This window comes from Streptomyces sp. NPDC054813, from assembly GCF_053611365.1.
This window is the reverse complement of the sequence record NZ_JBSHAF010000006.1, coordinates 231,901-281,314: the sequence shown is the minus strand read 5'-3', so window position 1 is coordinate 281,314 and position 49,414 is coordinate 231,901. Positions and strand designations below refer to the sequence as shown.

The following is a 49,414-nucleotide window of genomic DNA, read 5'->3' as shown; positions in this document are numbered from 1 at the left end:
GGGCCGACGGTGTCTGTGGGGTGTTTGCGGCGGGTGGCGCCCCGGGGGTCGCGGGGCGGGGGGTCTCGGTGGCGCACCCCCCCCCCCCCGGGGGGGGCCCCCCCCCCGGGGCCGCCCCCCCCACACCCGTGTTCTCGATGGGATCCGAGGTGAGGAGAACCAGCGGCGAAGATCACACCGAAGCCTCCGGAATGAGTCTCCCGCCGGGGCCACGTAGGATGGAGTAAGGCCGTGGCGTGTCCAGCCCGGCAAGGTCCGCGTATCACCGACGTACGCGCCGGGCCTTCCTCACATTCCAGGAGATACGCCTTCATGGCCACGCGCCACGACATCCGCAACGTCGCCATCGTCGCCCACGTCGACCACGGCAAGACGACCCTCGTCGACGCCATGCTGAAGCAGGCCGGCGCCTTCGCCGCGCACGCAGCCGAGTCGCTCGACGACCGCATGATGGACTCGAACGATCTGGAGCGTGAGAAGGGCATCACGATCCTGGCCAAGAACACGGCCGTGAAGTACCACCCGAAGGACGGTGGCGAGGTCGTCACCATCAACATCATCGACACCCCGGGCCACGCCGACTTCGGCGGCGAGGTCGAGCGCGGTTTGTCGATGGTGGACGCGGTGGTGCTGCTCGTCGACGCCTCCGAGGGCCCGCTGCCCCAGACCCGCTTCGTGCTGCGCAAGGCGCTGCAGGCCCGCCTGCCCGTCATCCTGTGCATCAACAAGACGGACCGCCCCGACTCGCGCATCGACGAGGTCGTCAACGAGGCCTACGACCTCTTCCTCGACCTCGACGCCGACGAGGACCAGATCGAGTTCCCCATCGTCTACGCGTGTGCGCGTGACGGTGTGGCCTCGCTGACCAAGCCGGAGGACGGCACCGTCCCGGCCGACAGCGACAGCCTGGAGCCGTTCTTCTCCACGATCCTGTCCCACGTCCCGGCTCCCGAGTTCGACGAGGCCGCCCCGCTCCAGGCGCACGTTACCAACCTGGACGCCGACAACTTCCTCGGCCGTATCGCGCTGCTCCGGGTCGAGCAGGGCGAGCTGCGCAAGGGCCAGACCGTCACCTGGATCAAGCGCGACGGCACGATGGCCAACGTCCGTATCACCGAGCTGCTGATGACCGAGGCGCTCACCCGCAAGCCCGCGGAGATGGCGGGACCGGGTGACATCTGCGCGGTCGCCGGTATCCCGGACATCATGATCGGCGAGACCCTCGCCGACCCCGAGAACCCGATCCCGCTGCCGCTGATCACGGTCGACGAGCCCGCGATCTCGATGACCATCGGCACCAACACCTCGCCGCTGGTCGGCCGCGGCGGCACCGGCAAGGGCGCCGACAACAAGGCCGCGGTCAAGGACCGCAAGGTCACCGCCCGCCAGGTCAAGGACCGCCTCGACCGCGAGCTGGTCGGCAACGTCTCGCTGCGCGTCCTCGACACCGAGCGTCCGGACGCCTGGGAGGTCCAGGGCCGTGGTGAGCTGGCGCTCGCCATCCTGGTCGAGCAGATGCGCCGTGAGGGCTTCGAGCTGACCATCGGCAAGCCGCAGGTGGTCACCCAGCAGGTCGAGGGCAAGACGTACGAGCCCGTCGAGCGCATGACGATCGACGTCCCCGAGGAGCACATGGGCGCGGTCACGCAGCTCATGGGCGTCCGCAAGGGCCGGATGGACAACATGTCCAACCACGGCTCGGGCTGGGTCCGGCTGGAGTTCGTCGTCCCGTCCCGCGGTCTCATCGGCTTCCGTACCGAGTTCCTGACCGGTACGCGCGGTACCGGTATCGCCCACTCCATCCACGAGGGCCACGAGCCGTGGTTCGGCGTCCTGACGACCCGTAACAACGGCTCGCTCGTCGCCGACCGCGCCGGTGCCGTCACCGCATTCGCGATGACGAACCTCCAGGAGCGCGGTGTGCTGTTCACCGACCCCGGCACCGAGGTGTACGAGGGCATGATCGTCGGCGAGAACTCGCGCGCCGACGACATGGACGTGAACATCACCAAGGAGAAGAAGCTCACCAACATGCGGTCGGCCTCGGCCGACTCGTTCGAGGCGATCGTCCCGCCGCGCAAGCTCTCCCTGGAGCAGTCGCTGGAGTTCTGCCGTGACGACGAGTGCGTCGAGGTGACTCCGGAGGCCGTTCGCATCCGCAAGGTCGTCCTCGACCAGAAGGAGCGCGGCCGCACCGCCAGCCGCGCCAAGCACGGCTGATCGCAGGACACCGAAGCCCGGGTGCCCCCATGATGGGGGCACCCGGGCTTTTTGCAACCGGTTTTCGGGTGGCCACGAGTGAGTCACCTTCGGCCAGTGTCCGAAATGCGGAGATCCTCGCCCGATACCCATGTAACAAGTCCGTTTCGTGGCCTTCTCCCGCCGAACAGTTTGTCCATTTTTCGGAAGAACTTGGTGTCGGCTGTGACTGAATTGAGATTTAAAGACAGTGGTCGGCACCTGGCTCATGGCAGATAGTTAGCCGCGTAGCGCTCGGGTCAATGGGTCTCGCGCTGTGGGGACAGCGCCGACTCACGAGCACCAGGGGGCGTCTGACCCTCCGTCAGGGGTGTCGGAGGGAAGACGGAAGCCCTCTCCGGTTGGTGAACACGTGAAGTCATGAGGAGGGGTCCCATGTGCAGTGTCACAGGCACCAGGTGGGTTCCATCGTCGTCCGTTCCCGAATGCCCTTGTTCGTCCGGCGGCTGGTTCTGAGGAACCGGCCGGCCGCGTAGCGCCGTCGCTCGCCTACGCGCGTCCGGCTGTGGGTTTCCCGCATGCCCCGGGATGCCCTGACACGCCTTCAGATCCTGCCCCCGCGGCCGCGCTCCCCCATGCCGGTCGCCGGTTCGGCACACCCAGACCTGTGAATTGGACGAACTGTGACCAGTCCTACGGACATAGAGGGTGGCGGAAGGTCGGCCGTCATCGACGGCGGACCGCAACCCGACACGAAGACCGAGGCGAAGCAGCTCGAGGGCCGGTCCCCCGGCCAGCTGATGTGGATGCGCTTCAAGCGCGACCGCACCGGCGTCCTCTCGGCCTACGTCGTGGGCTTCTTCTTCCTGATCGCCCTGCTCGCCCCGCTGATCTCGATGCTGTACGGCAAGAATCCGTACACCGTCTACGCGGACGAGCGTCCCGAACTCTTCGACAGCGCGGGCGTGCCGGTGCAGCCCAACGGCGGCATCAGCAGTGACTTCTGGTTCGGTCTCGAACCGGGCAACGGCTACGACGTGTTCACCAAGCTGATCTACGGCATCCGGACCTCGCTGATGATCTCCGTGGCGGTGACGCTCGCGACGGTGCTGACCGGCATCCTGCTGGGCATCGCGGCCGGCTATCTCGGGGGGAAGACGGACTACTGGATCGGGCGGGTCATCGACTTCCTCCTCGCCTTCCCGGCCCAGCTGTTCTTCATCGCCAGCATGCCGGTGGTGGTCTCGCTCTTCGTGAACCCGCGCGACGAGACGCCCACCTATGTGCGGGTGGTCGCGCTGATCCTGGTGCAGTGGTTCCTCGGCTGGATGGGCCTCGGCCGCATCCTGCGCGGCACCTCGCTCGCGCTGCGGGAACGGGAGTTCATCGAGGCGGCCAAGGTCAGCGGGGCCTCGCCCTGGCGGATCATCCGCAGGGAGATGCTGCCGAACGTCGTCACCCCGATCCTCGTCCAGTCGACGTACATGCTGCCGGGGTTCGTGACCGCGGAGGCGGGCCTGTCCTACCTGGGGGTGGGCATCGTCGAACCGACCCCGGACTGGGGCCAGATGTTCGCCAAGGCGTCGACCGAGCTCGTGCTCCAGAACGACATCACCTACATGTTCTTCCCCGGCGTCTCGATGATCATCTTCATCGTGGCATTCAACCTGCTCGGGGACTCGGTCCGCGACGCCTTCGACCCCAAGACGGCGCGCTGACCGATCGTTCGTGGGCGTCCTCGCCCGGATACCGCACGGCAATTCCCTTTGTGTACCGGTGACACGGAGATAGGTGGAAATTCAGTGATGAGTAGGGGCGGACGCCACGCATACACGGCGGTCTCAGTGCTCGCGGCCGGAGCTCTCGTGCTCACCGGTTGCAGCAAGGGGGGCAGCGATGCGAGCGACAACAGCAAGAAGGACCAGGACAACGCAAAGGCGCAGCAGGCCGCGATCAAGTTCGGTGACGCGGCCGACTCCCAGGGTCCCGCGAAGGCGGTGCCCGGTGCCAAGAGCGGCGGCAAGATGGAGGTGCTGCAGCGTGACAGCTACGCCCACCTCGACCCGGCCCAGATCTACGTCTCCGACGAGGGCTCCCTCGCGACGCTGATCCACAGAGGCCTGACCGGCTACAAGGCGACCGACGACAAGGGCGTGGGCCACGAGGTCGTCGGTGACCTCGCCACCGACTCCGGCACCACCACCGACGGCGGCAAGACCTGGAAGTACACCCTCAAGGACGGCATCAAGTTCGCCGACGGCACGCCCATCACGTCGGCGGACTTCCGGCAGACCTACGAGCGGCTCTTCGCGTCCTTCATCAACCAGGGCCCGACCTACCTCCAGCAGTGGCTGGCCGACACCACGGGCGCCGACTACCGCAAGCTGCTGCCGGACGGCCCCTACAAGGGCAAGCACCTGCCGGACAGCATCCTGGAGACGCCCGACGCCAAGACCATCGTCTTCCACTTCAAGACGGCCCACCCGGACCTCCCGTACGCGCTCGCCATGGCGGGTTACGCGGTGGTGTCCAAGAAGGGTGACACCCAGGCGAAGTACGACAAGACCCCGGTCACCAGCGGCCCGTACAAGATCCAGTCGTTCAAGTCCGGCAAGTCGATGGTCCTGGTCAAGAACACCAACTGGGACCCGAAGACCGACCCGATCCGCAGCCAGTACGTGGACGAGTTCGACTTCACCTTCAACCAGCAGTTCGAGACGTCCACCAAGGCCCTCCTCGCGGACAGCGGCGCCGACCAGACCGGCGTCAGTTTCAACAACCAGGTCGACGCGGGCAACCTGTCCAAGGTCCTCAGCGACTCGACCCTCAAGGCCCGTACGGTCGCCGGCTACCAGCCGTACGTGGGCCAGATGAACATCAACATGAACCACATCAAGGACAAGAAGATCCGTCAGGCCATCGCGTACGCGCTGCCCATCACGCCGTTCATCCGCGCCTACGGAGGCAACGACGCCATGGAGGTGGCCGGCGGTCTGATCTCCCCGACCGTCACCGGCTACGACGCCAAGTTCGACCCGTTCGGCAAGAAGGCGAAGCCGGCCGGTGACCCGGACAAGGCCAAGAAGCTCCTCCAGGAGGCCGGCAAGGTCGGCATGAAGCTGACCTTCGGCTACATCAACACCCCTGAGGGCCAGCAGTACTCGACCGCCATGGCGGCGGGCCTGAAGAAGGCCGGCTTCGACGTCCAGCGCCAGGAGATCCCGGCCGAGACGTACTACGACCAGATCGGCAAGGTCACCAACAACTACGACATCTACCACACCGCCTGGGGCGCCGACTGGCCGTCCGCCTCGACCGTGATCCCGCCGCTGTACGACGGCCGGGCGATCGCCGACGGTTCGCCGAACTACTCGCACGTCAACGACCCCAAGGTCAACAGCGACATCGACGCCGCCAACGGGATCACCGACCCGGCCAAGTCCGCCGCGGCCTGGGAGAAGATCGACAAGTACCTGCTCACGGACGTCGTCAACGCCGTTCCGACCGCCTACTACAAGCAGGTCCAGATCGCCGGCTCCAAGGTCGGCGGGCTCGTCTACGACAACGTGATCGGCGGCATCGACCCGCGTCGCCTCTACATCAAGTAACCGCCGCCGTCGGTCCGGTACCCGGTACGTCCGTCCGCCCCGCGCGGGTGACGGCGTACCGGGTACCGTCCGGCCCGCCGACGCGAGAGAGCTGCCCCTGTCATGCTGCGTTTCCTCGTCCGCCGGTCCCTCGGTGCGATCGTCATCCTCTTCCTGCTGAGCATCGTCACGTTCCTGCTGTTCTTCGGGATGCCCCGGGACCCGGCCCTGCTGATGTGCGGCAAGACGTGCAACCCCACGTCGCTCGCGAACATCCACCATGTGCTCGGCCTCGACAAGTCGATCCCCGAGCAGTACGGAATCTTCCTGCACAACCTGGTACTGGGCAGCAACCAGTTCGACCAGGGCCCCTGCCCCGCCCCGTGCTTCGGGTACTCGTACCACACCAACGACCCGGTCTGGCCGACGCTCATGGACCGGCTGCCCACCACGGTCTCGCTCACCCTGGGCGGTGCGGTCTGCTTCCTGGTCATCGGTCTCGGCACCGGCCTCGCGGCCGCCTGGAAGCGCGGCACCCTCGTCGACAAGGCCGCCACCGCCGGGGCGATGGTGCTCAGTTCGATGCAGATCTACTTCCTCGGCCCGCTCGCGCTCGCCGTCCTCGTCTACCAGACCCACTGGTTCGACAAACCGGCCTACAACAACTTCGAGGACAACCCGGTCACCTGGTTCACCGGACTGATCATCCCCTGGGTGGTGCTGTCCACGATCTTCGCCGCGCAGTACACCCGCATGGCGCGCTCGGCGATGATCGAACAGCTGCAGGAGGAGCACGTCCGCACGGCCCGCGCGAAGGGCATGTCCCGGCGGTACGTCTTCTTCCGCTACGCCTGGCGCGGCTCGCTGATCCCGATCGTCACCATCTTCGGCATCGACCTCGGCTCGCTGCTCGGCGGCGCCATCATCACCGAGTACACGTTCAGTCTGCCGGGGCTCGGCCAACTCGCCGTGCTGTCCGTGTACTTCAGCGACCTTCCGCTGCTGCTGGGCGTGATGCTGTTCTCGGCCGCCATGATCCTGCTGTTCAACATCGTCGTCGACGCGGCGTACGCGTTCATCGACCCGCGCATCCGGCTGGCCTGACCGGGTAAGAGGAGAACCGTCGTGACCACTTTGACCAAGGACGCCGGCGCCCCCGCCCCGTCCGACGCGGGCGCCTTCCTCTCGGTGCGGGACCTGTACGTCAGCTTCCGCACCGAGGACGGTGTCGTGCGGGCCGTGGACGGGCTGTCGTTCGACGTGCGGCGCGGCAGGACGCTCGGCATCGTCGGCGAGTCGGGCTCCGGCAAGTCCGTCACCAACCTCACCATCCTCGGCCTGCACAACCCGCAGTTCACCACCGTCGAGGGCGAGATCCTGCTGGACGGCAAGGAGCTGACCACCGCCAGGGAATCCGAGATGGAGAAGCTGCGCGGCAACAAGGTCGCCATGATCTTCCAGGACCCGCTCACCGCGCTGTCGCCGTACTACACGGTCGGCCGGCAGATCGCCGAGCCGTTCATGAAGCACAGGGGCGCCTCGAAGAAGGCGGCCTGGGAGCGGGCCGTGGAGATGCTCGGCAAGGTGGGCATCCCCAACCCCGCGGCGCGGGCGAAGGACTACCCGCACCAGTTCTCCGGCGGTATGCGCCAGCGCGCGATGATCGCGATGGCCCTGGTCTGCGACCCCGACCTGCTGATCGCCGACGAACCGACCACGGCCCTGGACGTCACGGTCCAGGCCCAGATCCTGGACCTCCTCAAGGACCTGCAACAGGAGTTCGGATCGGGCATCATCTTCATCACCCACGACCTGGGGGTGATCGCCGACATGGCCGACGACATCATGGTGATGTACGCGGGCAGCGCGGTGGAGCGCGGCACGGTGGACGAGGTGCTGCGCGCACCCCAGCACCCCTACACCTGGGGCCTGCTGAACTCCATGCCCCGTCTTGACTCCGACCTCGCCACCCCGCTGAGCCCGATCCCCGGCGCTCCGCCCTCGCTGCTGAACCCCCCGAGCGGGTGCCGCTTCCACCCGCGCTGCACCTTCCAGGACCGGGTCGGCGGCACCCGCTGCGTCACCGAACGCCCGCTGCTGGCCCCCGACCGCGCCTCGGCCTGCCACCTCACGGCGGACCAGAAGCGAACCATTTTCATCGAAGAGATCAAGCCCCGACTGGGCTAGGAGACGACACGTCATGACCCAGGACACGATCCTTCCGGCCCAGCGCGAGGCCGCCGTCGGAGAACCTCTGCTGGAGGTCTCCGGGCTGACCAAGTACTTCCCGGTCAAGGGCGGTTTCCCGATCCGGCGGACGGTCGGGCACGTCCAGGCCGTGGACGGCATCGACCTGACCGTGGGGGTGGGGGAGAGCTTCGGCCTGGTGGGCGAGTCGGGCTGCGGCAAGTCGACGACGGGCCGCCTGATCACCCGCCTGCTGGAGCCGACCAGCGGTTCGATCTCGTACCGCGGCAAGGACATCAGCCGTGCGTCGCGCAAACAGCTGGCGCCGATCCGCTCCGAGATCCAGATGATCTTCCAGGACCCGTACTCGTCGCTGAACCCGCGCCAGACGGTCGGCAAGATCATCTCGGGCCCGATGGAGATCAACGAGATAGTGCCGCAGGGCGGCCGGGAGAAGCGCGTACGGGAGCTGCTGGAGATCGTCGGCCTCAACCCCGAGCACTTCAACCGCTTCCCGCACGAGTTCTCCGGCGGCCAGCGCCAGCGCATCGGCGTCGCCCGCGCCCTCGCCCTGGAACCGAAGCTGATCGTCGCCGACGAGCCGGTCTCCGCCCTGGACGTCTCCATCCAGGCCCAGGTGGTGAACCTGCTCCAGAAGGTCCAGCGTGAGCTGGGCATCGCCTTCCTCTTCATCGCCCATGACCTGGCGGTGGTACGGCACTTCTCCCAGCGGGTCGCGGTGATGTACCTCGGCAAGATCATCGAGGTCGGTGACCGGGACGCCATCTACAACCGGCCCCGCCACCCCTACACCCACGCCCTGCTCTCGGCGGTGCCCGAGGTGAACCTCTCGGGCGAGGAGGACGCGGTCGGCCGCGAGCGGATCCGGCTGGCCGGTGACGTCCCCTCCCCGATCTCCCCGCCGTCCGGCTGCCGCTTCCGCACCCGCTGCTGGAAGGCCCAGGACAAGTGCGCGGCGGAGGAACCGCCGCTGGTCCAGATCTCGGGCAACCGGGAGGGCCACCTGACGGCATGCCACTTCCCGGAGGAGCCGACGACGGAGGCGAGGGACGAGGACATCATCCTGGACCCGGCGCTGGCGGCGCTGGAGGACAGGGAGGAGAGGGCGGAGTAGAGGGGGGCTCTGCCGTCAGGGTTGCACCGTGGGGCGACCGGCGTGGGCGACCGGCGTGGGCGTTCGCCCGGTGAGCGCCCGGTTCACGCCTAACCGGTAGCCGCGCTTCCGCACGCTCGTGGATGCCGTCGCGGGGATGGAAAGGCCTATGGGGCGTCGGGTTCCCGGCGTACGGCACACGCCGACCGTCCCATCCCTCCCGGTCGGCGGCGCAGAGAGGAAACGCTCCGTGAGCAACCCGCAGGACGACGACACCATCGGCGCGGTCACCGCGGCACAGTTAGCCGAGATCGCCGACCGAGGCGTCTACACGTCGCCCACCTCGATCGACCCGGCCGCCGCCCACCTCGCCGAGGCCCTGGTGGCCACCCTGAGCGGCACGGCCGAGAGGACGCTGCTGACCGCCGACCTCCAGCAGCTGACCGAACGGGTGCGGCAGGCGGCCACCGTCGGCTTCCCCTGGATCACCGCGGACGACGGCGTACGGCTGTCGGCACACACGATCAAGCTGAGGACCACGGAATCCCGGCCGGTGGTGATCGTCCCCGCCGGTTGGACGCCCTTCGGCTGGGTCCTGTTCGAGTACACGTACCTCCAGCTGGCGCTGCGCGGATACCACGTGCTGGCCTACACCCCGCGCGGTATCGGCCTCACGCTGCGGATCCCGGGCGGCGGCTACATCGACAGCCCGTTCACCTCCGGCGGCACCATCGACGTGGGCGGCCCTGCGGACTGGACCGACGGATCGACCGTCATCGGCTACGCCCAGCGGCACTTCAAGCCGAGCAAGATCGCGTTCCTCGGTGAGTCGTACGGCTCGGGCATCAGCCAGCTGGTCGCCGCGCACGATCCGGAGGAGCGCGTGGACGCGGTCGTGGCGCTGAGCACCTGGGGCGACCTGGCCGACAGCCTCTACCAGTACGACACCCGGCATCTGGCCGCGGTGACCGCCCTGGTCAACTTCACCGGCGGCCCGGTCGAGCGGAAGTTCGACGCGGCCACCCAGCAGCTCCTGGACGACTTCCAGGCCGGCCGGAACATGGACGACGTGGTGGCGTGGGGCAAGGAGCGGGCTCCGTCGTCATACGTCGAGGAGACCAACGCCCGTGGTGTCCCCACGTTCATCTCCAACACCTGGCACGAGACGCTGTTCCCGGTGAACGAGGTCATCGAGCTCTTCGACCGGCTGACGGTACCCAAGCACCTCAACCTCTGGATCGGCGACCACGCCGCCCCCGAGAGCGCCGGTCTGACCGTCCCGTTCAGCGGCCCGAACGTGCCGGTCGAGGAGGCGTTCGCCTGGCTGGACCACCATGTGCTCGGGGCCGACAACGGCGTACCCGGCTGGTCCCCGGTCACCAGTCAGATCATGTTCACCTACCGGACCCGGACCGACCCGGAGACCGGTAAGGACGTCATCACGGAGCCGGCCGTCCGCGAGCCCCGCCCGTCCTGGGGAGATGTCACCACCTCCACCGAACGCTGGTACCTGACCGCCGCAGCGTCGGCAAGCAGGGACGGCGGTCTGGGCATCGAACCGGAGACGGGCTGGCAGCGGGAGTTCACGGCCGGTCAGCTGACCGAGGCCACGGCCGTCGACGCCGTCATCACCACCGGCCAGGCCGAGTGGAACGGCAACCCGAAGAGCTACGCCACGGACAAGTTCGACCGCCAGTACCTGGCCGTCTGGACCAGCGACCCGCTCCCGGTGGGCCGCGAGGGCGCGGCGGCCCGCCGCATCCGGGGCATCCCCGAACTGACGCTGACGGTGCGCAGTACGGCCGACTCCACCACTCTGGTGGCTTACCTGTTCGACGTGAGCCCCGACAACACGGCCCGCATCGTCACACATGAGCCGCTCACCCTCACCGGCCTGACCGCCGACCAGGACCGAACGGTCACCTGGAAGCTCCAGGCAGCGGGCTACGACGTGGCAACGGAGCACCGCCTGATGCTGGTTGTGGGCAGCAAGGACCAGCTCTACTCGGACGCGACGGTCGACGGCAGCACCACGACGATCACGTCGCCGGAGGGCGAGGCGTCACACCTGACGCTGCCACTGGGCTGACCGGGTTCAGTGCGCGGGCCCCGCGACCGTGATGATCTCGGGGCTGTCGGCGGTGAGCGGGCCCCGGGACCAGTCGCCGTACTGCTCGACGACCTGCAGACCGGCTCCGGTGAGGAAGCCGGCGAGGGCGTCGGGGCCGAGGAAGCGCAGGGTGGCGCGGCACACCCGGGGCCGGGGCCAGGGGGAGCCGTCGTACGTCTCCGTGAAGGTCACCCGGTCCCCGGCCGGGGCGCCCTCGACCTCGTGCCAGACCCGGACCTCACGGCCGTCCGGGTCGGTGACGTGGTGCACGCGGTCGGGGGTCCAGCTCTCCCAGGCGCGGGCGCCGGGATTGCGGGTCTCGAAGACGAAGCGCCCGGTGGGGGAGAGGGCCCGCCGTACGGCGGTCAGCGCGGCGCGCAACTCCTCGTCGCCCAGCAGCACCTGGAAGGCGTGACCGGTCATCACGACGAGGTCGAAGCCGGGTCCGTCCCAGAGCCGGGTACGGAGATCGCCGAGGATCCATTCGACGGTCGGGTCGGCCTGGCGCCCCTGCACGAGCATCGCGGCCGCCGGGTCGAGCCCGGCCAGCCGTCCCTCGTGCCCCGCCTCGCGGGCCTGCCGCAGCAGCCGCCCGGTGCCGCAGCCGACGTCGAGCACGGACCCGGCGGCCATGACGAGACCCAGGTAGAAGTCGTCACCCGGACCCCACGGGTTGAGGCTGTCGTACAGCGCGGCGAGCGAAAGGTCCGCGAACGAATGATCGACCACCGCGGCAGTCTGCCACATGATGTTGAACGAAGGGTCAGGAAAGACTTTCTTCTTGACCTTCTATCAACTTCCGTTGGGGGAACGGTGCTTCATCACATAGAGCTGTGGGTGGCGGACCTGGACCAGGCTACGGAGTCCTGGGGCTGGCTGCTCGAACGGCTGGGCTGGACGCCGTACCAGAACTGGCCGGCGGGCCGCAGCTGGCGGCTGGGGACGGCGTACGTCGTGATCGAACGGTCGCCGGCACTGCGGGGCGGCGACGCCGGGCACGACCGGATGCGCCCGGGCCTGAACCACCTGGCGTTCCACGCGGCCGACCGGGCGACGGTGGATGCGCTGGCCGAGCAGGCCACCGGACACGGCTGGGAGCTGCTCTTCACCGACCGCCATCCGTACGCGGGCGGTCCCGGGCACTACGCGGCCTACCTGGAGAACGGGGACGGCTTCGAGGTGGAACTGGTGGCTCAGGAGGGGTGAGGGGAGGTGCCCTTCAGAGCGTCGAGGAACGGGGTGAAGGCGGCGGCGGGGAAGGTGAGGGTGGCTCTGGTGGGGGCCTTGGAGTCGCGGATGGATATGTGGGTGGGGCGGTGGGCGATCTCGACGCAGTTGTTGCCGTCGCCGCTTCCCGAGTAGGACGGCCTCCGCCAGTTGTCAGGGGTCATGGCGTGCCCTCACAGCTCTTTCGTCAGGTTGTGGATGAAGTCGCGCGACCGCTCGGGTTCGAGGGACGCGGACTCCACCTTACGGAAGAGTGTTCGAAACGCGCCTAGTTGGGCCTCTGAGTCGATGAACCCCGCGCCGTGCGGTGCATCGCGTACCGCCGTGTCCAGCCTGGGCACGGCGCCGCCCGCATACATCATGGCGTTCGTGGCTCCAGCGAAGCCGTCAAGGTCGAACGGAATGACCCGTACGGTGATGTGGGGTGCTTCGGAGAGCTCCAGGATGCGGTCGAGCTGGGCGCGCGCGGCTGCGCGGTCGCAGGCCCTGATGCGCAGGGCCGCCTCGTGGACCACGGCCTTGTAGGGGACACAGGCCGGTTCCTCGATGACGACCTTGCGTTGCAGGCGGTGGCGGACGCGCAACTCAATCTCGGCCGTGGGGAGTTCGGGGACTCGGTACGAGAAGATGGCGCGGGCGTAGTCCTCTGTCTGGAACAGGCCGGGGACGTGCAGGAACTCCACATCGAGGCGATACGAGGAGTGGTACTCCAACTCGGCGAGATCCAGGAATGACGTCGGGAGCGAACCCCGGTACTCCTCCCACCAGCCGCGGGTCCGATCGGTCGCCATGGCCACCAACGCCTCGACCAGCTCGGCGTCCGTGCAGGAGTAGTGAGCCGCCAGTCGCCGCACGCGTTCCTCGCTCACGCCGGCCGTACCGAACTCGATCTGGCTGATCTGGGCCGAGTCCGTTCCAAGCAATGAGGCAGCCTCGAGTCCTTTGAACCCTGCGGATTCGCGGAGTTTACGCAGTTCGGAACCCAGACGCTCTTGCCGAGCTGTGGGTTGCTTCCTGCGCGTCATGTCTTCCCCCTCGCCGTGAACTGCAGTGGAGTGGCTCCTCTTTCGAGGGCAGATTACGGCAGCGACTTGCGTCGTCCCAAATTGTGTCTCTACCGTCGGTGACGTAGCGCACACGCTGAGGAAGTGCACCGCACCGTCGTGCGGCGATGCCACCGTGTGTGAAATCCCCTTTCAACCGAACGGAGTTGATGAGCCATGCCTGAAACCTGGGACTACACGCTGTCCATCCCCAACGACCTCAGAGCGGTCACGATCTGCCGCCGCACCCTGCGTCTGATCCTCACGATGCACGGGCTCGTCGGCCTGGCCGACACGGCGGAGTTGCTGGCGGCGGAGCTGGTGTCCAACGCCGTACGGCACACGAAGGGACCAGCCGCACTGAGGGTCCGGTGTTCCCCGGAGGGCGTCGTGTGGATCGGGGTGTGGGATGCGGATCCCGTGCCTCCGGAGCCGCCGGGGTCGTTGGAGGCGGTGACGGGCCTCGATGAGGCGGGGCGGGGGTTGGGGCTGGTGGTGGCATGTGCCGACTGCTGGGGCTGGCAGCCGTCCGGCCGGTTCGGGGACCGGGGCAAGTACGTGTGGTGCGAGTTGGGGGTGGCGTGATGGTGGGGTCGACGCATGAGGCGTTGCATCGGATCTTCCAGAAGGATCCGGGGCTGCTGACGCACGCGTTACAGCGGGTGCTGGGTGTGCCGTTTCCCGAGCCGCGGGAGATCGCGGCGATGAACGTGGATCTGACGGAGATCGAGCCGGTCGAGCGCCGGGTGGACGCGTTGTTGCGGGCGGAGACGGACGAGGGGACGTATCTCCTCGTGGTCGAGTCGCAGGGGAAGGCGGACGAGCGGAAGCGGGGGAGTTGGCCGTACTACTTGTCGTATCTCTACGAGAAGTACCGGTGTGAGCCGGTACTGATCGTGATCACACAGAGCAGCGCGACGGCGCGGTGGGCGGCCCAGCCGATTCAGCTGGGGTTGCGGGGGTGGGAGTCGCTGACGGTGCGTCCGCTGGTGCTGGGACCGGACAACGTGCCGGTGATCGCGGATGTGCGGGAGGCCGAGAGCGATGTACCCCTTGCGGTGCTTTCGGCGATGACACACGGGCGGGGTCGGCAGGCCCCGGCCATACTGGAGTCGCTGGCAGCCGCCCTGAAAACCATTGACCGTGACAGCGCCGCGGTCTTCGTGCAGTTCGTCGATTCGTGCCTGGTTGATCCTCAGGCGAAGCAGATGTGGAGGGACCTGATGACGGCGATCCAGTACTTCTGGCGACACCCGCTGGCGGAGCAGGTGCGCGAGGAAGGGCGTGAGGAGGGCCGGGAAGAAGGCCGGGAGGAGGGCCGGGCCGAGGCCAAGGCCGAGATGATCCTCCGCATCCTGGAGTGGCGCGGCATCCCGGTGAGTGATGCCGTACGCGAGCAGGTGCAGGCCTGCACTGACCCGGACCAGCTTGAGGTCTGGGCCCAGCGGGCGATGCATGTCACGGATGCCGCGGAGCTGTTCGTCGAAGAGTGACCGCAGGGGGGAGAAGGGCCCGAGACGCCGAAGGCGTAGTGTGCCCGTCCATGTCTGTCGCTGACCGCACCCCCTCCTTACTCCGCAACGCCGGCTTCGTCCGGCTGGCACTGGCTCGGATCATCTCCGTCCTCGGCAACGGATTCGCCCGGATCGCGCTGGCTTTCGCGGTGCTCTCGCTGCCTGGCGCGACCCCGGGGGAGCTCTCGCTGGTCGTTGCCTGCCAGGCGGTGCCGCAGCTCGCTCTGGTCCTGGTGGGCGGCGTGATCGCCGACCGGGTCTCCCGGTCCGGGCTGATGGCGGTGTCGGACGTGCTGGGTGCCCTTTCCTACGGCGGACTCGCGGTGATGGTGCTCAGCGGCCACGCCCCTGTCGCCGCCCTGTGCGCACTGGCCGTCACCGCGGGAATCGCATCCGCCCTCTTCGGGCCCGCGATGGACGGGGTCATCCCGCGGCTGGTGCCGTCCGAGGTGCTCCAGCGAGCCAACGGCCTGCTGCGGGTCGGTACCAACACCTCGCTGCTGCTGGGGCTGGCCCTGTCGGGCGTGACCGTGGCATGGGTCGGGGCCGGCTGGGCGCTGGCCCTCAACGGTCTGTCCTTTGTCGTCAGCGCGGCACTCACCGCCCCGCTGCGGCTGAGCCGTCGGCCACGGAAGGCCACCTCGGGCTGGGCCGATCTACGCCAGGGCTGGCAGGAGTTCGCCTCCCGCCAGTGGCTGTGGGTGGTCGTCGTCCAGTTCTCCGTGGTCGTCGCCGCCATGAACGCCAACGCCGGTGTCCTGGGGCCACTGGCGGCGAGTGCCCACTTCGGCGGGGCCCGCGCATGGTCCCTGGTGGTGGCCGCACAGGCCCTGGGGGCCGTGGCCGGCGCCGGGATCGCGGGCCGTACCCGGGTGGGCCGGCCGATCCTGGCAGCGGTCCTGTTCACCTTGCCCGCTGCCCTGCCACCGGCGCTCCTCGGGGCCGGAGCGCCACTGTGGGTCGTTGCCGCGGGCGCCTTCGCCGCCGGTGTCAGCCTGGACTTCTTCGGCGTGCTGTGGTCCACGACCATCCAGCGTGAGGTCCCCGAGGAGGCGCTGTCCCGGGTCAGTTCCTACGACTGGTTCGGCTCGCTCACCCTCGCGCCGCTCGGCCTCGCCCTGGCGGGACCCGCCGCCGACACTTTCGGCACCGACCGGATGCTGGAGGTCTGCGCGGTCCTGATCGTCACCGCCACGCTCGCCGCACTCGTGTCTCCCGCGGTGCGGTCGCTGCGGGCGCCGGACGCGGACCGGCCTGAGCCCCAAGTGGCCGGTACGGCGACCCCGGCCGCCCCGCCGCAGACCGACGCATCGCTGCCCGACACCGGCGCGGGCGACGCCACGCCCTCCTGACGGCGGCGGCCATGAGAAAGGCCCGCACCTGGGGAGGTGCGGGCCTTGCTCCCCTGGAGCGGACGTTCAGGGCTCGGGTCAATGGGCCGGTGAAGGTCCGTTCCGCAGGCGGCGGCTGACGGAAAGGGGTGTGTCAGGCCGCTGCCTCAGGGTCCTTGGAGAGGCGCGGGGCGGGAATCATGTCCCGCACCTCAGGGTAGTGGCACGCGGTCAGGTGGCCGGGCTTGTTGCCGTCGGCCTGGACCAGCGGCGGGGCCTCCGTCGCGCACTTCTCCGTCGCCTTCCAGCAACGGGTGCGGAAGCGGCAGCCGGACGGCGGGTTGATCGGGGACGGGACGTCACCGACCAGGCGGATCCGCTCGCGCGGCTCCACGTCCACCGTCGCCTCGGGCACGGCGGACAGCAGCGCCCGCGTGTAGGGGTGGCGCGGGTTGTCGTACAGGTCCTCGCGGTCGGCGATCTCCACGATCTTACCGAGGTACATGACCGCGACCCGCTGCGAGAAGTGCCGCACGATCGCGAGGTCGTGGGCGATGAAGACGAACGCGATGCCGAGTTCCTTCTGAACCTTCTGGAGGAGGTTCACGACCTGCGCCTGGATGGAGACGTCCAGGGCGGAGACCGGCTCGTCCGCCACGATCAGCTTCGGCTCCAGCGCGAGGGCGCGGGCAACGCCGATGCGCTGGCGCTGGCCGCCGGAGAACTCGTGCGGGAAGCGGTTGAAGTGCTCGGGGTTGAGGCCGACGATCTCCAGGAGTTCACGGACCCGGGCCTCGCGGCCGCCGGGCGGGTTGATGTCGTTGATCTCCATCGGACCCGCGATGATCTTGCCCACCGTCTGGCGCGGGTTGAGGGACGCGTAGGGGTCCTGGAAGATCATCTGGATCTCGGACCGGATCGGCGCCAGCTGCCTGCGGCCCGCGTGCGTGATGTCCTGCCCGCGGTAGGAGATCTTGCCGCCCGTCGGCTCCAGCAGGCGGGTGATCAGCCGGCCGGTGGTCGACTTGCCGCAGCCCGACTCACCGACCAGGCCCAGCGCCTCGCCCTCGGCGACCTGGAAGTCCAGGCCGTCGACGGCCTGCACCGCGCCGACCGTCCGCTTGATCGGGAAGCCGCCCTTGATCGGGAAGTGTTTGGTCAGCCCGGAGACGTCCAGGAGGGGGTTCGTGTTGCTCATGATCGTGAAGTCCCGTCTTGTCCGTCAGTTGTGGCTGGTCGCCGCGTAGTCGGCGAAGAGATCGTCACGCTGGCTCAGCTCCAGGTGGCAGGCGGAGCCGCGGCCCTCGGTCAGCTGGAGCAGCGGGCTCTCGGTGGAGCACCTGTTGCCCGGCACCTTGTCCGCGAACGCGCAGCGCGGGTGGAAGCGGCAGCCGGTGGGCGGGTTGAGCAGCGAGGGCGGCGAGCCGGGGATCGGCGACAGCGGGACGTCCACCGGTCCGTCCAGGCTCGGCATGGAGTTGAGCAGGCCCAGCGTGTACGGGTGCTGCGGCGCGCCCAGCACCTGCTTCTTGGTGCCGCGCTCCACACACCGGCCGCCGTACATCACCAGCACGTCGTCCGCGATGTCCGCGATGACACCGAGGTCGTGGGTGATGAAGATGATCGCCGTGCCGAACTCCTGCTGGAGGTCCTTGAGGAGGTCCATGATCTGGGCCTGGACCGTCACGTCGAGCGCCGTGGTGGGCTCGTCCGCGATCAGCAGCTCGGGGTCGCAGACCAGGGCCATGGCGATCATCGCGCGCTGGCGCATACCGCCGGAGAACTGGTGCGGGTAGTCGTCCACCCGCACGTCCGGCTGGGGGATCCCGACCCGCTTCAGCATCTCGATCGCCCGCGCCCGGGACTCCTTCTTGGAGGCGCCGGTGTGCTTGCGGTACACCTCGGAGATCTGAGCGCCGATCGTGTGGTACGGCGACAGCGAGGCCAGCGCGTCCTGGAAGATCATCGCCATCTTGTTGCCGCGCAGCTTCTCCAGCTCCCGCTCGGAGGCCGTGAGCAGCTCCTTGCCGTCGAGCAGGATCTCGCCGTCGATCTGGGTGCGGGCGGCGTCGTGCAGACCCAGGATCGTCAGGTTGGTGACGGACTTGCCGGAGCCCGACTCGCCCACGATGCCGAGTGTCTGGCCCTTGACGAGGTCGAAGCTGAGCCCGTCGACGGCCTTGACGATGCCGTCCTCGGTGGAGAAGTGGACTTTGAGGTCCTTGACGGAGAGGAACGGCTGCTGATCGGTGCTCGTCACGGTGACGCTCCTGGGGGGTGATGCGAGAGGTCGGGGGTGGGGCGGAGGTCAGGCGAGCCGGATCCGCGGGTCGATGAGGGCGTAGACGGCGTCGACGACGATGTTGAAGATCACGATCGCGCCGGCGGACAGCAGGGTCACGCCGAGCACCATGGGCAGGTCGCTCTGGTCCACGGACTTCAGCGCGAGCTGGCCCACACCCTGGAGGCTGAAGACGGTCTCGGTGATGATCGCGCCGCCGATGAGGGTGGCGAGGTCGATGCCGAAGATCGTGACGATCGGCCCCATGGCGCCACGCCAGGCGAACCGGAAGAAGACGTTGCGCCGGGACAGACCCTTGGCCCGAGCCGTGCGTACGTAGTCCTCGCTGAGCGTCTCGACCAGCTGCGAGCGCGTCATACGGGTGTAGTTCGCAGTCCAGATGAGGGCCAGCACCAGCCACGGCAGCAGCAGGCCGGAGGCCCACTCGATCGGGTTCTGGGTGAGGGGGGTGTACGACGGGTTGTCCAGGATGCCGAGCTTCGCGACGAAGAAGTACATCGCGATGTAGCCGACGAAGTAGATCTGCATCGAAGAGGCGACCAGCGACGCCGAGCTGGCGACCTTGTCCTGCCACTTGCCCTGCTTGACGGCGGCCAGCATGCCGGCGCCGATGCCGAAGATCAGGAAGACGACGGCCGAGCCGAAGGCGAGTGACAGGGTCAGCGGAAGCCGGTCCAGGATCGTGCCGAGGACGGGCTCGCGGTTGGCGAACGAGTACCCGAGGCAGGGCGCGCTGCAGTTGCCGAAGTCGCCGTAGCTGCGTCCGACGAAGATGCCCTTGAGCCAGTACCAGTACTGGACCGGAACCGGGTGGTCGATGCCCAGGTTGTGCCGGACCTGCGCGAGCATGTCGGGCGTGCAGTTCTTGCCGCAGGACAACGTGGCGGGGTCACGCGGGATGGCGTAGAAGAGCCAGAAGGTGACGGCGCTGATGATCAACAGGATGACCATCGCGCCGAAGACTCGGCGGACAAGGAAGCGGAACATGGGGCGTGACTTTCCGGACGGGGCGCCGTCGCCGGGGTGAGGGGTGGGCCGTAGGGGGGCGGCCAGGTCGCGGCCGCCCCCCGAGGGTCTGGTGCGCTTACTTCTTGACGTACAGCTTGCAGAGCGCGACGCAGGTGTTGCCGGCGTCGTAGACGACGTTGCCGATCTTGGATCCGTACATCCAGTTACGGATGGAGTGGTAGTCCGGGACGACCGCCGCGAGCTCCATGATCTGCTTGTCGATGGCACCCCAGGCCTTGTTGGCCTCGGCGACGTCGGCGATCTTGGCGGCCGCGTCGATCGCCTTGTTCACGCTCGGGTCGTTCAGCTGGGCGTAGTTGCTGCGGCCGTCGCCGATGTTCTTGCCGCTCCAGCAGGGGTAGAAGACCGAGTAGCCGTTCGGCCAGTCCGGGCTCCAGCCGGCCGCGAACAGGTCGTAGCCGTTGTCGATCTTGCCGATCTGGGTGTAGAAGGTCGTCTTGTCGACCTGCTGGTTGACGACCTGGAAGCCGGCCGCCTCAAGGGCGTTCTTGATGGCCACGGCCTGCTTCACCGCGTTGTCCGACTGCTGGTAGGCGATGACCAGCTTCTGGCCGACCTTGCCGGCCTCCTTCAGCAGCGCCTTGGCCTTGACCGGGTCGCCGCCGGGCTTCGTGGTCACGCCGTACAGGTCGAACTTCTTGTAGCCGGGGGTCACCGGGCTGAGGATGGTGCTGGCCAGCTCGCTGGTGGAGGCGCCACCGCGGATGGTCTGCAGCTGCTGGTGCGGCCACGCCCAGTTGATCGCCTGGCGGACCTTCACGTCCTTGATCCGGGTCATGTTGATCGGCCAGTAGTAGGTGACCGTGTCGACCTGGGTGAGGACGCGCTTCTTCAGCGAGGCGTTGGTGAGGACCTGCGCGGTGCGCTCGGCGGCGACCTCGTTGAAGATCGACATCGCGTACTGGTCGTTGCCCTTGTCCGCGATGTAGCGGTCCGTGGAGGCGACCGGCTGGAAGCCGAACTGGAAGATGTACTTGTCCGGGTACGCGTTGCGGATCGAGTCCGTGGCGGCGTCCCAGTGCTCGTTGCGCACGTAGGTCATCGACTTGCCGATGCTGCGGCTGTCGATCTTGTAGGGACCGAGGGAGTACGGACGCTTGTCGTACTTCTCCTTGGTGTCCTTCTTCTTGTTGACCAGGCCGTAGCCCGGCATGCCGAGCGTGTAGTTGAAGTCGGTGCGGGCCTCGGTGAGCGTGAACGTGATCGTCTTGCCGGAGATCTCGATCGAGGAGAGCTTCTTGCCGTCGTAGGGGCCCTTGTACTTGTCGCCGCCGACCAGCCACTGCTGGACGTAGCGGGGGCCCTCGGTCACGAAGGAGGCGAAGAGGCGCTCGAAGGTGTGGCGGACGTCGTCCATGGACAGCTCGGTGCCGTCCTCCCACTTGATGCCGTCCTTGATCGTGAACGACCAGGTCTTGCCGCCGTCCTTCATGGTGCCGGCGTCGGTCGCGACGTCGCCGACGAGCGTGGCGCCGCCCTTGTCGTCGACCTTGTAGCCGGTCAGACCACGCAGGATCGGACGGGTGATGGCGCCCTCGGTGGAGACGTAGATCTGCGCCGGGTCCAGGTGGTCCATGTCGAACTGGTCGAGCGAGTAGACCGTGCCGCCCTTGACCGCGCCCGTGACCTCGGGCGCCGGACCCGTGGAGTCCGCCTTGGTGCCGACCGGGATGTTCATGGTCTTCGCGGTGGAGACGGACGGGACCTTCGACGTGCCCTTGCTGTCGTCACCGCTGCTGCAAGCGCTCAGCACGGTCGTGGAGGCCGCAGCCACACCGGTGGCGATCAGGAAGTTTCTGCGAGAAAAAGACATGCTGAGCCTGCCTATAGGGGTCAATTCGGATGGTCGGAACCAGCCGGACGTCATCGAACCGGGCCGGGTGGTACAGGGGTCGCTACCGCTTGGACTTCGGGTCGAGCGCGTCGCGCACCGAGTCACCGAGCAGGTTGAACGCGAGGACGAAGATCACCATGGAGATGCCCGGGAAGAGCATGAAGGTGATGTCCTCGGTGTAGAACTGCGCGCCTCGGCCGATCATCACGCCCCAGTCGGGGGTCGGGTCGATCATGCCTACGCCGAGGAAGGCGAGGCCCGCCTCCGCGGTCACGAAGGCCGGCAGCAGCAGGGTGGACTGGATGATGATCGGAGTCCAGAGGTTGGGCAGCAGCTCCTTGAACACGACGCGCATCGGTGACGCACCCGTGACCTTGGCCGCCTCGACGAACTCCCGCTCGCGCAGGCCCAGTACCTGTCCGCGTAGCAGTCGGGCGATGGACGCCCATCCGAAGGCCGACAGCACGAGGATCAGCGCGGTGGCGCGGAGCGAGGTCGGGATGTTCTCGTCGGGGGCGACGAAGAAGCCGAAGACCACGGGCATGAACGCGATGAAGAAGAGCGTGGACGGGAACGACAGCAGGATGTCGATGATCCGGCTGACGAGGTAGTCCGTCTTGCCGCCCAGGTAGCCGGCCGTGACACCGATCACGACGCCGAGGACCGTGGTGAGCAGGGCGGCGGCCGTCGCGATGCCGAGGGAGTTGCGGATGGCGTACAGCAGGAACGTGAAGACGTCCCGGCCGAGCTGCGGTTCGATGCCGAACCAGTACTCCGAGCTCATGCCGCCGTTCGGCCCTGCGGGGTACGAGAAGGCGTTGAGGAGCTCGGGGTGCTGGGTGGTGTAGGTGGTGTACGGGTCCTTCCCGTACAGCTTCGCGATGAGCGGCGCGGCTATGCCGATCACGAAGAAGAAGATCACGACGTAAGCGGATATAACGCCCGTCCGGTCGCGCCTGAAACGCTTCCAGGCCAGACGGCCCGGCGACCGGCTCTCGCTGCCCTTCGAGCCGTCCGAAGTGGTCGACTTCTTCGCGGTCTCGTCGGTCACCTCGAGCGGGGCAGCCGTGGATGGAGTTGGGAGGGTCATGATGCTCCTGGCCCAAGGGGGTCTGATGACTCCGCAGGGCACTCCCCTACGGGCTACGCCGGACTTTTTCAACGCAATTCATTCAAGGTCAATAAATTCTCGGGCGCCTTGAGTTTCTCTTTACCTTCTTTGCCTGGCCTTGACCGTTCCGTAGCTACGCGGGTAGCACCTCGTAATCACCCCGTGCTTTAGTTCGGACTAATCGGGCCAAACGGGCAAGGAGTTCGATATGCGGACGCTGGTGTGCCGAAATGCGTACATCGACGGATCGCAATCCAACGTTTCGGCATCGTTACGCGTAGATCCATTGCGCCGCGGCCCCAAGATCCTCAAGCGGCTCTCGAGGGGCCGTCTGCAATCGGGTGACGTGTCCCCCTAAAGGTCGTCATGGGGCTCCTGGAGGCCGCCGTTCGGTGCAGTGGGTGAGCGATATCGACCGATTGAGTCGATATTGACCGGTAGCGCACCTTTGACGGATGACCCTTCATGGAGGAGGCACGCCATGCGTTCAGCCACGCACGCCCGATGGGCGGCCTGCGCGGTGGTGACGGCGCTCGCCGCCACGGCCTGCGGGGGCGGCGGCGGCAGCGGCGGGGGCGGCGGCGAGAGCGGCGTGCTCAGCTCCTCCTGGGGCGACCCGCAGAACCCGCTGGAGCCCGCCAACACCAACGAGGTCCAGGGCGGCAAGGTCCTCGACATGATCTTCCGGGGCCTGAAGAAGTACGACCCGAAGACCGGCAAGGCGCAGGACATGCTCGCCCAGAAGATCGACACGAGCGACTCGCAGAACTACACGATCACCGTCAGGAACGGCTGGACCTTCTCCAACGGCGAGAAGGTGACCGCCCACTCCTTCGTCGACGCCTGGAACTACGGGGCGAGCCTCAAGAACAACCAGAAGAACGCCTACTTCTTCGGGTACATCGAGGGATACGACAAGGTCCATCCCGACAGCGGCAGCCAGAGCGCCGAGGCGCTCTCCGGTCTGAAGGTCGTCGACGACCAGACCTTCACGGTGAAGCTGAACCAGAAGTTCTCCAGTTTCCCCGACACCCTCGGCTACGCGGCCTTCGCCCCGCTGCCCCGGTCCTTCTTCACCGACCACGCCGGCTGGCTGAAGCAGCCGGTCGGCGACGGGCCGTACAGCATCGAGTCGTACACCAAGGGCTCGCAGATGTCCCTGAAGAAGTGGGACGGCTACCCCGGTCCCGACAAGGCGCAGAACGGCGGGGTGACCCTCAAGGTCTACACGGACAGCGACACCGCCTACACCGACCTGATCGCCGGCAACCTCGACCTCGTCGACGACGTTCCCGCCTCGCAGCTGAAGAACGTCAAGAACGATCTCGGTGACCGGTACATCAACACCCCGGCCGGCATCATCCAGACGCTCGCCTTTCCCTACTACGACAGCGCCTGGAACCAGAGCGGATCGGACAAGGTCCGCACCGGCCTTTCCATGGCCATCAACCGGAAGCAGATCACCGACACCATCTTCCGGAACACCCGCACCCCGGCCACCGACTGGACATCGCCGGTGCTCGGCCTGGTGGGCGGCTTCAAGGAGGGGCTGTGCGGGAGCGCCTGTGACTACGACCCGGCGCAGGCCAAGAAGCTCGTCCAGGAGGGCGGGGGGCTGCCCGGCGGACAGCTCAAGATCACGTACAACGCCGACACCGGCTCGCACAGGATGTGGGTGGACGCCGTGTGCAACTCCATCAACAACGCGCTCGGCAACGACAAGGCGTGCGTCGGGAATCCGGTGGGCACCTTCGCCGACTTCCGCAACCAGATCGGCCAGCACAAGATGACCGGCCCGTTCCGCGCGGGCTGGCAGATGGACTACCCGCTCATCCAGAACTTCCTCCAGCCGCTCTACTACACCAACGCCTCCTCCAACGACGGCAAGTGGTCCAACAAGGACTTCGACAAACTCGTCGACCAGGCCAACGCCGAGACCGACACCGGCAAGGCCGTCGGCACCTTCCAGAAGGCCGAGGAAGTCGTCCGCGACAACATGGCCGCCATTCCGCTCTGGTACCAGAACGGCAGCGCCGGCTACTCCGAGCGGCTCTCGAACGTGGCCCTCAATCCGTTCAGCGTCCCCGTGTACAACGAGATCAAGGTCAGCTGACACGGCATGGGGCGCTATGTCGTCCGGCGGCTGCTCCAGATGATCCCGGTGTTCATCGGGGCCACGCTGCTGATCTTCCTCATGGTCAACGTCATGGGCGACCCGATCGCCGGGCTGTGCGGAGAACGGGCCTGCGATCCGGCGACCGCCGCCCAGCTGAAGAAGGAGTTCGGACTCGACAAGCCGGTGTGGCAGCAATACCTCACCTACATGGGGAACGTCTTCACCGGGGACTTCGGTACGGCGTTCAACGGACAGCCGGTCACCGAGCTGATGTCCACCGCGTTCCCCGTCACCATCCGGCTGACGATCGTGGCCATCGTCCTCGAGGTCGTCATCGGCATCACCCTCGGCGTCCTGACCGGCCTGCGGCGCGGGCGGCCCGTCGACACGGGGGTGCTGCTGGCGACCCTGGTCGTCATCTCCGTACCGACGTTCGTCACCGGCCTGTTGCTCCAGCTGCTGCTCGGCGTGGAGTGGGGCTGGATCAAGCCCTCGGTCTCCCCGGACGCCACCTTCGGCGAGCTGATCGTGCCGGGACTCGTCCTCGCGTCCGTCTCGCTCGCCTACGTCACCCGGCTGACCCGCACCTCCATCGCCGAGAACAGACGGAGCGACTACGTCCGTACGGCCGTCGCCAAGGGGCTGCCGCGGCACCGGGTCATCACCCGGCACCTGCTGCGCAACTCCCTCATCCCGGTCGTCACCTTCATCGGCACCGACATCGGCGCCCTCATGGGCGGCGCGATCGTCACCGAGCGGATCTTCAACATCCACGGCGTGGGCTACCAGCTCTACCAGGGGATCCTCCGGCAGAACACCCAGACGGTCGTGGGCTTCGTGACGGTCCTGGTCCTGGTGTTCCTGGTGGCCAACCTGCTGGTGGACCTGCTCTACGCCGTACTCGACCCGAGGATCCGCTATGCCTGAGCAGCCGTTCGAGCCGGACCGGGCCATCGCGGGGACCGGGGCGGGCGGGGCGATGGACCTGGCGGCGAGCGAGGCGGAGACGCTGGAGCGGACTCCGGGAGGGCCGCTCGGCACCGGCCCGGCCGAGAAGCCCCGCTCCCTCTGGTCCGACGCCTGGCGGGACCTGCGCCGCAACCCGGTCTTCCTCGTCTCCGCCCTCGTCATCCTCTTCCTCGTCGTCATCTCCCTGTGGCCGTCCCTGATCGCCTCCGGCTCCCCCCTCAAGTGCGACCTCGCCAAGGCCCAGGAGGGCTCCCAGCCGGGCGCGCCCTTCGGGTACGACGGACAGGGCTGCAACGTCTACACACGGACCGTCTACGGGGCCCGTACGTCCGTCACGGTGGGCGTCTGCGCCACGCTCGGGGTCGCGCTGCTCGGGTCGGTCCTCGGCGGGCTCGCCGGGTTCTTCGGCGGGTTCTGGGACTCGGTGCTGTCCCGGATCACCGACGTCTTCTTCGCGATCCCGGTGGTCCTCGGCGGTCTCGTCCTCCTCTCCGTGGTGACCAGCAATACGGTCTGGCCGGTCATCGGGTTCATGGTGCTGCTCGGCTGGCCCCAGATCTCCCGGATCGCCCGCGGTTCGGTGATCACCGCCAAACAGAACGACTACGTCCAGGCCGCCCGCGCGCTCGGCGCCTCCAACTCCCGGATCCTGCTGCGGCACATCGCGCCCAACGCGGTGGCCCCCGTGATCGTCGTGGCCACCATCGCGCTCGGCACCTACATCGCGCTGGAGGCGACCCTGTCGTACCTCGGCGTCGGTCTGAAGCCGCCCAGTGTCTCCTGGGGCATCGACATCTCCGCGGCCTCGCCCTACATCCGCAACGCCCCGCACGCGCTGCTGTGGCCCTCCGGGGCCCTCGCGCTCACCGTCCTGGCCTTCATCATGCTCGGCGACGCGGTGCGCGACGCCCTCGACCCGAAGCTGAGGTGAGCGCCGCCGTGCTGCTCGAAGTGCGCGACCTGCACGTGGAGTTCCGGACCCGGGACGGGATCGCGAAGGCGGTCAACGGGGTCTCCTACGCCGTCGACGCCGGGGAGACGCTGGCCGTGCTGGGGGAGTCCGGGTCCGGGAAGTCGGTCACGGCCCAGGCGGTGATGGGGATCCTGGACATGCCGCCGGGGCGGATCGGCGGGGGCGAGATCCTCTTCCGGGGGCGGGATCTGCTGAAGCTCAAGGAAGAGGAGCGGCGGAAGATCCGGGGCGCCGAGATGGCCATGATCTTCCAGGACGCGCTGTCGGCGCTGAACCCGGTGCTGAGCGTGGGCGACCAGCTCGGCGAGATGTTCGTCGTGCACCGGGGGATGTCCAGGAAGGACGCGCGGGCCAAGGCGGTCGAGCTGATGGACCGGGTGCGGATCCCGGGCGCCGCCCAGCGGGTGCGGGACTATCCGCACCAGTTCTCCGGGGGCATGCGCCAGCGCATCATGATCGCCATGGCGCTGGCCCTGGAGCCGGCGCTCATCATCGCCGACGAGCCGACCACGGCGCTGGACGTCACCGTCCAGGCCCAGGTCATGGACCTGCTCGCGGAGTTGCAGCGCGAGTACCGCATGGGGCTGATCCTGATCACCCACGACCTGGGCGTGGTCGCGGACGTCGCCGACCGGATCGCCGTGATGTACGCGGGGCGGATCGTCGAGTCCGCGCCGGTGCACGACATCTACAAGGCGCCGGCGCATCCGTACACGCGCGGACTCCTCGACTCCATCCCGCGCCTGGACCAGAAGGGCCAGGAGCTCTACGCCATCAAGGGCCTGCCGCCCAACCTCATGCACATCCCTCCCGGCTGCGCCTTCAACCCGCGCTGCCCCATGGCCCAGGACGTGTGCCGCACCGACGAGCCACCGCTGTACGAGGTGGATCAACACCGGGGCAGCGCCTGTCACTTCTGGAGGGAGTGCCTCAATGGTTGACGCGACGGTTGAGCCGATCCTGGAAGTGAGTGGACTGGTCAAGTACTACCCCTTGACGCAGGGCATCTTGATCAAGAAGCAGATCGGTGCGGTCAAGGCCGTTGACGGTGTCGACTTCGTGCTCAACAAAGGAGAGACGCTCGGCATCGTCGGGGAGTCCGGCTGCGGCAAGTCGACCGTCGCCAAGATGCTCGTCAACCTCGAGCGGCCGACGGCCGGGTCGATCAAGTACAAGGGCGAGGACATCACCAGGCTGAGCGGGCGGGCGCTGAAGGCCGTCCGCCGCAACATCCAGATGGTCTTCCAGGACCCGTACACCTCCCTCAACCCCCGGATGACCGTGGGCGACATCATCGGGGAGCCGTACGAGATCCACCCCGAGGTGGCCCCCAAGGGCGACCGGCGCAAGCGGGTCCAGGAACTGCTGGACGTCGTCGGTCTCAACCCCGAGTACATCAACCGCTATCCGCACCAGTTCTCCGGCGGCCAGCGGCAGCGCATCGGCATCGCACGGGGGTTGGCCCTGCGCCCCGAGGTGATCGTCGCGGACGAGCCGGTGTCCGCGCTGGACGTCTCCGTACAGGCCCAGGTGATCAACCTGCTCGACCGGCTCCAGAACGACTTCGACCTGTCGTACGTCTTCATCGCCCACGACCTGTCGATCGTCCGGCACATCTCGGACCGGGTCGGGGTGATGTACCTCGGACGGATCGTGGAGATCGGCAAGGACGAGGAGATCTACGAGCACCCGACCCACCCCTACACCCAGGCCCTGCTCTCCGCGGTGCCGGTGCCGGATCCGGAGGCCCGGGAACACCGGGAGCGGATCATCCTGAGCGGGGACGTCCCGTCGCCGACGAACGTGCCGTCGGGGTGCCGGTTCCGCACGAGATGTTGGAAGGCCGAGGAACGGTGCGCGGTCGAGGTGCCGGCGCTTGCGGTGCCCGCGGTGTTCCGGCTGGTGCCGGGGCCGGCAGCCCATGACTCGGCCTGCCATTTTGCGGAGGAGAAGCAGGTGGTGCCGCCGGAGGAGCCGACGGACGATCTTGCCGACGGGGGTGCGTAGCGGGACGAACCGGGGCCAATCTCGTTAACACACAGGCAACTTCGGCGACCCGGTCCCGATATACGGACGCGGCACGCTTAACAGCGTACGGCCGTGCGGGTGCCGTAAACGGGCCGGAGCGCGCCATGTCGCTCCGGCCCGTTGCCGTGTGCGGGTGCGTGGGGGCTTGTCGCGCAGTTCCCCGCGCCCCTAAAGGGGCGCCATGCCCAACGTCCGCTTCAGGAAGTCCAGCTGGAGCAGGAGCAGGTTCTCCGCTACCTGTTCCTGCGGGGTCATGTGCGTCACGCCCGAGAGTGGGAGTACCTCGTGCGGGCGGCCCGCCGCCAGCAGGGCGCTGGACAGGCGCAGTGAGTGGGCCACCACCACGTTGTCGTCCGCCAGGCCATGGATGATCATCATCGGGCGGTGCGGTTCGGCCGCGTCGACCAGCCCCGCGTCGTCGATCACCGAGTTGCGGCGGTACACGTCCGGCTGCTCGCCCGGGTCGCCGAGGTAGCGCTCCTGGTAGTGGGTGTCGTACAGGCGCAGGTCGGTCACCGGGGCGCCCACCACCGCCGCGTGGAAGACGTCCGGACGGCGCAGCGCGGCGAGCGCGGCGAGGTAGCCGCCGAAGGACCAGCCGCGGATCGCCACCTTGGTCAGGTCGAGGGGGAAGTCGGCGGCGAGCGCCTGGAGGGCGTCGACCTGGTCCTGGAGCACGGTCGCCGCGATGTCGTCCTTGATCGACTTCTCCCAGGCCGGCGAGCGGCCGGGGGTGCCCCGCCCGTCGGCGACGACCACCGCGAAACCCTGGTCGGCGAACCACTGGGAGGTGAGGTGGGCGTTGTGCGCGGCGACCACGCGCTGGCCGTGCGGACCCCCGTAGGGGTCGAGCAGAACCGGAAGGGGAGTGTCCCCGTGGTAGTCCCGTGGCATAAGCACGGCGCACGGAATTCGGCGTGCGCCCCCCTCGGTGAGTGTCACGCGCGGGGACAAACCGGGATCTTCGGCGTACGACGTGACAGTTGCCAGAGGTTTTCCGTCACGCAGCACCTGGACGCGGGCGCCCGGTGTGTCCAGGGCGGCGGACACCAAAACGGTCACGCCCCCGGCGCGCACGGCCGTGTGCACGCCGGGCGCCTGCGACACGCGCTCCACGCCGAGTTCGTTGACGCGGTAGACGTGTACCTCGCCGATCTCGGGGGACTCGGCCTCCTCGCCGGCGGACGCGGAAACCAGCACGTCATCGGCGGTCACGTCGAGAACCGCACGGATGTGCAACTGGGCACCGGTGAGCGGCCGTTCACCCACCGCGAGCACTCGGGCGCCACCCTCGTCGGCGATCCGGACCAGCTGTCCGGAGGGGCTCCAGCAGGGCACTCCACCGAACAGTTCAAGCCATGTTGGATCTTCGTCGGCGTGCACCATCCGGGTCGCCCCCGACCCCGGGTCCACGGCGAGGAACAGCTGGCTGCGCTGGTCGCGCGCCTGTACCAGCAGCAACGGTGCACCCGCCTCTGACCAGTGCACATGCGCCAAGTACGGGTAGCGCGCCCGGTCCCAGGAGACCTCCGCGCGCCCCCCTTCGAGGTCGTAGGCGAACAGCCGTACGTCCGCGTTCTCGGTGCCCGCCGCCGGGTAGGCGACATGATGTGGCTCACGCTCGGGGTGGGCGGGATCGGCGATCCACCACCGCTGTACCGGCGTGTCGTCCACGCGGGCCACGAGCAGCCGGTCGGACCGTGGAGACCACCAGAATCCGCGCGAACGCCCCATCTCCTCGGCCGCGATGAACTCGGCCAGTCCATAGGTGACCTGGTCCGACTCGGGCTCCGCCAGCGCCCGGTCGCCCGCGCCGTCGGCGCCCACGACCCGCAGGGCGCCCTCCGCGACGTACGCGACATGGCGGCCGTCGGGGGACGGGCGCGGGTCGATCACCGGTCCCGGGACCGTGAGTTCGCGTGTGGTGCCGGCCCGGAGCTCCGCCGCGAAAAGCCGCCCTGACAAGGCGAAAGACGCCAGCTCCAGGGTCGCGTCGGCGGCGTAGCCGACGATGCCGGCACCGCCCTCGCGGCTGCGTTCGCGACGGGCCCGCTCCTGCGCCGAGAGGTGTTCGTCGGCGCCGCCGAGCAGGGTGCGCGGATCCGCCGCCAGGCGCTCCTCGCCGCTCGGCACATCGAGAATCCACAGGGAATTGGCCCGGTCCGTACCGGAACCGGAGCGCAGGAACGCCACGCGTGAGCCGTCGGGGGCCACGGTGAACGCACGCGGCGCGCCGAGAGTGAAACGCTGGGTGCGGGCGTGCCGGCGGGGGAATGAGACAGCCTCGGTCTTCATGCCCCGACCATATTGGCCATGCGCCCCCTTGTGCGGCCGTGCGCCGAGCGATGCGCGAGCACGCATAGTTATGATCACTACCGCTGAGTGGGTATGAACCCGCTGGCTTGCGCATGGATTTGCTGTACCGATCTACAACCCCCATACCCGAACCCCCCGCGTCCCTGGGATCTTTGGAGGTGAGCCGCCGTGGCACTCTCGATTTCGGCGGTGGTGCTGCTGGCGATCATCGTCTTCTTGCTGATCAAGAAGTCGGGTCTGAAGGGCGGGCATGCGGTCGTCTGCATGCTGCTCGGTTTCTATCTCGCCTCCTCGACCATCGCGCCGACGATCAGCGATCTGACGACCAACGTCGCCAGCATGATCGGCAGCATCAAGTTCTGACCCGGACCGCCTTCCGACCCGGCCGACCTCGTCGACCGGGGCTGCGTGGCGCTGTCGGTGGCGTTTCGTAGGCTGGGCACATGACGGAACCGCCCGCCCGGCCGCTACCCGCCCGGCGTCTGCTGCTGGTGCACGCGCACCCGGACGACGAGTCGATCAACAACGGCGCCACCATGGCCCGCTATGCGGACCAGGGCGTCCATGTGACGCTGGTCACCTGCACCCTCGGCGAGGGCGGTGAGGTCATTCCGCCCGAGCTGCGGGATCTCACCGGCCCGGCGCTGGGCGAGTACCGGCTCGGCGAGCTCGCCGCGGCCATGCGCGAGCTCGGCGTCACCGACTTCCGGCTGCTCGGCGGCCCGGGCCGCTACCGCGACTCCGGGATGATGGGCCTGCCCGACAACGAAGCGCCCGGCTGCTTCTGGCAGGCCGACGTCGACGAGGCCGCCGGACACCTGGCCGAGGTGATCCTGGAGGTCCGCCCCCAGGTCCTCGTCACCTACGACGACAACGGCGGATACGGCCACCCGGACCACATCCAGGCCCACCGTGTCGCCATGAGAGCCGTCCAGCTGGCCGCCGAGGCCGGCCACCGCGTCTCCAAGGTCTACTGGAACCGCGTCCCGCGCGCGGTCGCCGCGGCCGCCTTCGCCCGGCTCCAGGACGAGCTGCCGGGGCTGCCCTTCGCAAAGTCCGCCGCCGTCGACGATGTGCCCGGCGTGGTGGAGGACCGTCGTGTCACCACCGAGATCGACGGCACCGGGTACGCCGCCGCGAAGGCCGCGGCGATGGCCGCCCACGCCACCCAGGTCGAGGTGGCACCGCACGGTGCCCCCTACTTCGCGTTGAGCAATGAGCTGGCGCAGCCCGTATTCATCACCGAGTACTACGAGTTGGCGGTCGGCGAGCCGGGCGCGGCGCGCGAGACCGATCTCTTCGCCGGTATCGGGGAGGCCTCATGAGCTCCGCAGGACGTGGCTCGATGCTCGCGCAACCGTTGCAGCGGCCCCCCGCCGGGCGGATCGCCGCCCTGCTCGGGCTGATCGTGCTCGGCGCGGTCGTCGGCCTCGCCGGAACCCTCGTCCAGGCCGCCTGGTTCCCCGGCGGGCTGCTGCTCGCCCTGGCCGGCGCCGCCGGGCTCTTCCTCGGCGGGTCGCGGGCGCTGGGCAGCCGGTCCGGGGCCGTGGCGCCCGCGTTCGGCTGGGTCGTCGCCGTCATCCTGCTCACCGCCAGCAGACCCGAGGGCGACTTCCTGTTCGGTGCGGGAGGCGGTTCCTACCTCTTCCTGCTCGGCGGCATGGCGCTGGCTGTGATCTGCGCCACTATGGGTTTGGGGCGGCAACCTGACACGGACGGCGCCCGACTTGGCAAGTGACGTACCACTTCGCCGTGCGGCGCGCGTGCGAGTCCGGTGTGGGTTTCCCCAGCGGTCATGGGATAAGCGCCAGAAGTGGCCAGTATGGTGGTGCGCGCCGCCGAGCCGCCCGAGCAAGGTCGTACGGGCGGCGGAGCCAACCGGGAGAACCTGCCTTGAGTCGTGAAACTGACACTCCTTCCTCCGGGCCCGACGGGCACGGGGGAGCCGCTTACCCCTCGGGCACACCGCCGTACGGGACCCCCATGGCTTCCGACGACGGCAAGGGCGCGGGCCGTTCGGCCGCGCAGCCGGAGGAACGAAAGACCGAGACCACGCTGACGACCCGGATCCGGATCAACATCCCCGGGTCCCGGCCGATTCCGCCGGTGGTCGTCCGTACTCCGGTCACCGACGCCGAGAGCGGCGCCGGCGAGGAGACGGGCACGCACGCGCAGCCGACGGGCGCCGCCATGTCCACCGGCACCGTCGAGCCGCCCGCCGAGACCGCGCCAGGGCCCGCCACCGGCGAGCAACGCAGCGACTGGTTCGCGCCGCGCAAGTCCGGCCCGGCCAAGGGCGGTCAGCGCGGCGGCGCCACCAACGGTGCGGGCATGCCCGGCGGTTCGCCCGCCGCGGCGCCGAGCGGTCCGGCCGCGCAGGGCACCCCCGGTGCCGCGCGTCCCAACGGCGGCCGCCCCGGCGGTGTCGTCGGATCCATGAGCGTGCCCGGCACGTCCCGGCCCGGCTCGACCAACGGCGCGGGGCTGCCCACCGGCGCGACCGGCGGCCCGGTGGCCCCCGGACACGGCGGCGGCACCGGCTCCTTCGACGTGACCGAGGCGCTCGCCGCGGGCCCGCTCGGCGGCCCCCGGGGCGGCGCGAAGGGCCCCGGCGAGCCCCGCCGGGACGAACTGCCGTACTTCTCCGAGAACGGCGGCCAGAACGGCGCCCAGCCCGGTCCCGGCGCGCCCGGCGGCGGCCCGGCCGGTCCCGGCGGCCCCAGCGGCTTCAACGGCCCCGGCCTGCCCGGCGGTCCCGGCGGCCCGCAGGGCCCGGCGGGCCCCACCGGCGGCCCGGTCACCGGCGACGGCCCGTTCATCCCGCCGGCCACCGGCGGCGTGCCCTTCGGCGGCCCCGGCGGTCCGGGGGGCGCGCCCTTCACCGGTGGCGAGCCCTTCGGCGCGCCGGGCGGCCAGGCCGGCCCCGGCCTACGTCCGGGCGGCCCGGCCGGCCGTCACGCCCAGGCCGGACCCGGCGCGCGCACCGCCCCCGCCGGTCCCGGCCTCGGCCCCGGCGGCGGCCTGAGCGACGACACCGCGATCCTCACCCCGCAGAAGCCCGCCCCCGAACCGGGCATGCCCGGCTACGGATCCCCGGCGGACAACGTCTCCGGACACACCGTCACCAGCGGTATCCCGGTGGTACCGCCGGGCGCGAACTCTCCGTTCGCGCCGGGCGCGCCCGCCGACGGGCCGCTGCCGCACACGCCCCCGAAGCTGCCCGAACCGGTCTCGCCGCCCCCGGCCGAGTCCAAGGGCAAGGCGAAGGCGAAGAAGAAGCGCGGCAAGCTGCCGCTGCTCGTCGGTGTCGTGGTGGTCGCCGGCCTCGGCGTCTACGGCGCCGGGCTTCTGATGAACCACTCCGACGTGCCCAAGGGCACCACGGTGCTCGGCGTCGACATCGGCGGCGGCACCCGTGACGACGCCGTCAAGAAGCTCGACGACGCGTTCGGCTCGCGGGTGAACAAGCCGCTGAAGCTGTCGGTCGACGGCAAGGCCGTCTCGCTGCCGCCGGACCAGGCGGGCCTGCAGTTCGACATGCAGTCCACGGTCGAGGCTGCCGCCCAGAGCGACTACAACCCGGTCTCCGTGATCGGGTCCCTGTTCGGCCAGAAGCGGGTCGTCGAGCCCGCCATGCCGGTCGACGAGGAGAAGCTCCAGGCCGCTCTCAAGGGCCTCGGCAGCGGCTCCGGCTCTGCCACCGAGGGCACGATCAAGTTCACCTCGGGCAAGGCCGTCGCGGTCTACGGCAAGGCGGGCAAGGGCATCGACGCGGCCACCTCCACGAATGCCGTCAAGCAGGCGTACCGGTCGATGGTGGAGACAGGCACGCCTTCCGCTGTGGCCGTACCGACGACCACCGTGCAGCCGACGGTCTCGAACGCCGAGGTCGACCGCGAGATGAAGGCCTTCGCGGAGCCGGCGATGTCGGCGCTGGTCACGGTCAAGGCCGACACCGGCGGCACCCCGGTGTCGTTCAGCCCGCAGAACTCCCTGTGGAAGTTCCTCCGGGTCAAGGCCGTCAACGGCAAGCTCGTCGACAGCCCCGACCTGGACGCGCTCAAGAATCTCTACGGCGGCGCGTTCGACAGCGTCAAGATCACCCGCGGCACCGGCGGCAAGACTGTCGTCACCCCGCAGGACGTCTACGTCGCCCTGCGCCAGGCGTTGCTGAGCAAGACGAACCGGGTGGGTGTCATCAAGACGAACCCGAGCTAGTCGAACAACAACGAGAGAGGGCACCCGGTGATCACCGGGTGCCCTCTCTCGTTGTGGGTCATGGTCGAGGGCTGGTGCCAACTGCCGCTTAATTAACGAGAGTTGAGCTTATGGGCGCTGATACGGTGACCCGGCTCGCTGCAAGATCCATCTCGTCGGCATACGACTTGGACAGGAGTCTGCATGCACATGATCCGTCGCACCATGGTCTTCCTTTCCAGCCTGCTCATGCTCGCCGGAGCCGGTCTGTTCCTCGCGTCTCCGGCGCAGGCCGCCACCTCGTGCTCCGGCACCATCACCTACGACGCGACCGTCTCCCGTAGCGGGAGCGTCATAGGCGAGCTGGTCATCTACTACAACAGCAGCAACGGCGGCACCAACAGCGCCTGCTTCTACCATCGTGGAGTGTCCTACGGCGTTGCCGCTTCCACCGACGTCCAGATCCTTCGCTGCTCGCAGACGTCGGGCACGGGGAAGGTCTGCACCCCGACCCAAAACTCCCCTGTGGACAGCGGTTCCTACTCGTACCAGGCGGGTCCCGTCGGCGTGACCGGCACGGCGAACTACTGTGTCGCGGCTGTCGGCGGAATCTGGTGGGGCGGTACGGAGTCCTACATCGAGAGCGGCACACGAGGATGCTGATCAGCGTGTCCTGAGGAATGCGGCCAACGGGGCGCCCGGTACTCACCGGGCGCCCCCTCACGTCGTGTCACGTGCTGCTCATGACATCTGTCATGCGGCTCTCCGGACGGTCGGCACTGCCCCCGGCCAGGGGCCCGCCGCGAACATGGACGGCATGACAACGACAGCGGCGACGACCGCCACCGGCACCCCGGTGGTGGTCGGGTTCGACCAGGTGAGCAAGACCTACGGGAAGGTGCGGGCCGTCGACGGGCTCTCGCTGCGGCTGCACCCGGGGGAGACCGTGGCCCTGCTCGGGCCCAACGGCGCGGGCAAGTCGACCACGCTCGATCTGCTGCTCGGCCTCAAGCAGGCCGACACCGGCTCGGTGAGCGTCTTCGGCATGACCCCGCGCGAGGCCATCGTCGCCGGCCGGGTGGGCGCGATGCTGCAGAGCGGCGGCCTGATGGACGAGGTCACCGTGCGCGAGCTGGTCAAGCTCGCCTGCGATCTGCACCCGAAGCCCTACAAGGTCACCGACGTCCTCGCCCGCGCCGGCATCTCGCAGATCGCCGACCGCAAGGTCAACAAGCTCTCCGGGGGCCAGTCCCAGCGCGTCCGCTTCGCCCTCGCGACCGCCGGCGACAGCGACCTGATCGTCCTGGACGAGCCGACCACCGGCATGGACGTCTCCGCCCGCCAGGCCTTCTGGGCCACCATGCGCGAACAGGCCGACCAGGGCCGTACCGTCCTCTTCGCCACCCACTACCTCGAAGAGGCCGACGCCATCGCCGACCGGGTGCTGGTGCTGCACCGGGGCCGGCTGCTCGCCGACGGAACGGCCGCCGAGATCAAGGCCAAGGCGGGCGCCCGCCGGGTCTCCTTCGACCTGGAGGGCGAGATCGACGAGGCGTCGCTGCGGGCGCTGCCGTTCCTCACGGCGGTCGATATCTCCGGGCAGACCGTCCGCATCCAGTCGTCCGACGCCGACGCCACCGTCCACGCCCTCTACGGCCTGGGTGTCTACCCCCACAACCTCGAAGTCGCCGGGCTCGGCCTGGAGCAGGCGTTCGTCGCCATCACGGAGGCCGAAGAGGCCAAGGAGGCCACGCAGTCGTGAACGCCCTGATCAAGCTGGAGCTCGTCCGCGCCCTGCGCAACCGCAAGTTCCTGTTCTTCTCGGTGATCTACCCGTCGATCATCTTCCTGCTGGTCGCCAGTCAGGGCGACACCAGCCAGACCGTCGACGACTCGGGGCTCTCCGTGGCCGCCTACGTCATGGTCTCCATGGCCTCCTTCGGCGCCCTCACCGCCGTCCTGATGGGCAACAGCGAGCGCATCGCAAAGGAGCGCGAGAGCGGCTGGGTACGGCAGCTGCGGCTGACCACCCTGCCAGGGCGAGGTTATGTCCTCGCCAAGACCGCGAGTGCCGCCGTGGTGAGCCTGCCCTCGATCGTGGTCGTCTTCCTGATCGCCGCATCTGTGAAGCACGTACGCCTTGACGCCTGGCAGTGGCTCGCCCTCACCGGCGCCATCTGGGCCGGCAGTCTGGTCTTCGCCGCGCTCGGCGTCGCCATCGGCTACCTCGCCTCCGGGGACGCGGTCCGCCCGATCACCATGATCACCTACTTCGGCCTGTCGATCCTCGGCGGCCTGTGGTGGCCGTCCTCCTCCTTCCCGACCTGGCTCCAGGACATCGCGAAGTGGCTGCCCACGCACGCGTACGCTGCACTGGGGCGGGCCATCGAACAGAGCCAGGCCCCGCAGGCCCAGGACATCGCCATCCTCGTCGTCTTCTTCGCCCTGTTCGCCGGCGGCGCGGCCTGGCTGTACCGGAAGGACACGCTGAAGGCGTGAGCACGATGACGGAAGACCTGCGGCCCGAGGACGAAGCCCGGGCGGACCGGATGGTGCGCATCGGCCAGCCTCCCCGCAGCCGGGGCGAGGCGCTGCGCAAGATGGTGTGGGTCCTGCCCTGGCTGATCTACCTCGCCTCCCCGGCGGACGACCTGGCCTCCGGCCACCACGGCACCGCGGCCACGGTGGCCGGCTGGGCGGGCCTTGCGGCCTTCGCCGGGATCTACCTGGCCATCGTCTTCCGCTCCATGGGCCGGCCCTTCCGGGGCTGGATCGTCACCGCCGCGATCGCCGTGGAGGGGACGCTCGCGGTCGTGCTGGCCTTCAGCCTCGGCGGTTCCTGGTTCGGTCTGTTCGTGTACGTCTCCGTGATGTGCGGAGTGACCTTCCCGCTGCGGGTCGCCTACTGGACGATCCCGCTGAACACCGCCGCCATGATGCTGGCGGGCTGGTACGTCCACGTCCTGGACGAAGCCTGGGGCCTGTTCCTGGTGGTGCTGCTGGTCGGCTTCTCCATGATCGGCGTACGGCAACTCGTCTCCACCACCGTCGAGTTGCGCAAGGCCCGCGCCACCGTCGCCCAACTGGCCGCCAACGAGGAGCGGTTGCGCCTCGCCCGCGACCTGCACGACCTGCTCGGCCACTCGCTCTCCCTCATCACGCTGAAGAGCGAGCTGGCCGGCCGGATGCTCCCCGACCACCCCGACAAGGCGGCCCAGCAGGTCTCCGACATCGAACAGGTCAGCCGGCAGGCCCTGGTGGACGTCCGAGAGGCGGTCACCGGCTACCGGCGGCCCCGGCTCGCCGCCGAACTGGCCGGTGCCCAGGTCGCCCTGACCGCCGCCGCGGTCACGGCGGAGATCCCGGCCGACCCCGACCTCGCCGATGTACCCGAGGACGGCGAGGCGGCGCTCGCCTGGGCGCTGCGCGAGGCGATCACCAACGTCGTGCGGCACAGCGGCGCGAGCGCCTGCACGGTGGAGCTGCTGCGCCGTCAGACCCTGGACGGCCCGGTCCTCGAACTCTCCGTCGAGGACAACGGCTCGGGCGGCTCCGGCAAGGGCCCCGGCAACGGTCTCACCGGGCTCACCGAGCGGCTGGAGAAGGCCGGCGGCACGCTGGAGACGGGCCGCGTGAAGCGCGGTTTCCGGCTGGTCGCCCGGGTCCCGCTCGGCGTCGGCGGGGCCGTAGGATCCGGGGCATGAGCAGCACGATCAAGGTCCTCCTTGCCGAGGACCAGTCGATGGTCCGGGAGGCGCTGGCCGCCCTGCTGGGCCTGGAGGACGACATCGAGGTCGTGGCCCAGGTAGCGCGCGGCGACGAGGTGCTGGCGGCGGCGCGGGCGCACGGCGTCGACGTGGCCCTGCTCGACATCGAGATGCCGGGCTGCACGGGCATCGAGGCGGCGGCCCAGCTGCACAAGGCGCTGCCCGCCGTGAAGCTGGTCGTCCTGACCACCTTCGGGCGGCCCGGCTATCTGCGCAGCGCGATGGAGGCGGGCGCCGACGCGTTCCTGGTCAAGGACGCCCCCGCCGCCCAACTCGCCGAGGCCGTCCGCAAGGTCCTGGCCGGCGAGCGCGTCATCGACCCCACCCTGGCCGCCGCGGCCCTGGCGGAGGGCGCCAACCCCCTCACCGACCGCGAGCGGGAGGTCCTGCGCGCGGCGGCCGACGGCTCCACGAACGCGGAGCTGGCGGCGGCGCTGCACCTCTCGCAGGGGACGGTACGGAACTACCTCTCGACCGCCATACAGAAGCTGGCGGTACGCAACCGGGCGGAAGCGGTCCGGATCGCGAGGGAGAAGGGCTGGTTGTAGGGCGGACAAGTGAACCCGCGGCGAAACGGCCCCGCACCCGCTCAGTTCAGCCGGGCCCGTGCCGCCCGGGCCTCGCCCCTGACCTTCTCCGCCGCCCCCTCGTCCACCGCGTCGATCAGCCCCGCGTACTCCTCCAGCTCCTCGGCGCCGTCGACGAAGTCGCCCCGCTCCACCAGCAGCCGCGCCCTGTCGTACCGCAGCCGGGCCGGGTGCGAGGGCATCAGCAGCGACAGGTCCACCGCCCACAGGCCCACGTCCGACCGCTCGGGCCGGGCCGCCGCCCAGGCCCGTACGTTGTTGAGGATCCGCCGTAGGACGTCCAGCGCATCGGCCGGTTCCAGCATCGCCGGCTCCAGCGGCACCCCCGCCGCCCCCACCACCAGCGTCTGCGCGTCCGCCTCGCTCAGCACCCGCCCCCCGTCGAACGGATCGGCCAGCACCTGCTCCTCGGCCGGCCCGAACCCCACCACGAAGTGCCCCGGCAGCGCGACCCCGTACACCGGCGCCCCCGCCCGCCGGGTCACCTCCAGCCAGACCACGGACAGCAGGATCGGCAGCCCGCGCCGACGGCGCAGCACCTCGTGCAGCAGCGAGGACTCCAGCCTGCGGTAGTCCGAGGCGACGCCGTGGTAGCCGAACCGTTCGCCCAGCAGCCGGTGTGCCGCCGTGGCCCAGGCGAGCGGCCCGCCCGGCCGGTACGGCAGCTGCCCCGCCAACCGGTCCAGCTCCATCTGCGCCGCGTCGATCCCGGCCTCGTCCAGCGAGCCGTCGGCCGCCGCGCCCAGCAGCAGACACAGCGTCGCCAGATCGGGCCGCTCGGACCGCGCCTCCTCGCCGAACCGCTCCCGCACCTCGGCGGCCCGCTCCGGCGACGGCGGACGTGGCTGCGGACGTGGATCCGGATCCGGATCTGGAAAAGGGGGTTGCATAGCTGTCTCGTGCCCTTCCGGAACGACCCGTACCGCGGCGGCCTCAGCGGCCGTCCGCCCCCGGCGCCCTGTAGTGGTGGTACGCGTGGTGCGCCCCGAACCCCAGCCCGGTGTACAGCGCCCGCGCCCCGGTGTTCTCCGCCTCGACCTGGAGCCAGGCAGCCGACGCGCCCTCCTCCAGCGCCCGCCGGGCGAGCGCGGCCATGACCTCGCCGGCCAGCCCCCGGCGTCGTAGCGCCGGATCCACCTCGACGGCGGCGAACCCGGCCCACCGGCCGTCCACCACCAACCGCCCGATGGCCGCCGGGGCACCCTCGCCGGGAACGGTCGCGAACCACACGGACGGCCCTCCGCCCAGCACCCGCAAGGCGACCTCGCCGACCCCCTTGCGCTGGTAGCGCGCCAGCCAGGCCTCGTCAGCCGTCCGGGAGAGCGCCACATTGGTCCCCTCCGCCCGGTCCGCCACCGGCGCCAGCGCGCCGGTCCACAGCTCGGCGCTCACCTCACGCACCCAGCCCCGCCGCTCCAGCTCCGCGCAGAACAGCTCCTGGGTGCCCTCGGCGCCGGTCGCGGTCTGCACGTACGCGGGCAGCCCCCGTTCGCCGTACCAGCGCCGTACGGCCTCCAGGGCCGCGTCCAGCGGCAGACCCGGATCGCCCAGCGGCAGCACGCTGTTCGCCCGCCGGGTGAACCCTCCGGCGGCCCGCAGCTCCCACTCACCGAGCTGCTCGCTCTCCAGCGGCCGCCAGCCGCGCGAGGCGACACGCGCGAGCTCCCGATACGTCGCCGCCGGTCCCCGGCGGCGAGCCGGAGCGGCCGGCACCACCTTGGCCGCCACCAGCGCGGACTCCGGTATCCGGACGATCTGCCCGTCCCGCCGCGTGATCGTCAACGTGCCGTCGTCGTCCCATGATGTGAGAACACCCACCGTGTCGGTGAACTTCTCCTCGGTGGCGCCATTTCCGGCCAAACGGCGCACGGAGACCCGTTTGCCCACGTCAGCAGCGGTGATACGGACCTCGAAGCGTCCTGCGGCCGAGATTTCCACTGGTCAGTTCACCCCTCCTGTTCGGATCATGCCCGAGAACGGAGATACTAGAGGTGGGCATCGACGACGCCGCGCTCCCGCGCGCCAGGCGGCGGAGCCTACGGAGGCCCGCCAGCGCCCAATCGAGGAGGAACGACAGCGTGACCTACGTCATCGCGCAGCCTTGTGTCGACGTGAAGGACAAGGCGTGCATCGAGGAGTGCCCGGTCGACTGCATCTACGAGGGCCAGCGGTCCTTGTACATCCACCCGGACGAATGCGTTGACTGTGGCGCCTGTGAGCCGGTCTGCCCGGTCGAGGCGATCTTCTACGAGGACGACACTCCGGAGGAGTGGAAGGACTACTACAAGGCCAACGTCGAGTTCTTCGACGAGCTCGGCTCGCCCGGCGGTGCCAGCAAGCTGGGTCTGATCGAGCGCGACCACCCCTTCGTCGCCGCGCTGCCCCCGCAGGCCGAGTAAGCCGTACCGGCGGCCCGCCGCACCACCGTGCCGCCTCGGTCCCGTACGGCCTGATCGCACCCGATCGGCGCCTGCGGGACCGAGGCGTTTGCCGTACCGGTCGTTGCCGGTCGTGCCGACCGTACCGTTCGTACCGGACGTACCGGACGTACCGAAGAAAGTGAGCCAGTGACCGTGTCCGCAGTCTCCGACCGTCTGCCCACCTTCCCCTGGGACAAGCTGGAGCCGTACAAAAAGGCGGCAGCGGCGCACCCGGACGGCATCGTCGACCTGTCGGTCGGCACCCCGGTGGACCCGGTCCCCGACCTGATCCAGAAGGCTCTGATCGACGCGGCGGACTCGCCCGGCTACCCCACGGTCTGGGGCACCCCGGCGCTGCGCGACGCGATCACCGGCTGGGTCGAGCGCCGCCTGGGCGCCCGTGACGTCACCCACCGCCACGTCCTGCCGATCGTCGGCTCCAAGGAACTCGTCGCCTGGCTCCCCACCCAGCTCGGCCTCGGCCCCGGCGACCAGGTCGCCTACCCGCGCCTCGCCTACCCCACCTACGAGGTCGGTGCCCGCCTGGCGCGCGCCGACTACCTGGTCTACGACGACCCGCGGGACCTGGACCCGACGAACCTGAAGCTGCTCTGGCTGAACTCCCCGTCCAACCCGACGGGCAGGGTCCTCTCCCCGCAGGAGCTGACGGAGACCGTGGCCTGGGCCCGTGCCCACGGCGTCCTGGTCTTCTCCGACGAGTGCTACCTCGAACTGGGCTGGGAGGCCGACCCGGTCTCGGTCCTGCACCCGGACGTGAACGGCGGCTCGTACGACGGCATCGTGGCCGTGCACTCCCTCTCCAAGCGGTCCAACCTGGCGGGCTACCGCGCGGCCTTCCTGGCCGGCGACCCGGCGGTGCTCGGCCCCCTCCTGGAGATCCGCAAGCACGGCGGCATGATGACGTCGGCACCGACGCAGGCGGCGGTGGTGGCGGCCCTGTCCGACGACACCCACGTCCAGGAACAGCGCGAGCGCTACGCGTCCCGCCGCAGCCTCCTCCGGGAGGCGCTGGTGGCCCACGGCTTCCGCATCGAACACAGCGAGGCGAGCCTCTACCTGTGGTCGACGAGGGACGAGTCCTGCTGGCGGACCGTCGCCCATCTGGCCGAACTCGGCATCCTGGTGGCACCGGGCGACTTCTACGGCACAGCGGGCGAGAACTTCGTACGCGTGGCCCTGACGGCGACGGACGAGCGCGTACGGGCGGCCGTGGAGCGGCTCGCCTAGAACAAGCCGGTGCCCGAGCGCCCCGTCAGGGGCGCGGGGCCGTGCGGCCGTGCGGCCCCGCCGCGCGGGCGCGAACCCCCACCGGCCCGCGCACGACACACAACGAGAAGGGACCCAGGGCGGTAAACCCCGGGTCCCTTCTCACATCACCGGCGCCGCGGCGTCAGCCGCCCAGCGGCAGGCCCTTGACCGGCAGGCCGCCCTTGGTGAGCCCCTGCGTCGGCAGGCCGCCCTTGGTGAGCCCCTGCGTCGGCAGCCCGCCCTTCGTCGCCGTGGCCGCCGTCTCACCGAGCAGCCCACCGGCGGAGCCGGCCGCGTCACCGGCGGCGTGCTGCACCACCGGCGTCGCGACCTTGACGGCCTTGCCGCCGGTCTTGCCCGCGGCCGGCAGCGCCGACTCGACCGTCCTGCCACCGGTGTGGCCGACGGTCCCGGTGACGTTCTGCGCCGCAGCGTCGGCGGTGTTGCCGACGCTCGCTCCGTCCAGCGCGGTCAGACCGCCCAGGTTGGGGGTGGTGGCCGGCAGGCTCGGGGCCGCGCCGGCGGAGCCGGCCGCACCGACCCCGGCAGCCGCTCCCGCTGCGACGAGCAGCGCGGCACGGGCGATCCGGCGGGTCAGAGGGAGGGACATGATGCTCCATTCGACGGGAGGGAACGTGATCGCCGTGACTACCGCTCGAAGCCCGCGAAGGTTGCGGAGGCCCTGGGTAAAGAATTGATAACGCATCGCATTATCGGGTGTGGATAAAAACGGGCAAAGAGTTCCCGGGCCGAGACCTCGCCGTAACCCGCAGAATCCTTACGTCCCCGTGCTGCCAAGGGATTTCGCGCGTGCGCGAGTAACCGTGCGAAAACCTGGGCACACCATGGACCCGATCCGCCCGGGCCGACCCGCCGGAGTGAAACGCCGAACTACTGCCCGGTTACGATCCGCACCGACCCCGCGGACTTCTCCGCACCGCCCGTGCCCTGCGAACCGGCCGCCGGCTGCCACTGGCTTTCCGTGCTCCCGGCGGACCACTCCCGGCCGGCGTACGACACCCGCTGGATGTGCAGCGCCGAGGAGTTGGCGACCGCCCAGTGCGCCAGCTGCCAGCCGCGCTCGCGCTCGGTGCGCCCGGACCTGTCGGTCTTCCCGCCCTCCGGCACCGGCACGGTCACGGTCCGCCCGTGCGCCGTGGCGGTCACGCTCGGCGTCGGTGTCGGCGAACTCGCGGACGTGCCGTTCACCTCCGCGCCGGCCTCCTCGACCGCGTCCCGCCCGAAGTCCCGTACCAGCGCGGTTCGTACCGCGTCCGGACCCGTCGCCGTCGCCGCCTCGGTCGTGGCCGCCGGGCGCCCGTCGCAGGTCAGCGTGGCCGCCGCCTGCCCGGTCAGGGCCGCCGCGAGCAGCGTGGCGTCCGTCTCGTGCTTGGCGTACGCCTCCGGGTAGCCGCTGCGCTGCACGCGCTGTGCGGCGACCGTCAGGGGCAGGGTCTCGTAGTCGCGCACCTTGGCCAGGTGGGCGTAGAACATGCCCGCCGCGTACGCCGGGTCCAGGATCTGCTTCTCGGTGCCCCAGCCCTGCGAGGGCCGCTGCTGGAACAGGCCCAGCGAATCCCGGTCGCCGTGCTTGATGTTGAGCAGCCCCGACTCCTGGATCGAGGTCGCCAGCGCGATGGCCACCGCCCGCTCGGGCAAACCGCGCCCGGTGCCGACGGCGGCGATCGTCGCCGCGTTCACCGCCTGCTCGGGCGTGAACTCGTACGACTCGCTGTCGCTGCGGTCCGAGACGACCTTGCAGCCCTCGGCGCCACCGCCGCCGGTGACGTACTGGACGACCAGATAGGCCGCGACGGCGCACAGAATGAGCAAACCCGACACGAAACGCAGGGCGCGGCGGCGACGCGTGGGGCGGGTGGGGGACGGCTCTGGCACGCGTACAACATACTGGAGAGTACGAGCGGCTCAACCTCGGGTGCGGAAGCCTGTGAAACCGCCCGCGCGGTGCTGCGCGCTAGGGTCGGGGCCATGGCCGACACCTCGCTTGACCTCACGCTGGACGCGGCCGCGTTGACCGCGCGACTCGTCGACCTCCCCTCGGAGAGCGGCACCGAGAAGCCGCTCGCGGACGCGATCGAGGCCGCGCTGCGCGCCCTGCCGCATCTGACGGTCGACCGCCACGGCAACAACGTGATCGCCCGCACGAACCTCGGCCGCTCCGAGCGGGTGATCCTGGCCGGCCACATCGACACCGTCCCGATCGCGGACAACGTGCCGTCCCGGCTGGACGAGGACGGCGTGCTGTGGGGCTGCGGCACCTGCGACATGAAGTCCGGTGTCGCCGTCCAACTGCGCATCGCGGCCACCGTCCCCGCACCGAACCGCGACCTGACCTTCGTCTTCTACGACAACGAGGAGGTCGCCGCCCGTCTCAACGGCCTCCGGCACGTCGCCGAGACCCACCCCGAGTGGCTGGCGGGCGACTTCGCGGTCCTCCTCGAACCGTCGGACGGCGAGGTCGAGGGCGGCTGCCAGGGCACCCTGCGCGTCATCCTGAAGACGACCGGCGAGCGGGCCCACTCCGCGCGCTCCTGGATGGGCTCCAACGCGATCCACGCGGCCGCCCCGATCCTCGCCCGGCTCGCCGCCTACGAGCCGCGCTACCCGGTCATCGACGGCCTGGAGTACCGCGAGGGCCTCAACGCGGTCGGCATCTCGGGCGGGGTGGCCGGCAACGTCATCCCCGACGAGTGCGTGGTCACCGTCAACTTCCGGTACGCCCCGGACCGTTCCGAGGAGGAGGCGATCGCGCACGTCCGCGAGGTCTTCGCCGACTGCGGGGTCGAGGAGTTCGTGGTCGACGACCACAGCCCCGGTGCGCTGCCCGGCCTCTCGCACCCGGCCGCGGCCGCCTTCATCGAGGCGGTCGGCGGTACCCCGATGCCCAAGTACGGCTGGACCGACGTCTCCCGTTTCTCCGCCCTCGGCGTCCCGGCGGTCAACTACGGGCCCGGCAACCCGCACTTGGCGCACAAGCGGGACGAAAGGGTGGAAACCGGAAAGATCCTGGCGGGCGAGAAGCGGCTGCGCGCCTGGCTGACCGGCTGAGCCACACGGCGGCGCTTCGCACCGGACATGCCGACGTCCCGCGCCTGTAACCCGGGTGGATCTACGCTGGGGCGGATACACCTGCAAGCGGAGGGAGCGCACATATGCCTACCGGGAACCCCGAGGGGAAGAAGGTGCCGCCGGACGAGCAGCGCCTGGGACCGGTCCTCCGACGGCGCGGTCAGGTGACCGCGAGCACGACGGACCAGCGTCTGCTGGACGCGGGCGGCCCCTCCGACTGGGTCCACACGGACCCCTGGCGGGTGCTGCGCATCCAGTCGGAGTTCATCGAGGGCTTCGGCACGCTCGCCGAACTCCCCGCCGCGATCAGCGTGTTCGGCTCGGCGCGGACGCCGGTGGAGTCGCCGGAGTACGACGCGGGCGTGCAGCTGGGCCGGGGCCTGGTCGAGGCCGGCTGGGCGGTCATCACGGGCGGCGGGCCCGGCGCGATGGAGGCGGCCAACAAGGGCGCGCTGGAGGCGGGCGGCGTCTCGGTCGGCCTCGGTATCGAGCTGCCCTTCGAGCAGGGCCTGAACGCCTACGTCGACATCGGTCTGAACTTCCGCTACTTCTTCGTGCGAAAGATGATGTTCGTCAAGTACGCGCAGGGCTTCGTGGTGCTGCCCGGCGGACTCGGCACCCTCGACGAATTCTTCGAGGCGCTCACCCTCGTCCAGACGCAGAAGGTCACCCGCTTCCCGATCGTGCTGTTCGGCAGCGCGTACTGGGGCGGTCTGGTCGACTGGCTCAAGAACACCCTGATCGCCCAGGGCAAGGCGAGCGAGAAGGACCTGCTCCTGTTCCACGTCACGGACGACGTGGGGGAGGCGGTGGCCCTGGTGTCGAAGGAGGCGGGCCGCTAGGACCGGCCGTCTCCCATCCGCCCACCCACCCGACTCGCTCTGCCGAGAAGTCAGGGTCGAGGGTTCTCGTGATCGTTCCGAGTACCGAGTCGGTCCGTACACCTCTCGACTCACCGAGTCCGGTGGTGGGCGGGCGAGGGTTTCGGGGGTCCGGGGCGGAGCCGCCAGGATGCTACGCCAGCCCCCGCCGGGCGACCGCCGGGGGCCGGTGGCCCGCGATCGACGCCACCATGTCCAGGACCTGCCGGGTCTCGGCCACCTCGTGGACGCGGTACACCTGCGCCCCCAGCCACGCCGACACCGCCGTCGTCGCCAGCGTGCCGATCACGCGTTCCTTCACCGGCCGGTCCAGCGTCTCGCCCACGAAGTCCTTGTTGGACAGGGAGACCAGCACCGGCCACCCCGTCTCGACCATCTCGCCCAGCCGCCGCGTCGCCTCCAGGCTGTGCCGGGTGTTCTTCCCGAAGTCGTGCCCGGGATCGATCATCACCGACTCCCGGGACACCCCCAGCGCCACGGCCCGCTCGGCCAGCCCCAGGGTCACCCGCAGAATGTCGGCCACCACGTCGTCGTACGTCACCCGGTGCGGCCGGGTCCGCGGCTCCGCCTCGCCCGCGTGCGTGCACACCAGCCCCACCCGGTACCGCGCCGCGACTTCCGCCAGCCCCGGATCGACCCCGCCCCACGCGTCGTTCAGCAGATCCGCCCCGGCCTCGCAGACGGCCTCCGCGACCGACGCCCGCCAGGTGTCCACGCTGATCACGACCTCCGGGAACCGCCGGCGCACCTCCGCCACGAACCCGACGATCCGCCGCGCCTCCTCCTCGGCCGTGACCTCATCGCCAGGCCCGGCCTTCACCCCGCCGATGTCGACGATCGCGGCCCCCTCGGCGATCGCCTGCTCCACGCGCGCGAGGGCGGGCTCGTCGTGGAAGGTCGCCCCCTGGTCGTAGAAGGAGTCCGGGGTCCGGTTCACGATGGCCATGATCACCGGTTCGTGCGGTGCGAATTCCCGCTTGCCCAGCCTGAGCATCGCCTGTGACCTCTCGTAGTAAGTCCCTCGGTACGACCGCCTGCGCCCCTGACTGTCAGACTCGCATGGCACGATCGGACACAGACACATTCGACACCGAGCACACTAAGCGCACTCGGCACCATGAGTGCGTACCGAGCTTCATCGAGCCTGGGGGCCACCGCGATGGTTATGTTCCTGTTCCTGGTCGTCGCGCTCGCGGTCGTGGTCGCCGCGGTCACGCTCTCCGTGGTGAGCGGCGGCGAGAGCGGCCCGCTGCCCGAGGTGGCGCCCGAGCGCTTCCAGGACCCGCTGCCCCTGGACCGCCCGGTGCACCGCGCGGACGTCGAGAGCCTCCGCTTCCCGCTCGCTCCGCGCGGCTACCGCATGGCGGACGTCGACGACGCGCTCAGCCGCCTCGGCGCCGAACTCGCCGAGCGCGACGCCCGGATCGACGACCTGGAGTCCGCGCTGGCCGGCGCCCAGGCCGCCCCCCACACCTCGCTGGCCAAGCCGGAGCCGGAGGACCGGCCGTGACCGACGGAGCGGCCGTGGCCGGGCCGGACGGCAGGCTGCGCTGTCCCTGGGCCCTGTCCACCGAGGACTATGTGGCGTACCACGACGAGGAGTGGGGCCGCCCGGTCCACGGCGACGACGCCCTCTACGAACGCCTCAGCCTGGAGGCGTTCCAGTCGGGACTCTCCTGGATCACGATCCTCCGCCGCCGCCCCGGCTTCCGGGCCGCCTTCGCCGGCTTCCGCATCGAGAAGGTCGCCACCTTCTCGGACGAGGACCGGGAGCGGCTGCTGGGGGACCCGGGCATCATCCGCAACCGCTCGAAGATCGACGCGACGATGGCCAACGCGAAGGTCCTGGCGGAGTGGGAACCGGGTGAGCTGGATGCCCTGATCTGGTCGCACGCCCCGGAGCCGGGTGCCTACCCCGCACCGAAGACCATCGCCGACGTCGCGGCGGTCACTCCGGAGTCGACGGCCCTGTCCAAGGCACTGAAGAAGCGCGGCCTGCGCTTCATCGGCCCGACGACGGCGTACGCCCTCATGCAGGCATGCGGACTGGTCGACGACCACTTGGAAACATGCGTGGCCAGGAGCGCCCCGTAGGGGCGCGGGGGGGGGGGGGGCGCGCCCCCCCACGCCCCCCCCGCCCCCCCCCGGGGGCCCCCCCCCCATAAATAAGGCTGTGGGTGTTGGGAAAAAACGGCGGGGGCGATACGTGGTGC

The 49,414-nt window shown here is 69.5% G+C and carries 45 protein-coding genes; 31 read left to right on the top strand and 14 right to left on the bottom strand.

The genetic code is table 11. From position 1 onward, the window contains the following. Positions 1-312: 312 nt before the first annotated feature. The 7 genes from typA to ACWGJB_RS14485 all read left to right on the top strand — a co-directional run bounded on the left by typA (position 313) and on the right by ACWGJB_RS14485 (position 11,176). A complete protein-coding gene (gene typA / locus ACWGJB_RS14515) occupies positions 313-2,220 on the top strand; it encodes a translational GTPase TypA (protein ID WP_453380487.1) in 1,908 nt (635 codons plus the stop codon). A 662-nt stretch (positions 2,221-2,882) separates the two neighbouring features. Next, positions 2,883-3,917, top strand: coding sequence for an ABC transporter permease (locus tag ACWGJB_RS14510; protein WP_453380486.1), 1,035 nt, complete (start codon positions 2,883-2,885; stop codon positions 3,915-3,917). An 87-nt stretch (positions 3,918-4,004) separates the two neighbouring features. Further along, the gene (locus ACWGJB_RS14505; protein WP_453380485.1) at positions 4,005-5,807 is read left to right on the top strand and encodes an ABC transporter substrate-binding protein; all 1,803 of its coding nucleotides are present in this window, start codon (positions 4,005-4,007) and stop codon (positions 5,805-5,807) included. Between the two features lie 102 nt (positions 5,808-5,909). After that, positions 5,910-6,890 carry an ABC transporter permease gene (locus tag ACWGJB_RS14500; RefSeq protein WP_453380484.1) on the top strand — a complete coding sequence of 327 codons (981 nt, stop codon included), beginning with the start codon at positions 5,910-5,912 and terminating at the stop codon, positions 6,888-6,890. Positions 6,891-6,911: 21 nt separating this feature from the next. After that, positions 6,912-7,973, top strand: a complete 1,062-nt coding sequence (locus tag ACWGJB_RS14495; RefSeq protein ID WP_453380483.1) for an ABC transporter ATP-binding protein — start codon at positions 6,912-6,914, stop codon at positions 7,971-7,973. Positions 7,974-7,986: 13 nt separating this feature from the next. Then, positions 7,987-9,108, top strand: a complete 1,122-nt coding sequence (locus ACWGJB_RS14490) for an ABC transporter ATP-binding protein (protein ID WP_453380482.1) — start codon at positions 7,987-7,989, stop codon at positions 9,106-9,108. 229 nt (positions 9,109-9,337) lie between these two features. Beyond that, complete coding sequence (locus ACWGJB_RS14485) at positions 9,338-11,176, top strand: alpha/beta fold hydrolase (protein WP_453380481.1); 1,839 nt, start codon at positions 9,338-9,340, stop codon at positions 11,174-11,176. 6 nt (positions 11,177-11,182) lie between these two features. Here the strand turns inward: ACWGJB_RS14485 and ACWGJB_RS14480 are convergent, their stop codons facing one another. Continuing rightward, positions 11,183-11,926, bottom strand: a complete 744-nt coding sequence (locus ACWGJB_RS14480) for a class I SAM-dependent methyltransferase (RefSeq protein WP_453380480.1) — start codon at positions 11,924-11,926, stop codon at positions 11,183-11,185. Positions 11,927-12,010: 84 nt separating this feature from the next. Here ACWGJB_RS14480 and ACWGJB_RS14475 point away from each other — a divergent pair, with 84 nt between their 5' ends. After that, entirely contained in the window at positions 12,011-12,403 is a 393-nt protein-coding gene (locus ACWGJB_RS14475) for a VOC family protein (RefSeq protein ID WP_453380479.1), read from the top strand. On the opposite strand, the gene ACWGJB_RS14470 is transcribed toward ACWGJB_RS14475, so the two are convergent. Next, on the bottom strand, positions 12,391-12,588 hold the full coding sequence (locus tag ACWGJB_RS14470) for a DUF397 domain-containing protein (RefSeq protein WP_453380478.1): 198 nt from the start codon (positions 12,586-12,588) through the stop codon (positions 12,391-12,393). The two genes, ACWGJB_RS14475 and ACWGJB_RS14470, sit on opposite strands and share 13 nt — an antisense overlap. 9 nt (positions 12,589-12,597) lie before the next feature. Further along, positions 12,598-13,449, bottom strand: coding sequence for a helix-turn-helix domain-containing protein (locus tag ACWGJB_RS14465; protein WP_453380477.1), 852 nt, complete (start codon positions 13,447-13,449; stop codon positions 12,598-12,600). Positions 13,450-13,644: 195 nt separating this feature from the next. On the opposite strand from ACWGJB_RS14465, the gene ACWGJB_RS14460 reads away from it, so the two are divergent. Genes ACWGJB_RS14460 through ACWGJB_RS14450 form a run of 3 tightly spaced genes read left to right on the top strand, consistent with a single transcriptional unit; the run spans position 13,645 to position 16,333 of the window. After that, positions 13,645-14,052, top strand: a complete 408-nt coding sequence (locus tag ACWGJB_RS14460; RefSeq protein WP_453380476.1) for an ATP-binding protein — start codon at positions 13,645-13,647, stop codon at positions 14,050-14,052. Further along, positions 14,052-14,960 (top strand): hypothetical protein, encoded by a 909-nt coding sequence (locus tag ACWGJB_RS14455; protein ID WP_453380475.1) that lies wholly within the window; start codon positions 14,052-14,054, stop codon positions 14,958-14,960. Before ACWGJB_RS14460 ends, ACWGJB_RS14455 begins: the two co-directional genes overlap by 1 nt. Positions 14,961-15,010: 50 nt before the next feature. Next, on the top strand, positions 15,011-16,333 hold the full coding sequence (locus tag ACWGJB_RS14450) for an MFS transporter (RefSeq protein WP_453380474.1): 1,323 nt from the start codon (positions 15,011-15,013) through the stop codon (positions 16,331-16,333). Between the two features lie 133 nt (positions 16,334-16,466). Here the strand turns inward: ACWGJB_RS14450 and ACWGJB_RS14445 are convergent, their stop codons facing one another. The 5 genes from ACWGJB_RS14445 to ACWGJB_RS14425 all read right to left on the bottom strand — a co-directional run bounded on the left by ACWGJB_RS14445 (position 16,467) and on the right by ACWGJB_RS14425 (position 22,567). After that, positions 16,467-17,510: an ABC transporter ATP-binding protein gene (locus ACWGJB_RS14445; RefSeq protein WP_453380473.1), complete on the bottom strand. Its 1,044-nt coding sequence runs from the start codon at positions 17,508-17,510 to the stop codon at positions 16,467-16,469. Positions 17,511-17,534: 24 nt separating this feature from the next. After that, positions 17,535-18,572 (bottom strand): ABC transporter ATP-binding protein, encoded by a 1,038-nt coding sequence (locus ACWGJB_RS14440; protein WP_453380472.1) that lies wholly within the window; start codon positions 18,570-18,572, stop codon positions 17,535-17,537. A 48-nt stretch (positions 18,573-18,620) separates the two neighbouring features. Next, a complete protein-coding gene (locus tag ACWGJB_RS14435) occupies positions 18,621-19,601 on the bottom strand; it encodes an ABC transporter permease (protein WP_360476647.1) in 981 nt (326 codons plus the stop codon). A gap of 97 nt (positions 19,602-19,698) precedes the next feature. Continuing rightward, positions 19,699-21,456: an ABC transporter substrate-binding protein gene (locus ACWGJB_RS14430; RefSeq protein ID WP_453380471.1), complete on the bottom strand. Its 1,758-nt coding sequence runs from the start codon at positions 21,454-21,456 to the stop codon at positions 19,699-19,701. Between the two features lie 82 nt (positions 21,457-21,538). Continuing rightward, a complete protein-coding gene (locus ACWGJB_RS14425; RefSeq protein WP_453380470.1) occupies positions 21,539-22,567 on the bottom strand; it encodes an ABC transporter permease in 1,029 nt (342 codons plus the stop codon). A gap of 502 nt (positions 22,568-23,069) precedes the next feature. Between ACWGJB_RS14425 and ACWGJB_RS14420 the strand changes: the two genes are divergently transcribed. From ACWGJB_RS14420 to ACWGJB_RS14400, 5 genes are read left to right on the top strand one after another with little or no spacing between them, the layout of a single operon-like run. After that, the gene (locus ACWGJB_RS14420) at positions 23,070-24,701 is read left to right on the top strand and encodes a peptide ABC transporter substrate-binding protein (protein ID WP_453380469.1); all 1,632 of its coding nucleotides are present in this window, start codon (positions 23,070-23,072) and stop codon (positions 24,699-24,701) included. Positions 24,702-24,707: 6 nt separating this feature from the next. Further along, positions 24,708-25,631: an ABC transporter permease gene (locus ACWGJB_RS14415; protein WP_453380468.1), complete on the top strand. Its 924-nt coding sequence runs from the start codon at positions 24,708-24,710 to the stop codon at positions 25,629-25,631. Next, positions 25,624-26,604 carry an ABC transporter permease gene (locus tag ACWGJB_RS14410; protein WP_453380467.1) on the top strand — a complete coding sequence of 327 codons (981 nt, stop codon included), beginning with the start codon at positions 25,624-25,626 and terminating at the stop codon, positions 26,602-26,604. Before ACWGJB_RS14415 ends, ACWGJB_RS14410 begins: the two co-directional genes overlap by 8 nt. Positions 26,605-26,612: 8 nt before the next feature. Further along, complete coding sequence (locus ACWGJB_RS14405; protein ID WP_453380466.1) at positions 26,613-27,587, top strand: ABC transporter ATP-binding protein; 975 nt, start codon at positions 26,613-26,615, stop codon at positions 27,585-27,587. After that, positions 27,580-28,653: an ABC transporter ATP-binding protein gene (locus ACWGJB_RS14400; RefSeq protein ID WP_453380465.1), complete on the top strand. Its 1,074-nt coding sequence runs from the start codon at positions 27,580-27,582 to the stop codon at positions 28,651-28,653. Before ACWGJB_RS14405 ends, ACWGJB_RS14400 begins: the two co-directional genes overlap by 8 nt. Positions 28,654-28,842: 189 nt before the next feature. On the opposite strand, the gene ACWGJB_RS14395 is transcribed toward ACWGJB_RS14400, so the two are convergent. After that, on the bottom strand, positions 28,843-30,969 hold the full coding sequence (locus tag ACWGJB_RS14395; RefSeq protein WP_453380464.1) for a prolyl oligopeptidase family serine peptidase: 2,127 nt from the start codon (positions 30,967-30,969) through the stop codon (positions 28,843-28,845). A 189-nt stretch (positions 30,970-31,158) separates the two neighbouring features. On the opposite strand from ACWGJB_RS14395, the gene ACWGJB_RS14390 reads away from it, so the two are divergent. From ACWGJB_RS14390 to ACWGJB_RS14350, 9 genes are all read left to right on the top strand, one after another. Further along, a complete protein-coding gene (locus ACWGJB_RS14390; RefSeq protein WP_089098958.1) occupies positions 31,159-31,353 on the top strand; it encodes a hypothetical protein in 195 nt (64 codons plus the stop codon). Between the two features lie 80 nt (positions 31,354-31,433). Continuing rightward, complete coding sequence (gene mshB / locus ACWGJB_RS14385) at positions 31,434-32,315, top strand: N-acetyl-1-D-myo-inositol-2-amino-2-deoxy-alpha-D-glucopyranoside deacetylase (RefSeq protein ID WP_453380463.1); 882 nt, start codon at positions 31,434-31,436, stop codon at positions 32,313-32,315. Beyond that, entirely contained in the window at positions 32,312-32,728 is a 417-nt protein-coding gene (locus tag ACWGJB_RS14380) for a DUF6113 family protein (RefSeq protein WP_453380462.1), read from the top strand. The genes mshB and ACWGJB_RS14380 overlap by 4 nt, the downstream gene beginning before the upstream one ends. Positions 32,729-32,883: 155 nt before the next feature. Continuing rightward, positions 32,884-35,208: a hypothetical protein gene (locus tag ACWGJB_RS14375; protein ID WP_453380461.1), complete on the top strand. Its 2,325-nt coding sequence runs from the start codon at positions 32,884-32,886 to the stop codon at positions 35,206-35,208. A gap of 183 nt (positions 35,209-35,391) precedes the next feature. Next, positions 35,392-35,850 (top strand): hypothetical protein, encoded by a 459-nt coding sequence (locus tag ACWGJB_RS14370; RefSeq protein WP_453380460.1) that lies wholly within the window; start codon positions 35,392-35,394, stop codon positions 35,848-35,850. Between the two features lie 154 nt (positions 35,851-36,004). Then, positions 36,005-36,949: an ABC transporter ATP-binding protein gene (locus tag ACWGJB_RS14365; protein ID WP_453380459.1), complete on the top strand. Its 945-nt coding sequence runs from the start codon at positions 36,005-36,007 to the stop codon at positions 36,947-36,949. Further along, entirely contained in the window at positions 36,946-37,686 is a 741-nt protein-coding gene (locus ACWGJB_RS14360; protein WP_453380458.1) for an ABC transporter permease, read from the top strand. Before ACWGJB_RS14365 ends, ACWGJB_RS14360 begins: the two co-directional genes overlap by 4 nt. Before the next feature lie 5 nt (positions 37,687-37,691). Continuing rightward, positions 37,692-38,891, top strand: a complete 1,200-nt coding sequence (locus ACWGJB_RS14355; RefSeq protein ID WP_453380662.1) for a sensor histidine kinase — start codon at positions 37,692-37,694, stop codon at positions 38,889-38,891. Continuing rightward, entirely contained in the window at positions 38,888-39,502 is a 615-nt protein-coding gene (locus ACWGJB_RS14350; RefSeq protein WP_453380457.1) for a response regulator, read from the top strand. Before ACWGJB_RS14355 ends, ACWGJB_RS14350 begins: the two co-directional genes overlap by 4 nt. Positions 39,503-39,543: 41 nt before the next feature. Here ACWGJB_RS14350 and ACWGJB_RS14345 read toward each other — a convergent pair whose 3' ends face one another. Next, the gene (locus tag ACWGJB_RS14345) at positions 39,544-40,431 is read right to left on the bottom strand and encodes a transglutaminase family protein (protein ID WP_453380456.1); all 888 of its coding nucleotides are present in this window, start codon (positions 40,429-40,431) and stop codon (positions 39,544-39,546) included. A gap of 43 nt (positions 40,432-40,474) precedes the next feature. Next, on the bottom strand, positions 40,475-41,479 hold the full coding sequence (locus ACWGJB_RS14340) for a GNAT family N-acetyltransferase (protein ID WP_453380455.1): 1,005 nt from the start codon (positions 41,477-41,479) through the stop codon (positions 40,475-40,477). 140 nt (positions 41,480-41,619) lie between these two features. Here ACWGJB_RS14340 and fdxA point away from each other — a divergent pair, with 140 nt between their 5' ends. Both fdxA and ACWGJB_RS14330 read left to right on the top strand, forming a co-directional pair. Further along, complete coding sequence (fdxA, locus tag ACWGJB_RS14335) at positions 41,620-41,940, top strand: ferredoxin (protein ID WP_007495984.1); 321 nt, start codon at positions 41,620-41,622, stop codon at positions 41,938-41,940. Between the two features lie 174 nt (positions 41,941-42,114). Next, positions 42,115-43,209: a bifunctional succinyldiaminopimelate transaminase/glutamate-prephenate aminotransferase gene (locus ACWGJB_RS14330; RefSeq protein ID WP_453380661.1), complete on the top strand. Its 1,095-nt coding sequence runs from the start codon at positions 42,115-42,117 to the stop codon at positions 43,207-43,209. A 163-nt stretch (positions 43,210-43,372) separates the two neighbouring features. Here the strand turns inward: ACWGJB_RS14330 and ACWGJB_RS14325 are convergent, their stop codons facing one another. Further along, a complete protein-coding gene (locus ACWGJB_RS14325; protein WP_453380454.1) occupies positions 43,373-43,840 on the bottom strand; it encodes an ATP-binding protein in 468 nt (155 codons plus the stop codon). A gap of 281 nt (positions 43,841-44,121) precedes the next feature. Next, positions 44,122-45,126, bottom strand: coding sequence for a heavy metal transporter (locus tag ACWGJB_RS14320; RefSeq protein ID WP_453380453.1), 1,005 nt, complete (start codon positions 45,124-45,126; stop codon positions 44,122-44,124). Positions 45,127-45,219: 93 nt separating this feature from the next. On the opposite strand from ACWGJB_RS14320, the gene dapE reads away from it, so the two are divergent. Further along, the gene (dapE, locus tag ACWGJB_RS14315; protein ID WP_453380452.1) at positions 45,220-46,299 is read left to right on the top strand and encodes a succinyl-diaminopimelate desuccinylase; all 1,080 of its coding nucleotides are present in this window, start codon (positions 45,220-45,222) and stop codon (positions 46,297-46,299) included. A gap of 104 nt (positions 46,300-46,403) precedes the next feature. Beyond that, positions 46,404-47,162, top strand: a complete 759-nt coding sequence (locus ACWGJB_RS14310; protein WP_453380451.1) for an LOG family protein — start codon at positions 46,404-46,406, stop codon at positions 47,160-47,162. 172 nt (positions 47,163-47,334) lie between these two features. Here ACWGJB_RS14310 and folP read toward each other — a convergent pair whose 3' ends face one another. Continuing rightward, positions 47,335-48,195: a dihydropteroate synthase gene (gene folP / locus ACWGJB_RS14305; RefSeq protein ID WP_453380450.1), complete on the bottom strand. Its 861-nt coding sequence runs from the start codon at positions 48,193-48,195 to the stop codon at positions 47,335-47,337. 165 nt (positions 48,196-48,360) lie between these two features. On the opposite strand from folP, the gene ACWGJB_RS14300 reads away from it, so the two are divergent. Both ACWGJB_RS14300 and ACWGJB_RS14295 read left to right on the top strand, forming a co-directional pair. Continuing rightward, on the top strand, positions 48,361-48,711 hold the full coding sequence (locus ACWGJB_RS14300; protein WP_453380660.1) for a DivIVA domain-containing protein: 351 nt from the start codon (positions 48,361-48,363) through the stop codon (positions 48,709-48,711). Further along, entirely contained in the window at positions 48,708-49,295 is a 588-nt protein-coding gene (locus ACWGJB_RS14295) for a DNA-3-methyladenine glycosylase I (RefSeq protein WP_453380449.1), read from the top strand. Before ACWGJB_RS14300 ends, ACWGJB_RS14295 begins: the two co-directional genes overlap by 4 nt. Positions 49,296-49,414 lie beyond the last annotated feature (119 nt).

Coding starts and splice junctions, on each gene's coding strand:
- mshB (WP_453380463.1), top strand. CDS start 31,434: ATGACGGAACCGCCCGCCCGGCCGCTACCCGCCCGGCGTCTGCTGCTG.
- ACWGJB_RS14465 (WP_453380477.1), bottom strand. CDS start 13,449: ATGACGCGCAGGAAGCAACCCACAGCTCGGCAAGAGCGTCTGGGTTCC.
- folP (WP_453380450.1), bottom strand. CDS start 48,195: ATGCTCAGGCTGGGCAAGCGGGAATTCGCACCGCACGAACCGGTGATC.
- ACWGJB_RS14470 (WP_453380478.1), bottom strand. CDS start 12,588: ATGACCCCTGACAACTGGCGGAGGCCGTCCTACTCGGGAAGCGGCGAC.
- ACWGJB_RS14350 (WP_453380457.1), top strand. CDS start 38,888: ATGAGCAGCACGATCAAGGTCCTCCTTGCCGAGGACCAGTCGATGGTC.
- ACWGJB_RS14410 (WP_453380467.1), top strand. CDS start 25,624: ATGCCTGAGCAGCCGTTCGAGCCGGACCGGGCCATCGCGGGGACCGGG.
- ACWGJB_RS14505 (WP_453380485.1), top strand. CDS start 4,005: ATGAGTAGGGGCGGACGCCACGCATACACGGCGGTCTCAGTGCTCGCG.
- ACWGJB_RS14395 (WP_453380464.1), bottom strand. CDS start 30,969: ATGAAGACCGAGGCTGTCTCATTCCCCCGCCGGCACGCCCGCACCCAG.
- ACWGJB_RS14355 (WP_453380662.1), top strand. CDS start 37,692: ATGACGGAAGACCTGCGGCCCGAGGACGAAGCCCGGGCGGACCGGATG.
- ACWGJB_RS14380 (WP_453380462.1), top strand. CDS start 32,312: ATGAGCTCCGCAGGACGTGGCTCGATGCTCGCGCAACCGTTGCAGCGG.
- ACWGJB_RS14490 (WP_453380482.1), top strand. CDS start 7,987: ATGACCCAGGACACGATCCTTCCGGCCCAGCGCGAGGCCGCCGTCGGA.
- ACWGJB_RS14345 (WP_453380456.1), bottom strand. CDS start 40,431: ATGCAACCCCCTTTTCCAGATCCGGATCCGGATCCACGTCCGCAGCCA.
- ACWGJB_RS14460 (WP_453380476.1), top strand. CDS start 13,645: ATGCCTGAAACCTGGGACTACACGCTGTCCATCCCCAACGACCTCAGA.
- ACWGJB_RS14425 (WP_453380470.1), bottom strand. CDS start 22,567: ATGACCCTCCCAACTCCATCCACGGCTGCCCCGCTCGAGGTGACCGAC.
- ACWGJB_RS14500 (WP_453380484.1), top strand. CDS start 5,910: ATGCTGCGTTTCCTCGTCCGCCGGTCCCTCGGTGCGATCGTCATCCTC.
- ACWGJB_RS14310 (WP_453380451.1), top strand. CDS start 46,404: ATGCCTACCGGGAACCCCGAGGGGAAGAAGGTGCCGCCGGACGAGCAG.
- ACWGJB_RS14370 (WP_453380460.1), top strand. CDS start 35,392: ATGCACATGATCCGTCGCACCATGGTCTTCCTTTCCAGCCTGCTCATG.
- ACWGJB_RS14415 (WP_453380468.1), top strand. CDS start 24,708: ATGGGGCGCTATGTCGTCCGGCGGCTGCTCCAGATGATCCCGGTGTTC.
- ACWGJB_RS14430 (WP_453380471.1), bottom strand. CDS start 21,456: ATGTCTTTTTCTCGCAGAAACTTCCTGATCGCCACCGGTGTGGCTGCG.
- ACWGJB_RS14400 (WP_453380465.1), top strand. CDS start 27,580: ATGGTTGACGCGACGGTTGAGCCGATCCTGGAAGTGAGTGGACTGGTC.
- ACWGJB_RS14435 (WP_360476647.1), bottom strand. CDS start 19,601: ATGTTCCGCTTCCTTGTCCGCCGAGTCTTCGGCGCGATGGTCATCCTG.
- ACWGJB_RS14300 (WP_453380660.1), top strand. CDS start 48,361: ATGGTTATGTTCCTGTTCCTGGTCGTCGCGCTCGCGGTCGTGGTCGCC.
- dapE (WP_453380452.1), top strand. CDS start 45,220: ATGGCCGACACCTCGCTTGACCTCACGCTGGACGCGGCCGCGTTGACC.
- ACWGJB_RS14445 (WP_453380473.1), bottom strand. CDS start 17,510: ATGAGCAACACGAACCCCCTCCTGGACGTCTCCGGGCTGACCAAACAC.
- ACWGJB_RS14365 (WP_453380459.1), top strand. CDS start 36,005: ATGACAACGACAGCGGCGACGACCGCCACCGGCACCCCGGTGGTGGTC.
- ACWGJB_RS14455 (WP_453380475.1), top strand. CDS start 14,052: ATGGTGGGGTCGACGCATGAGGCGTTGCATCGGATCTTCCAGAAGGAT.
- ACWGJB_RS14450 (WP_453380474.1), top strand. CDS start 15,011: ATGTCTGTCGCTGACCGCACCCCCTCCTTACTCCGCAACGCCGGCTTC.
- typA (WP_453380487.1), top strand. CDS start 313: ATGGCCACGCGCCACGACATCCGCAACGTCGCCATCGTCGCCCACGTC.
- ACWGJB_RS14325 (WP_453380454.1), bottom strand. CDS start 43,840: ATGTCCCTCCCTCTGACCCGCCGGATCGCCCGTGCCGCGCTGCTCGTC.
- ACWGJB_RS14420 (WP_453380469.1), top strand. CDS start 23,070: ATGCGTTCAGCCACGCACGCCCGATGGGCGGCCTGCGCGGTGGTGACG.